This is a genomic window from Frigoribacterium sp. Leaf186, from assembly GCF_001423905.1.
GTDB lineage: Bacteria > Actinomycetota > Actinomycetes > Actinomycetales > Microbacteriaceae > Frigoribacterium.
The window spans coordinates 138608-196278 of sequence record NZ_LMPQ01000011.1 but is presented as its reverse complement, the minus strand read 5'-3'; the positions used below and the strand labels follow the sequence as shown (position 1 = coordinate 196278).

The window sequence follows — 57671 nt, the reverse complement described above, 5'->3', positions numbered from 1 at the left end:
GACACCTCGCCGTAGGGCGAGAGGTGTCGACCCGACGCGTGCGTCAGCCCGCCGCCGGGTCGCGGGGCGAAGCGGACCCGGCGCCAGCCGGGTGCCGAGGGCGCCAGCCCCGCGACGGTGGCGTGCATCCAGTCCGCCACGGCGCCGAGCGCGTAGTGGTTGAAGCTCGTCATCTCGCCCGGGTTGACCGTGCCGTCCGGGAGCATGCTGTCCCAGCGCTCCCAGATGGTCGTCCCGCCCATGTCGACGGTGTACAGCCACGACGGGCACGAACGCTCGAGGACCAGGTCGTACGCCCTCGCGACGTGGCCCGTCCGCGTCAGGGCGGGCGCGACGACCGGGGTGCCGGCGAAGCCCGTCGCGATGCGGTTCCCGGCCTCGCTCACGAGCTCGGCGAGTCGGTCTCCGGCCGCCTGCGCCTCGTGGCCCCGGACGAGCCCGAACTCGAGGGCCAGGCCGTACGCGGTCTGCGCGTCACTCGTCGTCCGGCCGCCGCCGTCGGTGTAGCGACCCGCGAAGGCCTTGCGCACCTCCTCAGCGATCGCGTCGTAACGCGCACCTTCGGCGTCCTTGCCCAGGACGACGGCGGTGTCCGCCAGGTGGCGGGTCGACCAGTACAGGTACGCCGTGGCGACGAGGTACCGGTCGGTGAGTGCGTCGGCCGGGTCGTCCGGCGGGGCGGCCGGGTCGAGCCAGTCGCCGAGCTGGAAGCCCTCGTCCCAGATCCGGTCGTCCCCGGCCCGGGCGAGGATCAGGTCCACCCAGGCCTTGGCCGAGTCCCACTGTCGGGCCAGCACGCCGGCGTCGCCGAACCGCTCCCAGAGCGTCCACGGTGTGAGCACGGCGGCGTCGCCCCAGACCGCGCCCGACTCGATCGGCTCCCACGACGGGCCGCCGGGGATCCGCGGCACGAACCACGGCACGGTGCCGTCGGGCAGTTGGTCGACGGCGAGGTCCTGCAGCCACGAGCCGAGCATGCCCGAGCAGTCGTACAGGTAGGAGGCGGTGGGCGCGAACACCTGGATGTCACCCGTCCAACCCAGGCGCTCGTCGCGCTGGGGGCAGTCGGTCGGGATGTCGACGAAGTTGCCGCGGGTGCTCCACAGCACGTTCTCGTGCAGGCGCTCCAGGCTCGGGTCGGAGCAGGCGAACCACCCCGTGCGCTCCATGTCGGTGTGCAGCACGCGCGCGACGACCGAGGCCGGGTCGAAGTCCCCCGGCCAGCCCTCGACCTCGGCGTAGCGGAAGCCGTGGATCGTGAAGCGGGGCTCCCAGGTGACCGGGCCGCCGCCTCCCAGGGTCACGACGTCCTCCGCCGCGGCCAGGCGGAGCGTGCGCCGGTAGAGCTCGCCCTCCTGCAGCACCTCGGCGTGGCGCAGGGTCACCTGGCGGCCCGCCTCGCCGTCGACCGTGATGCGGAGCCGACCGACGAGGTTCTGGCCGAAGTCGAGCACCACGGAGCCGCGAGACGTCGTCCAGTGCGCGAGCGGGGCGATCTCCTCGGTGCAGCGCACCGGCGGCTGTTCGGGCGCGACCAGCGTGCGCGGATCACGCGCGCGGACGGTCACCGGCGTCCAGCCGTCTCGATCCGACCCCGCCCGCGACCAGCCGTCGTCGTCGAGCCGCAGGTCGTGGCGTTCGCCGTCGTAGAGCCCGCTGAACGAGATGGGGCTGGGGGCCGCCTCCCACGTGTCGTCGGTGGCGACGACGACGCGTGTCCCGTCGGCGAGCTCGACCTCGAGCTGGGCGAGGAACGACAGATCCGTCCCGTAGAGATCGTGGTACCCGCCGTTGAAGCCGAGGCGCCCGCGGTACCAGCCGTCGCCGAGCCAGGCGCCGATCGCGTTCTCACCGGTCTCGACCAGGTCGGTGACGTCGTAGGTCCGGTAGCGCAGCCGGGTGTCGTACGAGGTCCAGCCCGGCGAGAGCTCGTCGTCGCCGACGCGGACCCCGTTCAGCTCGGCCTCGAAGACGCCGTGGGCCGTCGCGTACAGGCGGGCGGAGACGACGTCGCCGTCGAGGCGGAAGGCCCGCCGGACCCGGGAGGGGCGGCGGTCCGTGCCGGCCTCCTCCGCCCACGATGCGCCGACCGGTCGCGCGCGCCAGTCGGACGGCTCCAGGAGGCCCGCCTCGACGGACGTCGCCGGGCTCCAGGGCGACGTCGAGCCGTCGACTCCCGTCACGCGCACGCGGACCCCTGCTCGCTGCCGAGATGCCAGGTCGGCGAAGGGCCAGGGCACGAGCACCTGGTCGCGCGTCCCGACCACGGCCGTCGCGACCTGTCGCCCCCCGGTCTCGAGGGCGATCTCGACGGACTCCTGCTGCCAGCCGGACGGGCCGGCCAGCTGCCAGCTCAGACGGGGACGGGGGGTGCCGAGGCCCAGCGCCGCCCGGCCGTGCTCGACGCGGAGGTCGGTGACTGTCGCGCTCATGGTCAGCCCTTGACCGCACCGGCGGTCAGCCCCTTCTGCACTTGCTTGTTGAGGAACAGGTAGATGACGAGGATCGCCACGACGTTGAGGCAGATCGCCGCGAACAGGGGGCCGTACTGCACCGAGCCGAACTGGCCGGTGAAGTTCAGGAGGCCCACCTGCAGGGTGCGCAGCGACCCGGAGTTCGTGAAGGTCAAGGCGATGAGGAGGTCGTTCCAGAGCATGAAGAACTGGACCAGCCCCACGGTGAAGAGCGCGTTGCGCACCATCGGCAGGCCGACCAGGAAGAACGAGCGGATGAGCCCGGCGCCGTCGAGCATCGCCGCCTCGAAGATCTCGCGCGGGACGGCCCGGAAGAACGTCGCCATCAGGAACACGGCCAGCGGGAGGCTCGTGGCCGTGTACGTGATGAGCAGCGGCCAGAGGGTGCCGGTGAGGCCGAGCCGGAAGTACGCGGCGAACAACGGCAGGAGGATCATCTGCGTCGGCACCATGATGCCGGCGAGGAAGGTGATGAGGATCGCGCCGCGCCCCTTCCAGACGAGCACCTCGAGCGCGAAGCCCGCCATGGAGCCGAACAGGAGCACGAGGAGGAGCGACGGGAAGACGGTCAGGACGGAGTTCGACGCGTACTGCGCGAAGTTGCCCTGGGTCCACGCGAAGACGTAGTTGTCGAAGTTCCACTGCTGCGGAAGCGCCCAGACCGGCTGCTCCAGGAACTCCGTCTGCGTCTTGAAGGAGCCGAGGAGCATCCAGACGAGCGGGCCGACCACGATGACGAGGAGGAGTGCGACGAGCGCGCCGCTCACGATCTGTCCGACGCGGCGTCGGGACGCTCCACGGCGCCTCGAGGTCGGACGGCGGAGGGGCGCGGACGTCGCGGGGCCGGCGGTGTCGACGGAGGTCATCGGTCAGTCCTTCGTGAGGTCGCGACGGTTGGCGCGGAAGATGAAGACGGTCACCAGCAGCGACACGATCGTGAGCAGGAACGCGACGGTGCTTCCGTAGCCGTACTGACCGAAGCGGAACGACGTGTCGAACATGTAGATCGTCAGGGGGCTGGTCGACGTGCCGGGGCCGCCGTTGGTGAGGGCGAGGATGCTGTCGAACACCTTGAGCGTTCCGTTCACGGAGAAGATCAGCGACGAGACCAGCACGGGCAGCGAGAGCGGCAGGACGATGCGACGGACGAGCCCGAAGCCGGAGGCGCCGTCGATGCGGGCAGACTCGAACACCTCCTCGGGGATGTCGAGCAGCCCGGCGTAGAGCAGCACCCCGTAGAAGCCCATGGAGCGCCACACGTCCATCACGATGATGACGAGGAACGCCGTGCCGCCGTCGCCGAACCAGTCGACGGACGACAGGCCCACGGCCTCGAGCGCCGTGTTGACCAGCCCGTTCTGCGGGGCGATCGCGAACATCTGCTGGAACAGCAGTGCGACCGCGACGGTGGGCAGGACCACGGGGAAGAAGACCAGCGTGCGGACGGCACTCGACCACTTCCGCAGCACGAAGACGTAGAGGAGCGACAGGAGGTAGCCGAAGCCGACCTGCAGGATCGTCATCAGAACCGCATAGCGGACCGTGAGCAGCAACGCGTCCCGCACCCGGGTGTCGGTGACGAGGCGCTGGTAGTTCTCGAGTCCCGAGAACGTGAAGCCCGTGATCGCGTTGCCGCTCGTCAGGGTGTACCCGAACGAGACGACGATCGGGACGAGCATCACGACGGAGTAGATGAGCAGGGCGGGCCCGATCAGGATCAGGGTGGCGCGCCGGTCGCCGAGCAGGGGATTCATGGGGGTGCCTTCGGTCCGAGCTGGGGGTCGAGGAGGGGTGGACGGGGGCGGGGAGGCGCACGGGGCGCGCCCCCACCCCCGTCAAGGAGGCGTCAGCCCAGGTCGCCCTGGACCAGCGTCATGAACTCCTCGGCCGTGATGGCGCCGGTGACGAGCTGGGCGGCGTTCTGCTGCGAGGTCGTCGTCGCCTGCGTGCTGAAGTACGCCTCGAACCAGGGGATGGTCGTGTCGGTGTCCGCGATGCGGTCGCGCACCTCCGTCGTCAGCGCGGTGCCGGCGGCGTCGCCCGACACCGTGAAGCCGGAGATGCGGCTGCTGTCCTCGAGGGCCACCTGGCCGTAGTTCTCGGCGATGCACTTGACCCAGGCCTTGCTGTCGTCGTTCAGTACGCTCGGGTTGATCGTGAAGGGCAGGCCGACGTTGGCCACGAGCTGGCTGCTGTCGCCCTCGCCCCCGTCGACGTCGGGGAACGGCAGGTAGCCGATGGCGTCCTCGCCGATCTGGTTCGCCGTGTCGTCGGCGAAATTGCTCAGGACCCAGCTGCCCATGTAGAGCATCGGCGAGCTGCCGTTGAGGAACTGGTTGATCGACGTGTCGTAGTCGATCGAGCCGACTCCCTCGCCGAAGTAGCCCGCCGCACCGAGGTCGGCGACCTGTTGGGCCGCGGCCACGTACTCGGGGTCGGTCAGCTCGGCGTCGCCGTCGGCGACGGCCTGGAGGGCGTCGGGCCCGAGCTCGCGCTCGATGAGGTTCCCGACGAGGCGCGTCAGGGGCCAGCCCTGCTCACCGCTCGCGGCGAAGGGGGTGAGGCCGGCGTCCTGGAACGTGCCGGCCGCAGCGACCACGTCGTCCCAGCTCTCGGGCACGTCGACGCCGTTGTCGGCGAAGAGCGTCTTGTTGTACCAGATGCCCTCGATGTTGTACTCGGTCGGCAGCACGAGGAACTCACCGTCGTAGAGCGACTCGACGGTCGACCGCGCGGCGGGCTCGATCGAGTCGGCCGCGCCGATCTCGTCGAGCAGCTCGTCGAAGTGCGCGACGAAGCCGGCGTCGTCGAGCTGCTGCACGAGCTCGTTGGTGTCGACGGCGTACATGACGGGGAGCCCGCCCTGGCCTGCGAGCAGCTGGACCTGCTGGTTGAGGTTCGTCTGTGGGACGGTCTCGACCTTGAGGGGCATGGCGTCGTTCTCGGTGGAGCAGGCGCCGTCGGCCAGGGTCTGAAGCGTTGCAGGGACGACTTCGTTCTCGACGTTGCCGAGGACGGTGAACTCGGTGGCCGCCTCGCCCGCTCCGCCACCCGAACACGCGGAGAGGCCTGCGATGGTCAGGCCGGCGACGGCAAATGCAGCGACACGACGTGCGGTGCGGGACATCATTCCTCCTTGAATGGTGGGCGCCTCAGAAAACTTGAAGCGCTTCATAATTGACCGGAAACCCCGGGCTTGTCAACACCCCGTCTCGATCGACTGCGGGCTAGGCTCGGCTCCACGATGAGCGTCTCGATCCCCTCCTCCCCGCACCGGCCGCCGGTCATGGCCGACGTCGCCAGGCTCGCCGGGGTCTCGCTGGGCACCGTGTCGAACGTGGTGAACACTCCCGACCGGGTCCGCCCTGCGACGCGGCTCAAGGTCGAGTCGGCCATCGCATCCCTGGGCTTCGTGCCGAACACCTCCGCCCGCACCCTGGCGGCGGGTCGGGGCACCCTGGTCGGGTTCGTGGCCGTCGACCTCGGCAACTCGTACTTCCTCGACATCGCGCGCGGCGTCGAGCGCGAGGCCGACCTGGCCCAGCAGTCGGTGCTGCTCGGCAACTCGGACGTCGACCTCGACAAGCAGACCGGGTACCTGAACCTGTTCGAGCAGGCCCAGGCGGCGGGCATCGTCCTCGCCCCGTTCGACGGCCCGATGGACGAGGCACGTCGACTGCGGCGTCGCGGGCTGCGCGTCGTCTACGTCAACTGGCCGGGCGACGCCGACGAGAGCTGCGGCGTCGTCGTCGACGAGGAACTCGGCGGACGGCTGGCGGCCGAGCACCTCCTCGAGCAGGGCCGGCGGGAGCTCGTCTTCGTCGGCGGCCCCCTCGATCTCACCGCCGTGCGGCACCGGTTCGAGGGCGCTTCGGCCGCGGCACGGGACGCCGGCGTCCCGCTGCGCCTGATGACGACCTCGGCACTGACGGTGCGTGCGGGCCTCACCGTGGGGAGCGAACTGCTCGCCCTGGCGGCGGCGGACAGGCCCGACGGGATCGTCGCCGCCTCGGACGCGCTCGCGTCGGGGATCGTGCAGTCACTGCTGCTCGGCGGGGTGGACATCCCCCGCGATCTGTCGATCACCGGTTACGACGACAACCACTTCGCCCAGGGAACGACACTCCCGCTCACGACCGTGGGGCAGCCCGGCGTCGACATGGGAGGCCAGGCCATGCGCCTCCTGCGGGACGAACTCGACCATCCGTCGACCCACCGTCACGAGACGGTCGTGCTGCCGCCCCGTCTGATCGTGCGCGGCAGCACCCTCAGAGCAGACTGAAGACGGCGGCGAAGACCGCCGCCCCGAGGGCCGTGAGTCCGACGGCGAGCGCGCGCTCGCGCCACCGGTCGAGGCGACGGACCACGACCCAGCCGAGCGCCGCGACGCCCACGGCGATGCTGATCAGCCACCAGGTCGTCCCGGTCGTCTCGGCGACGCGGACGAGGCCCGACACGCCGTCGCCGATCATGACGGCGGCGAGGACCGCGATCCCCGCCGCACGGAGGACGGGGCGCGGCGACCACCACCACAACCCGGCGAGCCCGATGACGGGCCCGGCCAAGGTCGCCGCCGTGAACCAGAAGTCGCCCGGACCGTACGAGTCGGGGAAGCCCCGCAGGGTGGACACGATCACGTAGCCCTGGACCGCGGCGTGGAAGACGACGAGGCCGAGGCCGGCCGCCGTCCACCACCTGCGGGCGCTCGGCCTGCGCGTGACCACGACCACCGTCGCGAAGGTGAGGACCGTCCAGCCGCCGCTCGAGTTGGCGAACGAGCTCAGCCCGCCGGGCAGGTACTGCTGGGCGGGGGAGGTCGCGCCGCCGAGCACGAGGCCCACGGCCGCGCCGAGCAGCCACCACGCGAGGGTCGTCACCAGTGAACGGATCATCCCGCGAGCATCACAGGTCGACGGGCGCGCGCCGACCGCCTGCAGGACCATGCTCCCCCTCCTGGAGGACGACCCTGCTCGCATCGATCCATTGAGACGGGGAGGGGCTCGACGTACGGTGGGGAGGTCGACGACGACGAGGGGACCGTGACGATGGACGACGAGACGAACCGCGACCGGGGCCGGCTGCGCCTGCAGAGGCCGACGTTCCGGGGGTCGTCGGTGGGTTGGGGCATCTCCGCCGTCGTGTGGCTGTCCTGCGTCGTCAGCGTCGTCGTCAGGATGGCGACCGGCGACGGAGGCGCGGCGCCGGTGGACGTGCTGATCCTCGTCGCGCTGCTCGTCGCGACGGCAGTCTGCGTGACGGGCACCGTCTCGACCATCCGGCACCCCCGCCCCGCCCCTCCCGCCGTCGACGAGTGACGAGGCGCTCGCCGAGCCGCCGCCATCTCGGCTTCCGCGGCCCGCGCCGAAGGCGCACGCCGCCGGAGGCGGCCAGACAAGCACCCAAGACGAGAAAAACCCCTGCCGTGTAGGGCAGGGGCTTTCGAGTCGCGTGCGCCTGGAGGGACTCGAACCCCCAACCTTCCGATCCGTGGTCATATGGTTGCTCGACCCGTGTTGAGGCTGAAGTCGCGCCTACAAAGCGGGACGACCCCAGCGCAGTCGGTCGGCTTCTGCCACTGAGAACCATCGAGATGCAACAGAGTGGATCCATTTAAGACGAGCAAAAGGGTGAGCGGGGCGAACTCGCGGCTTTCACAGCCGCTGGCAACGCCAAGCCGAGTGGCTCGGCTATAGACGCGCCGCGTCGTAGAATCCCAGCCATGACCCCGGTGGCGAAGTTGCACCACTTCGTGCCGCAGGCCTACTTGAGGGGCTTCGCGACCGAGAAGGAGCGCATCGTCGCCGTTCCCCTCGACACAACACGTTCGCCCTTCACCACTGTGGTGAAGAATGTCGGCGCGCAAACGCACTTCCACACCATCCCGGGCGTGGAGGAGCCCGACGGTTTCGAGAAATTCCTAAGCTCCGTCGAAGGCGAGGCAAGCGCGATCATCCGCCGCATCGAAGGCGGCGAGTTCCCACTGCCGCAGGAAGACCGGATGACGCTCTCCCACTACCTGGCCCTTCAGGCTGTCCGAGGACCTGACACTCGTAGAACGATTGAACACCTCCAGGCGAAGATGATCCGACTCGAAGTCGGCGCCGGCGGCCGTCAGAACGTCGGGAAGTGGATCCAGGGCTACTTCGGCTTCGACGCAGACGAAGATCAGCAGCAGCGCATCTGGGATGAAGCCACGCAACCTGGAGGTCCGCCGCTGACGATCGCGGTTGGCGATCACATCAGGCACATGGTCGAGACAGCGGAAGAGCTGACCGTCTACCTCGTGACGCGGCCGTGGTCGCTGCACCAGTTCGACAGACGTTCCCTCATCACCTGTGACGCTCCGGTCAGCCTCATTCGAGGCAGGGACGACGCCGAACCCTGGATGGGCGTCGGCTTCGCCAATGCGTCGGCCATCTCGGTACCCCTGACTCGTAAGCTCGGCCTAATCATGAGCGATCCCCTCGTTCTCCTGGAACGTTTCGAGGACGGCGACCCAGGAATCCAGCAGGTCCGTGACCGCGTCGTGGGTGGTCAACTGGATGCGGTCCAGGTAGGGACGACCGCAGTGGAACGGCTAATCAACGAGCACACGGCGCACAACGCCCGGGAGTACATCTACCGTCATCCTGACGACCAGCGGTTCGTCCCAGCGGAACTGCCGGGTCCCAACCTCATCACCATGGACGCCCACGGCCTGCTGGACGCTGATTTCGATGGAGAGCCATGGTTCGGCAGGGACCGGGGGCAGAGCGACCAGGATTAGCGCGGAGCAGCACGTATCACCTCAGGAGGCGACCGACTCTCAACTCGGCGACACCGCGGCCTCCGACGCATGTCGCCTCTCCGACGTCAGACCTATACCTGCGTCTCTCAGCTGGCGAAGCTGCGGCTGAGCTTGTAACCGAACTCGACGACGTCTCGGGCTGCCACCATCTCAGTCGAGCCGATCATCGCCGAGCACGTCCGCTTCCTCACTGGTTCAACCGACGACACCGCCCTCTACGCCGCAGTCGTGTTCTCCATCACCGCGTTCGGCACGATCCTCTCCAGTCCCAACCTCGGCAAACTCGCTGACCGGATGGGCCACATGCAGGTCCTCACCCTGAGCCTGGTCGCCGCGACACTCTTCCTCGCCGCGCAAGCAGTCGTCGACGACCTGATCGCCTTCGCGATCCTGCGATTCCTCACCGGGATCGCCCTCGGCGGCATCACCCCCACAGTCGTCGCGACCATCCGCCGCCTCCTCCCCGACACGAGCGTCGGACTGGTGCTGGGCTACAACGTCTCGGCCCAGTACATCGGTCAAGTCGCCGGCCCCGTCCTCGCCGGATGGCTCGGCGGCATCGCAGGCACCCACTCGGTCTTCATCGCCACCGCGATCATCACAGCCGTCGGACTCATCACTGCCACAGCCATCCGGCGACACTTCAGACATCATCTCGCCGCGTGGGAGGCCTGAACGCGTGAGGTGCTCAGGTCACTGAGGGCGCGAAGCGAGGGTCACGACGTCGAACTCTCCTCTCCTGCGTCACTAAGCTGGAGTTGAGCGATCGGCGTTTTTGCAGCCGCTCAGGGGCCCGGGACTCACATGCCCGTCATCGGGGAGGAGATCGACGTGGTGACCGGTCGGCCAGGCCTCAAACAAGTCGCCGCGGTGGCAGGCGTCTCGCACATGACCGTCTCGCGCGTCCTGAGCGGCCATCCCAACATCAGGGACTCCACTCGCGAGAAAGTGCTCAAGGCAGTCGACGAGCTGAACTACCGACCCAACGTCGCGGCTCGATCGCTCGTCACGCAGCGCACGGAGCGCATCGGCGTACTGGTCGAGAGCGGAACCGCGTTCGGTCCTTCGAGCACCCTGCGGGCCATCGAGCGGGCCGCGCGGTCGAGGGGCTATTCGGTGACGTCCGTCGCACTGCGAGACGAACAGGACATGACTCCGGTCGACGCCATCGAGCACTTGACGGGGCTGGGCATCGACGCCCTGTGCATCATCGCGCCGCGCTCCTCGTCCGTGGCGACCCTCCGCACCATCGAGATCGGGGTCCCGACACTGGTAGTGAAGTCCGAGGATGACCCGACCTTCCTCACGGTCTCGGTCGATCAACAAGCGGGCACGGCGGAGGCGGTCGACCACCTCGCTTCGCTGGGGCATCGTGACGTCCTGCACCTCTCAGGCCCTCTGGACTGGCTCGACGCTCGATCTCGTGAACGTGCTTTCCACGTGCGCGCCAAGTCCTGGGGGATGCGAGAACGCCCCATCGTGGTCGGTGACTGGACGCCTGACTCCGGCTACGAGTTCGCCGCGAGCCTGACCTCGGTCCCGGAGTTCACCGCGATGGTCGTCGCCAACGACGACATGGCCCTCGGCGTGATCCACGGTCTCGCCGAACGGGGGATCCGTGTTCCGCGAGACGTCAGCGTCATCGGCTTCGACGATCTGCCGAGCGCTCGCCACATGCTGCCTCCGCTGACGACGGTGCGGCAGGATTTCGACAAGCTGGGGACGACGGTCGCAGACGTGATCCACGCCCACATGCACGGCCAGGAGATCCCCCGGCGCACACGCATCGCGACCGAGCTGGTGGTTCGCGAGTCCACTGCACCGCCCCGCGCCTGATCGCCGTTAGGTGATCCGTAGTCAGCTGTCGCGTATCATCGGCGACACCTCGGCACGGCGGCCCCGATGCCGTGCCGCACACGATCCGAGGACGGCACGTGGATCTGCAGTCGATGGCGACTCCTGGTTCTCCCCACCGGACGGTGGAGATGGTCGGGATCGACGTCGTCTTCACCTCGGGCCCGGCTCTCACCGGCGCACGTCTGTGCCTGGCCCCGGGAGAGATCCACGGGCTGATGGGGCAGAACGGCGCTGGCAAGTCGACGCTGATCAAGACCCTCACGGGCATTCATCGTCCCGACGCCGGAATGGTCAAGGTGGACGGCGTCGAGCGCCGCTTCTCGGGGCCGGCGGACGCACGATCGGCCGGCATCTCGGCAGTGTTCCAGGATGAGTGGCTCACGGACAACCTGAGCATCGGCGAGAACATGATGCTCGGGCACGAGGTCCGTGGCCGCTTCGGCATCTCCTGGTCGCGTACCCACCAGCGAGCAGCCGAGATGCTGAGAGAGCTCGGACTGGGAGACCTCGATCCGCGAGCATCCGTGCGCTCGCTGTCGCCGGCTCTCCGCCAGCTCGTCGCCATCGGTCGGGCGATGATCGACCGCCCTCGCGTCCTCGTGCTCGACGAACCGACCTCGAGTCTCGACCTCGACGACGTCGTCCGGCTCTTCGCAGTCCTGAAACGCCTGCGCGACAGCGGTGTGGCGATACTGTTCGTCTCGCACTTCCTGGAACAGGTCTTGGCCCTGAGCGACCGGATCACCGTGCTGCGCGACGGCAGCACGGTCGGCGAATACCCGGCGCACTCCATGGACCGGGCCGAGCTGATCGCCTCGATGCTCGGCGAAGACATCGAGGCGCTACGGCGGATCGGCGCGGACCGCCGCCAGCATCGCCGGCAGCCCGTCGGCCCGCCGATGTACCAGGCTCTCGGCCTCGGCCGTCGAGGAGCGGTCGCACCGACCGACTTGGAGCTGCATCGTGGCGAGATCGTCGGCTTCGCCGGGCTGCGAGGCTCCGGTCGCACCGAGATGGCCTCCCTGCTCAGCGGCGCTGATCGCTTCGATCGCGGACGCGTCCTGATCGACGGTGAGCCCACGCATGTTCCCGATCCCCGCTCGGGCATGCGGAATCGGATAGCGCACGCGAGCGAGAACCGCCACGAGGACGGAATCATCAGCGAGCTGTCGGTCCGCGAGAACATCGTGCTCGGCATCCAGGCGCTTCGTGGTTGGTCTCGACCCCTCTCGACCGCCGAGACCGACAGCCTCGTCCGTGCCTACGTCGACTCGCTCGACATCTCGCCGGCGGATCCCGGCCTCCTGGCCAAGTACCTCTCCGGCGGCAACCAGCAGAAGGTCGTGCTGGCACGGTGCCTGGCGACCAAGCCTCGACTCCTCGTGCTCGACGAGCCGACCAAGGGGATCGACCTGGCCTCGAAGGTCGACATCCAGGCCCACGTCGTGCGGCTCGCGAAGGACGGCGTCGCCATCGTCTACATCTCGTCCGACCTCGACGAAGTCGTACGCCTCAGCGATCGCATCGTCGTGTTCAAGGACCGCGAGAAGATCGGCGAGGTCAGCAACGGCCCGTGGCTGACGGTCGACACGATCGTCGAGATGATCGCCGCCGACTCCTGAGGGGGAAGCGACGGGCAGACCGAGAGGGCCAGTTCGCTCGCGCTGACCCCCGTTTGGGTGTTACCGTGAACATCACTGACAGCCTCAGCCCTCCTCAGCAATGACGCCGAACTAGGAGCACGTGTGATGAAGCCTTTCCTGCGACCGCTCGTCCTCGCGACGACCGTGGCCATCATGGCTCCCTTGTTGGCGACGTCGTCAGCATCCGTCGCTGCAGCCCAGGGTGACGCCCCGGCAGATGCCGGCGGTGCACCGGGTGAGATCCTTCGATATGCCTTCGACACCGATGCCGGCACGACTGTCCTCGACAGCTCTGGACATGGTCGGAACGGGGAGCTCGTCGCCGGCGGTACGTGGAACGACGGTGCTCTGCAGCTCGACGGCGACGACGACTTCGTCAGGCTCCCGGACGACCTGCTCGCCGATGTCACCGACATCACCGTCGAGGCCGACGTCTGGATCGATCCCGCCCAGGCTTCCCCCTACTTCCTCTACGGGCTGGGCAACACGACGGCCGGAGCAGGCGACGGCTACCTCTTCACCTCCGGAGACAACTACCGCACCAGCCTGACCACCGGCAACTGGACCACAGAGCAGACGGTGTCGCAGAGTGCAGCAGTGCCGCGCGGCACCTGGGCGCACCTGGCGTACACGCTCGCCGGAACGACCGCCACCCTCTACCTCGACGGGGTGAAGGTCGGCAGCTCGACCGTGACCATCGATCCGAAGGACATCGGAGCCGGCAGGACGACGGCCAACTACATCGGCCGTTCGAACTACGACGCCGACAATCGCTTCCGAGGCCAGATCCGGGAATTCGCGATCTACGACCGAGCTCTGAGCCCGGCCGAGGTGCTCTCCGCCTCCGGGAACACGACGACCCTGTCCGACGTGACGATCGGCGGAGACGTCCTCAAGACCGCGCCGATCATCGACTCGGTCGATCGGGTCGTCACCTTCCCGGTGAAGCCGGGTGTTGCGCTGACCTCCCTCGCTCCCACCTACACGACTGCAGCCGGCGTCGTCGCCAGCCCCGCCTCCGGGACCGTGCGCGATCTGTCCTCGCCTCAGCGGGTGGTGCTGACGCCGCTCGACGGCGGCTCGCCGACCACCTGGACGCTGAAGGCGATCTCGATGGGGAGCCCCGCCATCCCCGGCCTCTACGCCGACCCCAACATCGCAGTCTTCGGAGACACTTACTACGTCTACGCCACGACCGACGGCGTCCCCGGCTGGGGCGGCAACCAGTTCTGGGTCTGGTCGTCGAAGGACCTCGTGGACTGGACCCGCTCGGACCAACCGATCCTGACCCTCGACGGTGCGAACGGGAACGTCCCCTGGGCGGTCGGCAACGCCTGGGCACCGACGATCTCGGAGAAGGACGGCAAGTACTACTTCTACTTCTCCGGCCACAACGCCGCGCTGGACCGCAAGACGATCGGAGTCGCCGTCGCCGACAGCCCGACAGGCCCCTTCGCCGCACAGCCGACGGCCATGATCACGAACGGCGAGGCCGTCAACTCCGGGCAGGCCATCGATCCAGCCGCGTTCACCGACCCGGCGACGGGCAAGAGCTACCTCTTCTGGGGCAACGGAGTTCCCGTCTACGCCGAGCTCGCCGACGACATGATCTCGGTCAAGGCAGACACCATCAAGCGGATCGACGGCCTGACCGACTTCCGTGAGGGCGCCTTCGTCAACGTGCGCAACGGGCTCTACCACCTGACGTATTCGATAGACGACACGGGGTCCGAGAACTACAAGGTCGGGTACGCCACCGCGACGAGCATCGACGGACCCTGGACCTACCGCGGTGTGGTCCTCGAGAAGGACCCTGCCCTGGGCATCCTCGCCACGGGCCACAACTCGATCATCAACGTGCCGGGCACCGACGACTGGTACATCGCCTACCATCGCTTCGCCTTCTCTGGCGGCGACGGCACTCACCGTGAGACGACCATCGACCGGGTCACGTTCTCTCCGACGACCGGCCTCATGGAGAAGGTGCGACCGACGCTCGAGGGCGCCAGCGCTCAGGAGGTCGTCGACGTGGCCGTGCCCGCGGTCACCGTCACCGCCTCGAGCAGGACTCGCTGCGTGCAGGGCAAGGTCGTCCTCTCGGTGGCCGTCACCAACCCGAACGCCTTCGCGATCAAGGTCGTCATCACCTCGGCCTACGGCGTCAAGACCATCGACGAGATCGGCGCCGGGAAGAGCGCCACACACGCGTTCACCACCCGCGACGCGAGCGTCGCCAGCGGACAGGTGAGCGTGTCCGCCACGGCATTCGTCGCCGGCAAGCCCGCAACGACGAGCGCTGTCGCCCCCAATCCCGCTGCTAGCTGCCGCTGACCCCCGTCCCACCCTCACCACCCCACCGCGTCGGCGATGCTGCCCACGCAGAACGGAGACACCCGAGATGAACACCCGCTCCCTCCTCGCCCGCGGAGCCGCAGGCCTGACCGGAGGCCTGCTCCTCCTCGGCGTCGCCAGCACGGCGGCCGCCGCAGAACCTGAGATCGGCACCGACGACGTCGACGTCACCGTCGACATCGCACCCCTCAGCGGAGGAGGCGCTCTCGCCATGTCCGTGGCCGGCACCTCGTCCGCACTGGCCGAGAACGGCTCGACCGGCGTGATCCGCCAGTTCACCGGGACCCTGCCCACCGTCACCGTGACCGACACCCGCGATCCCGCCGACATCCCCGCGGACGCCGGCTGGTACGTCCTGGGGACCGCGACCGACTTCGTCTCCTCGGACGGCCTGAGCACAATCGGCGCGGAGAACCTCGGCTGGGCTCCGAACCTCATCGACGGAGGCGACAGCGGCCTCGTCGCTGAGGGCGACGTCGTCGACACCGCGATCGATGGTGGTCCCGACGGCGTGGGCCTCGTCGACCAGGAGCTCCTGGCGATCACGGACAACTCCGCCGGCATCGCGGGCGAGGGGTCGTGGACCGCGGACGCGGCGCTGACCCTGAAGACACCGACCACCGTCGACGCCGGCGACTACAGCTCCACGATCACGCTCTCCCTGTTCGAGTAACTTCCGCGAGGCACACCCCTCATCCCTCGACAGCCGTGAGCGGCCGGGCACCTCGTGCCCGGCCGCTCCGTGCGTCCTGCTCAAGATCCAGAGGTTTCCATGACCGGTCCACGCCCATCCTCTTCCGGCGGGCGCCTTCCGGCGACGCGCCTCCCCACGCTCTCCGGGTTCGTTCTCGTCGGGCTCATCACCGGGGGGTTCGTCGCGGCGGCCGTTCCGGCCGCGCCAGCAGCGTCAGCCGCGTCAGCCCCCCAGGGCGTGACGTGGGCCGTGAGCCCCGCGACCGACGGCGATCCGGACGAGCGATCCTGGGTCGAACTCGACCTCGGCCCCGGTGCCACCGCCTCCGACGAAGCTGCCGTGCGCAATCTCAGCGACGAGACCGTGACGTTCCGCATCGACGCGGCGGACGGCTACTTCACGGACGAGGGCCACTTCTCCATGCTCCCCTCGGACAGGCCGTCGACGGACGCCGGCACGTGGATCTCCGCTCCCGAGACGGTCACCGTCGAGCCCGGAGCAACGGGCATCGTCCCGTTCACGGTCTCGGTGCCCTCGAATGCCGAGCCCGGAGACCACGCGGCCGGCATAGCAGCGTCCCTGGTGTCGGTCGGCTCCGGCGCCGGTGGCGCGTCCGTCGGGGTCGAGAGCCGCATCGGCTTCCGCGTGATGACCAGGGTGACCGGCGACGTCGTCCCGGGTGTCGCCGTCGACGGCATGCGGGTCGACTACCAGATGTCGTGGAACCCCTTCGCCGCCGGGTCGCTGACCGTCGAGGCCGACATCGTCAACACCGGCAACGTCCGCCTCGTCCTCGACGGGACAGTCCGCGCACAGGGATCGTCCGCGCCGATCGTTGCCGAGGACGCCGCACGACAGGAACTGCTGCCGGGCGACCGCAGAGCGGTGTCGATCCCGCTCAGGGGCGTCTGGCCCCTCGTCGTCGCGAGCGCCGAGCTGGAGGTCGCCCCCACGGTCGTCGCACCGGACGGAGGGGCGGCCGTCGATCTGGAGCCGGTCACCGCCACGGCGACGGCCGCCGCAGTTCCGTGGTCGCAACTGCTCGTGGTGCTCGGAACGGCACTCGTTCTCTCGGCGCTCCTCGCGGGCCGGTCACGCTCGCGCAGCCGTGTCGCCGCGCTCGTGCGGCAGGCCAAGGAGGAAGGCCTTCGGGAGGGTGCCGCCGGCGGGGGCACGGATGGCGGGAGCGCGAACGCGAACGATCGCTGAGCAGCTCGCCGAGTGCATGAGCGCGAACGACGAGAGCCGCCCCTTCGGGGCGGCTCTCGCGTATCTCGTGGAGCTCAGTGTCCTGGGGCTCAGGGAACGAGCCGGAAGGTGGCGTCTCCGTACTCGGCACTGGACACCGGGTCGATCCTCAAGGAGAAGTCCCTGTGTCGCAGGTACCTGGTGGGGTAGTTGTAGCTCTGGAACGAGGACCAAGACGAGTCCGAGAGGCCGGCGACCTTCCTGAACGTCGCGTCAGCGGCGAAGCCGGCGCTGCCGTCGTTGGCGTTCAGGACGACAGAGAAGTTCGAGTGCCTGAGGTACTGGCCGGGGAAGTTGACCGACTCGAAGGAGACGGCGTTCGCGTCGGCCAGACCGGGGACGATCTTCCACTGCGAGTCCTGCTGGAGGTCGAAGGGGAAGGCATCGATGCGTGCTGCCCCGCCTTGGTGGCGTACGTAACGGTCAGGGAAGTTCGACGACTTGAGTCGCGTCGAGCTGCTCAGGCCGTACTTGCCGGTCAATCCGGTGTACTCGGAGGACGTGATGGGCTGGATGCTGTTGTGCTTGGACCCGATCGGGGCCGTGAAGTTCCGCTGGCTGAGCGGCGTCCACGATCCAGTCGTGACGCTTCCCTGCCAAACGTTGAACTTGTTGTTCGGGCAGTAGTTGTCGCCCCAGAGCCACCACGAGTTGGGGTCTGACAGAGATCGCACGACGGTGGGTGCCTCGACGCAGCCACCCTGGTACAGGCCGGTCGTGTAAGGGGTGAACGAGCCCGGCGTGAGGGACGACGAGCGGGCGCCCATGAGGCCCGTCTGGTTCGGGGCAGGGGAACGGTAGTAGAGGTAGTTCACCCCGTTGATGTCGGTCTGCACGTCGGAGTCGATGACACCGCCCTGGCCGTTGTTGTCGAAGAACGTCACGGGTGCCGTGGTCGTCACGAAATCAGACGTGTAGACGACGAGGATCGTGCCGAACGGGCCACCCGTAGGACTCGCGCTGAAGGTGATGCCGTACTTGGCACGCGTCGGGTCCCAGAAGATCGCGGGTGCCCAGGTGAACGAGTTGGGGTTCGCGCTGTTGATGTTGAGCAGCCGGTCGCTCGACCAGTTGACCAGGTCAGGCGAGGTCCAGATGTGGATGGAGGGGTTGGCTGCCCCGAAGTTCTCGTTCTTGAGGTCCGTCGCCGTCATCACCCAGCTGCCGTCCTGCAGCCGGAAGAGGAACGGGTCGCGGATGCCCTTCGTCCCGAGCGTCGGGACGAGGATCGGGGCGTTGTCGTTGAGGGCCGTCCACTCCAGCGCGTCCTTGCTCACGGCGAGGTGGACGTTGTTGGAGTTGCCGGACCCGTTGGGGCTCTCCTTGAAGTACGCCATGACGTAGGCGCTGTTGGCCGTCGCTGCTTCTGCGGGGGCTGACGGTGGCAACGCCACGACGAAGGCACCGATCATGGCGACCGTCGCGGCGATGGTCGCCAGACGGCGCCGCCACGAGCTGCGGCCGGGGCCGGTGAGGGAGTTCGATCTTGTTGACATGGTTCGCTTTCTAGGGTGGGTCAGTGGGGTCGATCGGGGGTGAGGACGTCTGACGTCGCCGTGTGGGAATGTGCGGAGAGTGCCTCCTGAGACGTGAGCGGGTGTGTCACGGCGGCGGCGTGTGCTGTGCCGAGGCCGACTTCTAGGTGATCGTGAAGGCGTTGCCGTTGATGATCAGGACGTCGTCGTCGGACCCGGAGCTCCCGTCGACGAGATCCCTGTCGAGTTCTCCGCTCAGACGCGACAGACGACCGCCGATCGGCCCGCCTGCTCCCTCCCCGCTCATCCGCAGCTGCGCGACGCGTACGCCACGCTCTCCTGCGAGGTGCCCGTGGCGGACGTCGCGGTGATGGCGACCGATCCCGACGTGACGGACGCTGCCCGCGTCGTCGTGGCAGTCGTGCCCGACGCTCCCGGAGCGACTCCCTTCACGGTCTTCGACCCGAAGGAAGTCGCGGTGGTGACGTCGATGGCCGAGGGGCCCGAGTTCTTGACCACGGTGGTGAGGACGACCTTGCCGCTGATGCACCGTGTCGTCGCGACGGCGCTCACGACGGGTCGCGACAGGACGGTCACCGTGGTCGTCACCGCACGGTTGGCGGGCGCCACCTCCTCGTCGCGCGTCACGTCGAGCACAGGGCGGCCGTCGGCGGCGTAGTGGATGCGGACGAGCCGGGTGTCCCTGCCGTCTCCCCCGACCCCGTTGCCCCACGTGTGGTAGACGAACACGTCGTTGCCGTCCTCGTCGCGTGTGACGGCCCCGTGGCCGGGTCCTTGCTCGTACGTGCGGTAGTCGACGACTCCGTCCGGCATGGGGACGCTCGCCAACAGCGGAGCGTCGTACTTGGTCCAGCTGGCGATGTCGGTCAGGTCGCTGCCCTCCTTCGCCCAGGCACCGCCGACGATGTACTTCGGGCTGACGCCGCTGCTGGAGTAGACGAGCGTGATTTTCCCGTCGCGCTGGATCGCGAACGCCCCCTCTGACAGGTGGTCCTCGAACGAGAGCGACGGGACGATGATCGGTGTCGGCTCACCGATGACCCGAGTCGGATCGCCCGGATCGACCTTCGCGATCCAGGTCGCCGGGTCGCTGGCGCCTCCGTCGACGTAGCGCTGGGACCACGCGTAGTAGGCGGTTCCGCCGGACTCGAAGTAGGTCATGTCCAGGCTGATGTTGCGCCCCGTGCCGGTGCGTCCGAGGGCGCTCGAGTCGCCCTTCAGGACTGCGCGGGGCGCCGACCAGTCAGCCGGCTCAGCAGGGTCTCCCCCGTCGCGCAGCTGCATGATGTGGGCCTGCACCGTGTACCACGCGGCGTCCTGGTTCGACTGGTCGTTCCCCGGGTTGAAGCACGGGGCGAACAGGATGGACAGCTTGCCGCCGATCTCGTGGATCTCGGGGGCCCAGTAGCAGCCCGCGATCACCTTCCCCTCGGCAGTGCGGTCCATCCGCGTCGTGCGGTTGAGCAGGTCGACCTCCCTGGCACGCCCGCCGTCGTCGTCGCTGAGCTGGTCGATGCTGTCGGCCACCCGGATGGGGAGGTGCTCGGAGGCGATGTTGTCGTTGCCCGTGTCGTCGGTGGCCGTGAAGAGGTACTGCGTCTTCCCGCCGCGCTCGTACCGGTAGATGGTCGGGTCGGCGCGGTTGTAGGCGAACGGCTCGTCGTACTGCCGCTGGCGGACGGTGCCCGAGAGGTCGTACGTCCCCGGGCCCTTCGTGCCGATGTCCGCGAGCTGCTGAGGGTCCCAGTCGACGCCGAGGCTGCCGGTGGAGCCGTCGGCGTAGGACAGGCTGGCCTTCGCCTCCGTGAGGGCGGTCACGTCCCCTTGCTCGATCGTCTGCGGCGCGACGGACGATCCGGTGTTGACCGTGCGGCCGAGGGCTTTCGTCAGCGCGTCGGCGGTCGAGGCGGAGACAGCCAGCGCACCGCCAGGGACCGCGTCGGCGACACGGCCGGCGAATGCGGACAGGTCGGCGGTCGCCACCGTCGCGGGGCTCCCGCCGAGGACCGGTCCGCGGTTCCCGTCGGTCACGACGACGCTCCGGCGGCCGCCGTCCTTCGGCGAGAAGGCCTCCGTCCGGAGCTCGGTGCGGGCGAGATCCGTGACGGTCGCGTACTTGGCGGCCCCCGCCGCATCCGTCCACGAGACCAGGTACTGCTCCTGGTCGCTGTCGTAGACGGCGCGGGGCGAGACGACGCCTCCTGTGGTCCCGAGGTCGACGAAGCCGAGCTCGGTGAAGTCGGTCGCGGTGCCGTCGGTGGCCTTGAAGACCAGAGCGCTGGAGGTCTCGGTGCCGTCAGGTCCGCCTCCTTCACGGACGCGGGTGGCGAGCACCCCCACGGTCCCGTCGGCGAAGGTGAACAGCGACGGAGCCGCGACGGCCCGGTGATCGACCTTGTCGGTCCCCACGAAGACGCCCTCGGCGAAGAGGACACCGCCGTTGCCGGCGAGGGGTGCCGCTGTGTCGACGGACGAACCGAGGGCCAGGTGCATGCTGCGGGCGACCGTGTCCTGGTTGGCCTTCAGCTCGCCGGTGGGGGTCCGAGTGTAGGCGACGACGGTCTTCCCGGTGGTGGCGCTGAGGACGGTGGTGCGGAAGGTCTTCGTCAGCGTGGTGCCGCCGACCGCCACGGAGGCGGTGAGCCGGATCGCCTGGTCGGATGCCGTGTCGTTGACGAGGCGTCCCCCTGACAGGCCGGTGCCGTCGGCGCTCCACGACACGGCGTACCCGGCGATCGTGGGCAACGTGGTGCCGGACGCGACGGTGGGGGGAACGACCAGGGCGGTGCGCAGGCGTCCTATCGCGTCGGCCTCGGTGTCGGCCGCGACGGTCACGGAGCGCGCGGCGCCGGTCGCGGCGGAGCCCGCGAAGCTCGCGCTCGGCGTGAGGGTGACCGCGGCGTTCGCCGTTCCGGGTGCTGGTCGCCGCACGGTCCCGTCGGCGCCGATCACCGAAGGGTCGCTGCTCGACCAGGTCAGGAGGGAGCCTCCCGCGCCGCGGGTCGGGAGGGCGATGTCGCCGGTGACGGGCTGCGTGGCCGAGAACGTCGCCGCAGCGGCGTCCGAGCCCGCGATGACGGAGGCGGCGGGAGCTGCGTCCTCACGCACCTGCTCCTGCGACAGGGCCGTGGAGTACACGTGCACGTCGTCCATCGCACCCGCGAAGAGGGGGTCGGGACCGTAGAGCGACTTGCCCAGCAGTCCGGACGCGGTCGAGGTGCCGATCGTCGTCGCGCCGGTCGCGGAGGTCGGGGTCGTCTGCGCGAGCCGACCGTCGACGTAGGTCGACACGCTGACTCCGCTGCGGAGCACGACGGCGACGTGGGTCCAGCGGCCGGACGCCGCGGGGCCGGTGTCCGCCGCGCGCTGCTCAGAGCCGTTCTTCACCGCGCCGATGAGGTTCCCGCCGCACTGCGGGGTGGCGAAGAGATACCGCTCGGTCGACTGCCCGAGGGCGTACGCCCAGCTGCAGCTCTGGCTGCCGTCCCATCGCAGCCAGGCTGACATGGTGAGGTCGGCTGTCGACGTCGAGGTCAGTCCAGGCGCGATCTCGGCGAATGCAGCAGAGCTCCCGGCGACGCCTCCGGGGAGACGGAGGGCGCGATCGTTCCCGCCTCGCGGACCCACGACCGTCGTGGCGCCGGTCCCGCGCACCGTGGCGGATCGGTTCCCCACCGAGTCGGCGAAGGCCGTCCCCGCGGTGACGGGGGCGCCCGCGGCGCTCGTCGAGGCGAAGTCGTAGGAGAGGATCGGGCCGGGTGCAGCGGCCTGCGCGGGTGCGCCGCTGAGCGCAGCGCTCCCCGCCGTCAAGGTCGCGGCCACCATCAGTGCCGTAGTGCGTCGGAACTGCATCGTTCGTCAACTTCCGTGAGAGGTGCATCCGGGGAGCGCGGGCCGTTCGGTCCGCGCTCCCCGCTGGGCGGGAAACTCAGGCTCCCGGGTGCAGGAGGTCCGGGAGGGGAGAGCGGCTGCCTCCCTGGACCCGTGCTAGCGGCAGACGATCGCCGCGTAGGGCGCCGTCACCGTCCGGGAACCGGACGCAGCCTTGGACGTGACGCTGAGCTCACCTGCCGCGATGGAGGCAGAGCGGGTGCTGAACGCCGCGGAGACGGTCTTCCCGGGGGCGACGCCCGTGAACGTCCTGCTCCCCCACGGCGAGGACATCGTCAGCTCGACGGTCGAGTCGCTGGCGTTGCTGCCGGTCCCCGTCACCGTGGCCTTGCCGGCGACGCAGCGGCTGGAGGCCGAAGCCTGGACGGCCGGTCCAGGAGGCGCCGTCGCCGTGATCGTCGCGACCGCGGTGGTCGCTGCCGAGTTGGCGAGCTGTCCGCGCACCTGGACGGTGTCGCCGGCTTTCTTCAGCGAGCTGAGGTCCGCGGTCTCCCAGGTCACGGCCACGGTCTCCCGGTGGCCGTCCTTGAAGGACGCCGCCACCGTCGCGGGGAGCGACACTGCGCTCGATCCGGCCTGCACCGTCCGTGCCACCGGGTCCACGGAGGTGACCAGGAGCGACGGGTTCCACTTGGCGGCGAGCGCGTCGCGCTCCTTGGCGGTGATCGAGACGACGGACCCGTGACGGGGCGAGGCCGGCAGCGAGAAGCTGCTGGGGATCGTCCACCGGATGTCGCCCTCGAGCGAGTTGGTGCCCAGCGGGATGTAGCCGCGTCCGCCGTAGTTGTCGGTCCAGAGGAAGTACTTGAACCCCGCCCGGTCGCCCTCGTTGGTCTTGAAGATCTCCGGACCCTCGACCTCGGGCGTTCCGGCGTCGCGGCCGATGCAGGTGTCGATCAAGCTCCACGCCCCGGAGGCCGTGGTGGCACGCAGGTCGGTGGACTTCTGTCCGATGATGTCGGGCGAGGGGCAGCCGGTGGTCTGGGTCGCCTTCGTGAAGCGGTAGTAGGTGTCGCCGTCCTTGAGCATCGTGGCGTCGATCAGCCCGTTGCTCTTGTTGAGCGAGGGGACGTCGGCGGCCTTGAACCACACCTCCGGAGTCGTGAAGTCACGGAAGTCGCGGGTGGTGGAGGTGAGGATCTGCGGCCCGTTGCCGTCCTCCACGTTTCTTGTGCTGTCGGTGAAGAGAGCCGAGGTCCAGTAGACGACGTAGGCGTCGATGGTGGGGTCGTAGGTGGCTTCCGGTGCCCAGGTCATTCCCGCGTTGGGCAGGTTGACCTCGATGTGGCGCTGCTGGCCCCAGTTGACGAGGTCGGTGGACTCCCAGATCTCGAGGTGGCGGCTGCCGCGGTTGGTCGATCCGCCGAAGCCGGTGGTGCCGACGGAGAGGTCGGTGGCCATCAGGAAGAACCTGTCGCCCTCCTTCGAGCGGAAGATGAACGGATCGCGCAGGCCCTTCGTGCCCAGGGTCGAGGTGAGGATCGGCTGCGCGTCGTTCAGGTTCTTCCACTGCAGCGAGTCGTTGCCGTCCGAGGTGGCGAAGCGGATCTTCTCGCCCTCGACGCTGTCGCCGGTGAAGTAGGCGAACAAGTAGGCGTCGAGGTCGCTCGCGGCGACGGGGGCCGCAGCCGGCACGGTGCGCGTGAGCGTCCGCACGACGGGCGAGGCTCCCGGCACGGTCACCGTGGCGGTGAGGGTGACGGTCGTGTCGGCGGAGGGACGCGTGAGCGATCCCCCGGCGACCACGTCGGGCGCGGTTCCCTTGTCGCCGGAGGTGATGACCGCCTCGTTCGACGAGGTCCAGCTGACGGCCGCGCCCGAGCTGCCGGGCCGCGAGGCCGTGGCTGCGACGTCGGCTCCGGTCAAGGGCAGGTCCAGGCTGCCACGCACGGGTCCGGCGAGTGCGGGATCTGCGCTGATGGCGTCGGCCACGGCCCGAGAGAGCTCGGACTCGGCGGTCTCGCCCGCGGCGTAGGCGGGAACGGTCACGGTGATCGGACGGCCGACGGCGGAGATGCCGCCGTGGACGGCGGTGGGGGTCAACGTCACGGTCGCGTCCGGGTTGCCCGAGGCAGGTCGGGTCACTACGCCGGCAGGGCTGACCGTGCCCGGGGCACTCGACGCCCAGGTGACCACGGAGCCGGCGGAGCCGGACGTGGGGAGGGTGAGGTCGGAGGTGACGGCGGAGGTGTCGCCGAGCGAGACGGTGGCGTCCTGGTTCGCGAGCACGGCGTGCACGCTGGCAGCACTCTGCTGCACCTGGCCTGCGGTCAGCGCGGAGGTCCAGACCTGCATGTCGTCGATGGCACCGGCCCAGTAGGCGTCCGCGCCGTAGAACGACTTGCCGAGGTAGCCCGAGAACGTGGAGGTGCCGATCGCGGAGGCGGCGGTGGAGGAGGTGCCGCCCTGGCCGACGAGCGCGCCGTCGAAGTAGGTCGAGACGGACTGGCCGCCCTTGACCACGACCGCCATGTGCACCCAGCGGTTCGCGGTGACGGCAGTGTTACCTGCTCCCCGTACCTCGGCGCCGTTCTTGACCGCGCCGAAGCCGGCCGGACCGCACTTGGTGGTCGCGAGGACGTGGGAGTCGACGCTGGAGCCGAGAGTGAAGGGCCAGGTGCAGTCCGGAGCGCCGCTCCAGCGCAGCCAGGCGGACATGGTGACGTCCTGGGTGCCGGCCGGGATGAGGCCGGGCGCGATCCGGACGTGCGGGGCAGCGGACGTGCTCGACCCGCCCGGGAGCGAGAGCGCGCGGTCGCCGGAGGCGCCGGAGGCACCGGCGACGCTCGTCGCGCCGGAGTTGACCAGCGTCCCGGGGTGGCCGCCCGCCGCTGCGTCCGCGATGACGGCACCGTTGCCGAGGGTCGAGCCGATGGCGTCGAAGGAGTACTGCAGGACGGGCACGGGGACGCTCTCGGCCGCTCCGGCGACTCCGATCGGCGACAGTGCACCGCCCAGCGACACGGCGGCGACCGTCAGCGCGAGGCCCGCGCGGGGAAGGCGCGAGCGTCGGGTGCGCTCTTGCGGGAGAGATCGTGACATGAGGAGTCCTTCGCATGGTGGGGAGGGCGGGGAGTGAGGGCCAGCTGGCCGTCTGCTTCTGGCGGAGGGCGAGCAGGAGCGGGTCGTCGGTGGGGAGGGCACGGCGAACAGCGACGCATGACAGCAAGGGCGCACGTTGTTCGCCCAGCTCGGGCCGAGCGCTGAGCGCTCGCCCGTGGGGGCGGTGAGCGCGAAGGGTCAGCCCGTGGACTCGTCAGCGGAGCGCGGGCCGCACGATGTCGGCCGGCAGGACCGGTGACCGGGGGACCAGGCCTGGCGGCCTCGTCTGGAAGGGGGTGGCGACGTCGTCATCGACGTTCCTCTCAGGCTCTTCTTCGAGCCGATAGATCGGGGCGAGTCGGCTGGATCGTGTCCTGCGCGGCCTCTGATCGTCCACTGTATCCATTTTTGTTACCGTGAACAATGCCTGTTCCCGGCTGTGCGCGATGTGGCCACGCCTGGCAGCCAGGATGCGGCGCCCGAGATGCGCCGCAGCGCTTCTCAGCCCGTCCGGAGGTCTCAGAACGGGGCCGACCATCAAGCCGACCCCGCACTCTCGAGGCCCGTCAGCAGCGAGCTGCGGGGTAGGCCACGGTGACCGGTGTGCTCACGCCGCCGGTGACCGCCGTCCCGACGAGGGTCCCCGCGGTGATCGCGACCGCCCGCGTCGTGATCGCGAGTGAGGCTGTCTTCTGCGCACCGACGCTCTGCGTCCGCTCGCCCCAGGGGGTCGCCCAGGTGACGACCGCGGCCGCTCCGGAGTTCTTGGTCACGATCGTGACGACGGCCTTCCCCGCGATGCACCTCGTCGTGGCCGCGGAGGTCACGGCCGAGGCCGTGGCGCGGACGACCACCGTGGCCGTGACGGTCCGATTGCTCGGAGCCACCTCCTGGTCCTTCGTCAACGACAGGTCGAGGGTGCCGTTGGCGCGGACGTTGACGCCCTTGAACCAGGTGTTCCGGTCGGAGTCGAAGAGGCCGCCGACGTTCTGCGGATCCGTCCCCAGGTGAGGATCTTCGTACGGACGGGCATGGTAGGCGAGGACGAGATTGCCCGATTCGTCCTTCGCGAACGAGTTGTGCCCCGTACCGGCCTGCTGCCTCGTGTAGTAGCGGGTCTCGTCCGCCCCGAGACGGCCCGTCGAGGTGTCGTTGGTGTCCAGCACGGGGAAGCTGGTCTGCCTCCAGCTCGCCGGATCTTGGAGGTCAGCGTCGGCAGTCGTCGTCAGGAGGCCCAAGCTGTAGTACTTGTCGACCGTGCCGCCGGAGTAGGTGATCGAGATGGCATTTCCCTGCTGCACCATGAACGGGGCCTCGACGACCCCTTGGTCGCTTCCCTCGGACGTGTCACTGGGCGTCGGAGACCGCTTGCCGATCTCCCACGGCTGGGACTCGCCGTAGACGCGCCGGAGTTCGCCGTCGACGAGCGGGACGGTGCCCTTCGGCCCCGCCACGGCCTTCCCCACGAGGATCTGGCCGCCGGAGGGCATGATCCAGTAGCCCTGCTGCTTGCCTGCCTCCGTGCGCTCGAAGTAGCTGACGTCGAATGCGGCGCCGTCGAGGACGACGGGCTCGCCCCACTTCGTCTGGTCCAGGAATCCGCCCGCCGCGATGGAGGCGTCCGTGCCCGTGTACGGGATCAGGACGGTGTTGTCGCACCACCCGCCGACCGGCGCGTAGCCCTTGTTCATGCCTGCGACGATCCACCACGTGCCGTTGATCTTGTGGAACTCCTGCGCCCAGATGTAGCCGCCCCAGCCGTAGAAGGTGTTCGGGTACTGCGCTTCCTTGCCGGGCGTGCCCTCGTCGGGGTCGATGACGATCTGCTCCGGGGCGTCCTGGAGCCCCGCGAGCGTCGTCGCTCGCTTGAGGCCGATCTTGCGGTAGCTCGAGCTCTCCTCGATCGGCCCCAGGGAGGGCTGTCCGTAGTGCGACCCGGTGAGGTAGTAGTAGCCGTCGTCAGGATTGTGGAACACGTACGGATCGGCGCGTGCGTCGCTGACCATCTCCTCGGGGTCCTGCTGGAGCATCCCCGACACCTGGTAGCTGCCCGGCTTGGTGGTGTCCACGCCGGTGAGGTCGTCCTGCCAGTCGACGTTGAGGCTCTTCGTCGACCCGTCGTTGTAGGTCAGGGCAGCCTGCTTGGGCAGAGCGGCGGCGACCCCATCGGCGCCGGCACCCTGGGCGACGGCGGCGTCGATCTTCTCGACGCCCGTGTTCTGGAGGTCGACGTAGTTCTCGTAGAAGGTGTCGAACTCCGCGGTGGACATCACGTCGTCGCTCGCTTGGCTCTGGGCGACCCATGACGGCAACCCCGCACCCTGAACGCCGAGGACGCGGACGTCTGCGGCGGACGTGACACCGAGAGGCGTGGTCGTGGTGAGGTCCGCGACGACCGTCACCCGCCCCTCCCCGGTGAGAAGGTCCGTCCAGAACACCTTGTACTTCTGAGCGGCGGAGTCGAACACGATGCGGGGGTCGGTGACGACCGCGCCGGTGGCGATCCTCACGGCCCGCTGCTGGGCGAAGGTCCGCCCGTCGGGCGAGGTCCACACGTAGATGGAGTCCGTGGCGTTGTTCTGCGACGACACGGCCCCGAGTGCACCGTCCGCGAAACGGAAGAGACCGGGTGAACCCACCTGGGCGTTCGGCTTCGATGCCTGGTCGCCATCGTTGCCGACGTACAGGATCGCCTGTGAGCGGTTCAGCGGCTCCCAGCTGGTGCTGCCGGTCGGCAAGGCCGCGGCGTACAACGCGTCGGCACGGCGGTCGTCGTCGTAGGCCAGCGGGTCGTCCTTCCTCCCGTCGGTGGTCGTCACGGTCTTGACGTAGGTCGCGACGCGCCCTCCAGGGGCCGCGATGCGACTGTCCCAGCGGAAGGTCTGGGGGGCGCCTTCGACGGTGGCGGTGAGCGTCACCGCGACCGATCCGGACCCGAGGCCGCTGGTGTCGATCGTCCCGTCCGATCGCACACGGCTCGCACCGGCTCCGGTGGCGGTCCAGGTGACCTGATCGCCGAGGACTCGACCCGGAAGATCGCCGAGCACGATGGCGGGGACCGCCAAGGCGGCGCCCACGTCGGACGGCAGCGCGGAGACCTCGGCGCCGAGTTCCGTACCGGACAGGGCTCGGTCGTAGATGCGCAGGTTGTCGACGAGGCCGGAGAAGTACTCGCCACCGCCCCAGTTCGCCTTGCCCACCTGGAGCACTCCTCCGGATGATCCGAGGATCTGGGTCAGCGGGACCCCGGAGCCGTTGACGGCCACCGGCTTCTGGTCGACGAACAGCCGCGTCGTCGTCCCGGCGACCACGAGATCGACGTGCTTCCACTCGGCGTTCGACGAAGAAGCCGCCAGGTTTCCCCCGGTGTTCCGGGCGGTGCTGTTGTCGTACCGCTCGACCGTCAGCCCCGACGTCCGATCCAGGACGCCGACGTAGTGCTCCTGGGCGTACTCCTGGCGGGTGGCAGACCGGGCGGCGAAGACCGTCCAGCCGTCGTTCCCGGACGAGTCCGGCTTGCTGTCGTACGAGATCGTCACGCTCTGCCGGCCCGCGAGCAGCGCCGTTCCGTCCGCGGCGGTCACGTCGAGCCACGAGTCGGCGGACAGCCGCGCGGCCGTCCCCTGCCCGGACCTTCCGGGAACCAGGTCGGCGGCACCTCGGACGCCGGCACGAGCCGCCCGATCGGCGAACGTACCGTCGACGGGGGCCGCGTCGAAGGTGAAGTCGGAGAGCAGGCTCTGCTCCGGGGACGCGACCGTGTCCGCGGCCGAGGCAGCCGCCCCCGGAACGGCGGCACACGAGAAGAGGAGCGTCATGGTCACGATCGTGGCGGCGAGGGGCGCACGCGGTGGCCTCGGTGCGGAGCGGTACGGGCTGCGGGACGTCGACATTGACGGTTCCTCTCAGGATTCGCCTCTGAATCCGATGTGGATGGTGCGGGAGCGGAAGCGCGAGTGCGCGACACGAGTCGACCTGCGGGATCTGGATCGGTGCCGACCAGCCGAACCTATTGCAAGATGTTCACGCTAACAAGATGTTCGGTCGGAACGAGCCAGGGCGCTCGACCGCGGCGCGGCCACTCGTCGGGACACCGAGCACGAACGGCCGCGCCGCACCCGGACTCGGGGGTGGCACAGCCGTTCGTGGGGAGGGAGACTGCGCTGCACCCCGGTCCTGATCCTTTGTGCAGCGCAGCCGTTCGTGGAGAGGACGCGCATCCGATGCGCGCCTCGAGGGGCGACTAGGTCTGCCGCCGCCGCGCCATCACCGCGCGCTGGAGCAGCACGAAGACCAGGAGTATCCCGCCGGTGATGATGGTCGTCGCCTCGGGCGGGATGCCTCCGTCTCGCGTGATGAGCACGTTCATGAGGCCGAGCACGAGCGCTCCCACGACGGACCCGAGCACGAAGCCGACGCCGCCGGTGAGGAGGGTGCCACCGATCACCGTGGCGGCGATCGAATCGAGCTCCCACCCGATGCCGGTGATGTTCTGCGCGCTCCCGAGCCGGGCCGTGTAGATGACCGAGGCGAGCCCCGCCAGCGATCCGCTGATCACGTAGACGGCGAGCTTCGTGCGGCGCACCGGGAGGCCCATGAGGGCGGCCGACTGCTCCGACCCTCCGATCGCGTACACGGTGCGACCCAGACGCGTGCGGTGCAGCACGAAGAACGCGACGGCGACCACCACGAGCGCGATGAGCACGCCAGGAGTCGTCACGACGTCGTTCACCTTCGGACCGTCGACGACCTTCATGTTCGTCGCGAGCGAGCGGATGGGCGACTCGTCGGCGAGTCGCTCGGGCACCGTGCTGAGGATGGAGGCGAGGCCCCGTCCGAGGAACATCATCGCGAGCGTCGCGATGAACGGCTGCACGTCGAAGAACTGGATCAGCACGCCCGAGACGACGCCGGATGCCGTGCCGATGAGGATCATCAGCACCATCACGACCCAGGGGTTCCAGCCGGCGTTCGCGAGCAGCACGCCCGCGACGCTGCTGACCGCGACGATCGCACCGACGGAGAGGTCGATGCCCCCCGTGAGTATCACGAACGTGAGCCCCACGGCCAGGACGATCACATGGGCGTTGTTGATGAGCAGGTTCGACAGGGTCGCGGCCTGCACGATGCGGCCGTAGGCGATCTCTCCGTAGGCCAGCATCGCGATCAGGATCACCAGGGCGGCGACCGTCGGCAGGGAATCGAGTCGGAGCCGCATGCGGCGACGCGGTTCGAGGGGCCCGTTGCCGGGGCCCGGGCCGGGGGTCGGCGTGGGGGTGAGGGGCGGGCGGATCGTCGTGGCGCTCATGCGGACACGGCCTCCTTCTCGGTCGGCACGGAGGTCGGCGCCGGGCGGCGGCGCCTCGTGAACAGGGCGCGGACGCGCCGGGACTGCAGCAGCACGATCGCCACGATCACGATCGCCTTGAAGGCGGGCGTCGCCGAGGAGGAGACGCCGAGGAACACGACGGTCTTGTCGAGCGTCGCGATGAGGAGCGCCCCGACCGCGGCTCCGAGCAGGTGGAACTTGCCGCCGGCCAGCGACGTCCCGCCGATGACGACCGCGAGGATGGCGTCGAGCTCGAGTTGGTAACCGGTGCGCGAGACGTCGACCGTCATGACGCTGGACGTGGCGAAGATCCCGGCCACGCCGGCGAGCAGGCCGCTCCCGATGTAGGCGGTGAACAGAAGGGCTCGGCGGTCCAGCCCCGCGAGGCGCGCGGCCTTCGGGTCCATTCCGATCGCTTCGATCATGAGCCCCAGGGCGCTGCGCCGCACGAGGGCGGCGACGCCGAGCGTGATCAGCACGGCCAGCAGGAACACGACGGGTAGTCCGACGAGGTAACCGTTGGCGACCCAGCGGAAGGGCTCGTTGGCCGCGGCCGTGTTCTGCCCTCCCGTGATGACCTTGGCCAGGCCACGGCCGGCGAGCATGATCACGAGTGTGCTGATGAACGGCTGCAGCCCGACGACCGACACGAGCATGCCGTTGACCGCGCCGAGGACCCCGGCGATGAGGAGCGCCAGGCCCATCGCGGCGAGCGCGACGCCGAGGGAGTCGGAGCCGGCCGCCTTCAGGAACTCCATCGAGACGGCACCGGCGACGACCATGATCGAGCCGACGCTCAGGTCGATGCCGCCGGTGGCGACCACGAGGCACATGCCCACCGCGATCATGAGCACGGGGGCAGCGGCCCGGAGGATGTCGACGAGGTTGCCCACGAGGTTGCCCGTGTCCGGGTTGACGGACAGTGCGAGGTAACCGGGGTCCTTCGCCACGTTGATCGCCAGCAGCAGCACGATCGCGACCGTGCCCCAGACCCAGGGCCGGTGCAACAGGTCACCGAGCCCGTGGGCGCCCAGGCGCCTGGTCATGGTGGTTGTCGGGTCACTCATCGGGTTGCCTCCTCGGGCGTGGTGCGGGGGATGGTCTCGAGGGGGATCTCGGAGACGCCCTCCTCGGCGATGGCGGCGACGATGGACTCGGCGGTGACGTCCGGTCCCGCCGCGAGCTCGGCGATCTTGCGGTGGTCCTTCAGCACGACGATCCGATCGCTGAGCCGGACGACCTCCTCGAGCTCCGAGGAGATGAACACGACGGCGACTCCCGTGTCGGCGAGGGCGGCGACCTGTTCCTGGATCTCGGCCTTGGCACCGACGTCGATGCCGCGTGTGGGCTCGTCGAGGATCAGCAGCTCCGGCTCGGTCGCCAGCCACCGGCCGAGCAGGACCTTCTGCTGGTTGCCGCCGGAGAGGTTACGGATGGGTCGATCGGGATCTGCGGGTCGCACGTTGAGCTCGGTGAGATATTTCGTCACCATGCGGTCCTTCTCCTTGGCCGAGAGCGGGCGGGCCCAGCCCCGTTTCGCCTGCACGGCGAGTACGAGGTTCTCGCGGACGCTCAGGTCGCGGATGATCCCCTCGTCTCGACGGTTCTCGCTCGAGAACGCGATGCGGTGCTTCAGGGCCTTCGCAGGGGACGAGATCGCCACGGGGACGCCGTCCATGGTCACGGATCCCGAGTCGGGGCGATCGACTCCGTAGAGGAGACGGGCGAGTTCCGTGCGGCCGGAGCCGAGGAGGCCGGCGAGGCCCACGACCTCGCCGCGACGCAGGTCGACGTCCGTCGCGTCGAGCGAGCCCTTGCGGCCGATCCCGGTGGCCCGGTAGACGGGCTCGCCCTCGGCGACCTGTCGGCTCGCCCGGTCCCGGTCGAGGGAGCGGAGGCTCTGCAGGTCCTTGCCGATCATCTCCGAGATGAGGCCGGCACGATCGATGTCTCGTGTGAGGTGCTCAGCCACGAACTTGCCGTTGCGCAGCACGGTGAGTCGGTCGCTGATCGCGAAGACCTGGTCGAGGAAGTGAGAGACGAAGAGGATGGCGACGCCTTCGTCACGAAGGCGTCGCATGACCCGGAAGAGACCTTCGACCTCGTCCGCGTCGAGGCTCGAGGTCGGCTCGTCGAGGATCAGCACCTTCGCCTCGACGACCGTGGCGCGGCTGATCGCGACGAGCTGCTGGAGGGCGAGGCTGAGCGACGAGAGGGGGGTGCGCGCGTCCAGGTGACCGAGTCCCACCCGCGCCAGGACCTCGGAGGCGGCGGCGTGCGTCCCCTTCCAGTCGATGCCGAACCGGCCGCGCTTCTCGTGGCCGAGCATGACATTCTCACCGATGGTGAGGTTGCTGCACAGGTTGACCTCTTGGTAGACCGTCGAGATCCCCGCAGCCTGCGCGTCCGCGGTGCCCGAGAGGCGACGTTCGACGCCGTCGACGACGACACGTCCGGAGTCGATGCCGTAGACGCCCGTGAGCGCCTTGATGAGCGTCGATTTACCGGCGCCGTTCTCGCCCATCAGCGTGTGGACCTCGCCGGGGTAGAGACGGAGGTCGACCCCGTCGAGGGCTTTGACCCCGGGAAAAGCGATGGTGATGGCTTGCATCTCGACGATGGGGCCGGGTGCCTGCATGCGTTTAACTCCTTGTCTGCCGATGCTCACCCGCCCGCTGCCGTGGCAGCGGGCGGGTGGCGGGGGCGGCGAGGCGGACTCGTCCGCCTCGCCGCCGGGTGTGGCCGTGCGAACGGATCAGAACTTGCGGTCGGGAAGTGCCGCGGTGGCCGCCTCGGGCGAGTCGAACGTGGCCGACTGGACGACGATCGACGAGTCGACGGTCTCTCCGTCGAGCAGCTTCTGCACGGCGTCGAGCGCGGTCTCGCCGAAGAGGGGGTTGTACTCGGCGACGAAGCTGAGCTTCGACTCGGACAACGCCTCGAGGGCGCTCTTCGTGCCGTCGATGGTGGCGATCTTCACGTCCTTGCCGGGCGTGAGACCCGCCTCCTCGACCGCCTGCACGGCGCCGAGTCCCATCTCGTCGTTCTGGGCGAAGACCATCTGGACGTCGTTGCCGTTCGACTTCAGCACCGTCTCGAAGACGCTCTTGGCCTCTTCGGTCGACCAGTTGGCGGTCTGTGCGCCGATCTTCGTGAACGCGCTGTCGGCGCCGATCACCTCGTCCCAACCTTCGTTGCGCTCGTTCACGACCGAGACGCCCGCCGGGCCCTCGAGGGTGAAGTACTTGCCACCCTCGGGAAGAGCGGACTTGGCCCACTCGGCGACGGACTCGCTGACGGCGATGTTGTCGGGCGCGATCCGGGTCGCGTAGAGCGAGGTGTCGTCCGGCTCGATGCCACGGTCGATGAGGACGACGGGGATCTCGGCTTCCTTCGCCCGCTCGAGCGAGTCCTCCCAGCCGGAGCCCTCGGTGGCCGAGAGCAGGATCACGTCGACACCCTCGTCCACGAACGACGTGAACGCGTCGATCTGCGATTTCTGGTCGTTGTTGGTCGCCGGGGCGTACTTGAGATCGAACCCGGCTTCCTTCGTGAAGGTGTCCTGGATGTTCGTCTCGTTGGCCTGACGCCAGGCGCCCTCGGGGCCGACCGCGACGAAGCCGACCGTTGCCAGGTCGTCACCGCCGCCCGTCGAACCAGTGCCGGAACTGCAGGCCGCGAGACCGAGGGCAATGGCCCCTGCGGCGGCGATGGTGGCGATGCGCCTCTTCGTGGACATGGATCTCCTCCTTGAGATGTCGGGACGTCTGCGTCTCGACTTGGCCTGGGGCCGGTCGTGCTGCGTGGGCTCGGGTGCTTCCGCGTGCTGGGAATGTTACCGGTAACAGTTACGAGAACACAAGAGTGATCGAGAACATCCGCTCGTCGGGAAGGGATCGACTGCGAGCCTCAGCGGCGTGACGGCGCCGCAGGCGGCGAGAGGGGCCCGTCATGCCACACCGGCGGGAAGTCGTCGCCCTCGTCGCTCTCGTCGTCCGGCGCGGCGATGAGCTCGACGAGCGTGTCGACCGTGACGCCCGGCCCGTTGCTGAGCTCGCCGATCTTCTCGCGGTCCTTGAGCACCACGATCCGGTCGCTCACCCGCACGAGTTCGTCGAACGCGCTGGAGATGAACACGACGGCCACGCCCTCGAGGGCGAGTTGGGCGATGTGCGCCTGGATGTCAACCTTGGCCCCGATGTCGACGCCGCGGGTCGGCTCGTCGAGGATCAGCACGCGGGGCCGGATCGCCAGCCAGCGCGCGAGCAACACCTTCTGTTGGTTGCCGCCGGAGAGTTCGCCCGCGAGCGTCCCCGGGTCGACCGGTGTGATGTCGAAGTGCTCGATGTGCCGCTCGACGAGGTCCTCGCGCTCGGCCCTGGAGAGCGGGTGCGACCAGCCACGCAGAGCCTGCAGTGCAAGGACGATGTTCTCGCGGACGCTCAACTCGTTGATCAGCCCCTCGGCCCCACGGTCCTCCGCCGAGAGCGCCACTCGGTTCCGTAATGCGTCCGCCGGCCGGTCGATGACGACCGCACGTCCGCCGAGCGTCACGACTCCGCCGTCCGCTCGATCGGCACCCGCGAGCAGGCGCGCGAGCTCGGTTCGGCCGGAGCCGCGAAGCCCCGCGATGCCCACGACCTCGCCCGCATGCAGCTCGAAGTCGACCGGCCTCAGCATCCCGCGGCGTCCCACCCCGGCGGCGCGGTACAGCGGCGGGCCGACCGGGTCCACACGATGCGCCCGACGCTCGGAACCGATGCGCTGAAGCTGGGCGATGTCCTTGCCGATCATCCGTGCGACCACATCGGCCCGGCCGATCTGGTGCGACAGGTAGTCGCCCTCCTTCACGCCCCCGCGGAGGATGGTCATGCGGTCGCTCAGCGCCAGCACCTGTTCGAGGAAGTGCGAGACGAAGAGGATCGCGACGCCCTGGTCGCGGAGGCGACGGATCACGTCGAAGAGCCGTGCCACGTCGACCGCATCGAGGCTCGACGTGGGCTCGTCGAGCACCAACACCCGGGGCCGGTCCACCATGGCGCGGGCGATGGAGACGAGCTGACGACTGGCGGGGGTGAGATCGGCGAGGATGCCGCGGGGGTCCAGTTCGGCCAGCCCGAGCTCGGCGAGCATCGCTGCGGCACGTGCGTGGGTGGCCGGCCACGAGATGCCGAAGCGACCACGCACCTCGTGGCCGAGCATCACGTTCTCGCCGACGCTCAAGCTCTCGACCAGGTGTGACTCCTGGAACGCGGCCTGGATGCCGAGGGCCCGTGCGTCGGCCGGTCCGCCGAGCCGGACGGACTCCCCATCGACGAGGACCTCTCCCGCCTCGATCGGATGGACGCCGAGCAGCGCCTTGATGAGCGTGGATTTCCCCGCACCGTTCTCGCCGAGGAGAGCGTGCACCTCGCCCGAGTGCAGGTCGAGGTCCACTCCGTCGAGAGCGACGCCGTTCGGGAACGCGACGGTGATGCCCCTCATGCGCACGGTCGGCTGCAGTGATCCGCCCTCTCGCCCGGCGCGCCCGGACGAGGTCGGGGCAGCGGCCTGGGGGCCGGCCGGGTGCATCGTCATCGATGCCCGTACGTGACGCACCTGGTGCTCCTCGGGTCGGTGGCCGGGGTGGCCTCACGTCGGACAGCGTCCGACGTGCACGACTGTAGCTGCCTGCGTGCGCGTGGGCGAACGACGACGACCAGGATTACGTCAGATGGCCATCTCGGTCGACCTGGCGGGCAGCCGCGGTGGAGTCACGCACCACGAGCTCGGCCGGGATGCGGCTGTTCTGTGGGATCTCGCGGCCCTCGATCGCGGCGATCAGGACGTCCACCACGAGAGATCCCAGCGCGGGGAAGTCCTGCCGCACCGTCGTGAGCGGCGGGAGGAAGTGGCGCGAGACGGGCAGGTCGTCGAAACCGACGACGCTGAGGTCCTCCGGGACGCGGATGCCGCGGTCGTGCAGTCCGTGGATCACGCCCAGCGCCATCTCGTCGTTCGCGACGAAGATGGCGGTGTACTCGGGTACGCCGGCGAAACCGCGCGTGAAGTCGTAGCCGAAATCGCTCGACCAGTCGCCGATCACGATCGGCCGCTCGCGCATGCCCCAGGCTCGGGTGCGCGTGTGGAAGGCCCGCTCGCGGGCGCGGGCGTCGAACCAGTCGAGGGGCCCCGAGAGGTGGAGGACGTCGCGGTGACCGAGCGACGCGAGGTGATCGACGGCCAGCTTCGTGCCTGCGGCCTGGTCGACCGAGACCGTGAGGAACGCCGGGTCCTTCTCGGCCTTCACGACCAGGGTCGGCAGCCCGGTCGTGATGGTCCGAAGCACGGCCACGGACGACGAGCGCGGGGCGACCACGCAGAGCGCGTCGATGCCCTGGCCGGTGAGGTGGCGCACGGCTTCCTCGGGTGTCGCCGAGTCGTCGCGGAGCGCGAACGACGCCACGGAGTACCCGCCGTCACGCGCCGATCGCTCGATGGCCCGAAGGATGCTCGAGGGGCCGAACTCGACGGCGCTCTCGATCAGCACGCCGATCCGGAGAGCCCGCTGCGTGACGAGCTCGCGCGCAGCGCTGTTGGGCCGGAAGTCCAGCTCGGCGACGACCTCGAGCACGCGTTGGCGCGTGGACTCCTTGACCTGCGGGTGACCGTTCAGCACGCGGGACACGGTCATGTGTGACACACCCGCACGCTCGGCCACCTCGCGAAGACCGAGACGCTCACCGCCGCCTCTGACGCTCACCCAGACTCCATCCTGCACGCTCTGCAACGCAGCTTGGCGTCATCTGCGCCGGCGTGGACGTCATTCAATGGCGCTGGCCCAGTGTACTGGGGGCCTCGCTGACTCCGCCGAACGTCGTGCTTCGATGCCTCGCTGCCTCGCCAGTTCGATCTGCTGGCTGTCCGTGGCCAGCAGATCGGCGGACGTGCCGCGAGGGGCACCGCCGTCACGGGGCGTAGCGAAGAGACTTGATCGGACACACGACAGCGGCCACGGGGCGGACGGTGCCAAGGTCGCCGCATGGCGCTCATCTGTCTGGTCCTCTCCGGGGCCGCCCTCCTGGTCAACGGCCTCACCCTGCTCGGGCGCGTCCCCGGCAGGGACAGCGGCGTGTTCAACGTCCTGATCGGTGGCCTGCAGCTCGTCCTCTGCGTGGCCCTGGCCGTGTCGGCCGACGGCTCCCTGCCTGCGCTCTTCGCGATCTCGGGCACCTTCTTGTTCGGCGTCACCTACCTCTACGTCGGCGCGGACTCCCTCCTCGGACTCGGCGCCGTGGGCCTGGGCTGGTTCTGCGGCCTGGTCGCCGCTCTCGCCGTCGCCTTCGCGGTCGTCCACGTCGCGGACGACCCGTTCCTCGCCGTGCTCTGGGCGGGGTGGGCGGCGCTCTGGGCGCTGTTCTTCGTCCTGCTGGCCCTCGGCCGATCAGCGATCGGCACCTACACCGGGTGGGCCCTCGTCCTCGCGAGCCAGGTGACCACCACGGTCCCCGCGCTCCTCGGCCTCACCGGGCACTGGCCGGCCGGTTCGATCGCCACGACGACCGCGCTCCTGTCGCTCGTCGGGGTGTTCGGCGGCGCCGCCCTGCTCACCCGCCGAGCCGCCACACGTCCCCAGCCGGAACGCACGCAAGCCCCCGCCGCTGCCTGACCCACCAGAACGGAACCGAGACCCATGACCACGACGACCACCACGTCCGTCACCACCGCGGCACCCACGGACGAGACGCTGTCCGCGCGTTTCCGCCCGCTCTTCGACCGCATCGCCGCTGGCGCCGCGGAACGCGACCGTGAGCACCGCCTCCCCGTGGCCGAGATCCGCGAGCTCGCCGACGCGGGCTTCGGAGCCGTCCGTGTCCCCGTCGAGTTCGGGGGCTCCGGCGCCACCCTCCCCCAGCTGTTCCAGCTGCTCACCGAGCTCGCGGCGGCGGACAGCAACATCCCCCAGGCCCTGCGCGGCCACTTCGCCCTCGTCGAGGACCGCCTCGTGGCCCGGTCCGGGCAGCGCGAGGTCTGGCTCGAACGGTTCGGCCGCGGCGAGATCGCCGGGAACTCCTGGACCGAGGTGGGCACGGTGCAGGTCGGCGACGTCACGACGAAGGTCAGCCCCGACCCGGACGGCGGATTCCGCATCACCGGGCAGAAGTACTACTCCACCGGCAGCATCTTCGCCGACTGGATCGACACGTACGCTGAACGCACCGACACCGGCGACCGGGTCATCGCGATCGTCGACGCCCACCAGGACGGCGTCGCCCACACCGACGACTGGGACGGGTTCGGACAGCGGACGACGGGCTCGGGCACGAGCACCTTCCGTGACGCCCGTGTCGGCGCCGACGACGTCGTGCTGTTCGACGAGCGCTTCAAGTACCAGACGGCCTTCTACCAAGCCGTCCTGCTGAGCGTCCTCGCCGGCTCCGTCGTAGCTGCCGAGAGGGAGATCGCGGTCGAGGTCAGGAACCGCACCCGCGTGTTCTCGCACGGCAACGCCGACACGTTCGCTGCTGACCCGCAGATCCTGCAGGTCGTCGGCGAGGTCTCAGCCGCCGGCTTCGCCGCACAGGCGATCGTCGACCGCGCCGCGCAGGCCCTCCAAGGTGCCTACGAGGGCGCCTTCCTGGACGAGTCCGAGGACGAGCGGAGGAACGACCGCGCCGAGCTCGCTACCGCGCAGGCGCAGGTCGCACTGACGTCGCTCGCGACACAGGCGACCTCGCACCTGTTCGACGCGCTGGCGGCGTCCGGCGTGAGCACCACGAAGAACCTGGACCGGCACTGGCGCAACGCCCGCACCGCCGGCAGCCACAACCCGTGGGTGTTCAAGGCACGCATCGTCGGCGACCACGCCGTCAACGACGCCCAGCCGCCGCGGGTCTGGGCCATCGGCGCGACCCGCCGCTGACTCCCCGCGACCTCTAAAGCGGTCGCCCTCACGCCCGCCGAAGGTTCTCGTGCCCTCCGAGGGTGGGACAAATGTCTGCTCTCGACCGCTCCCGGCCCGATCTTTCGATCTCGACGAAGTTACCGAGGGGAACCAACTCGAGATGCCCCTCAATACGTTGCGTCGAACCCAGAACAAGGTCGAGATCAACTTGCCGCGGATGGGTCTCATAAGCACCCGTCGGTATGAGCGCTCGCGTGAACTGTTGAAGCGAGGTGGACTCGGACGAATTGCTGGATAGGCCGCCCGGCAGCGCGAGCTACCAACCGAGGCGTGGACCCTCGCGCGCGACTGGCTGCCCAGGGGACGAGGCTTCAGAGGGAGATGGCGCCCACTCGGAGGTAGCCGCTTCGGGCGAGGCTCGACAACAAAGCGGAAGCCGTCTGATGCTCGAGCGTCATGACGTTGCCCTGGGGAGGCTGCCAACCGTCCGTACCCGGGTGGACGAGAACAAGAGTGACGTCGCGGCGAAGCCAGGGGGTCGGGTCGCGGTCGGTGATGGTCCGGTCCCTGGTGAGCCGGTCGATCTCCGCCATTGTGCAGCCGTCGAACGAGAACGTGCCGGCGGCTGAAGCCCGCTGCATCGACTGCGCCTGGAACTCTGTGGCTGCTGCGACCGCTAGCGCTCGCATCGCTGTCGGTCGGTCGACGCCTTCATCGAAGTTCAGGTCGATGAGTGCCTCGACGATCTGGTTGGACGTCCCGGTGAGGACATCACCGCGGGAGCCAGGGCCACTGGCATGAAGGAATGACTTCTGCATGCCTGCGCCATGCGCGGCGAGCTGCCTGGCGCCCCGGAAAGCCGTAGCAACGCTGCTGGACCACGAGATGCGACCTGCCGCGCATGGTGCTGGCGAGCCGGCACCTGCCGGCAGAACTCGACCAGGAACGAAGCCATGCCCGCCATCCTCGAAGCCCCCCCAGCCAACGACTCTCCTCACCGCAGCCGACCTCGCCCGTGAATTCCACGTCACCCTCTCGACGGTCCGGTCTTGGCGCCTCAAGGGACTCGAGGGCAAGCCTGGCTACGGTCCCGTCGGCTTCACAGTAGGGCGCCGCGTCCTTTACCGGCGCTCCGATGTTGACGCCTGCATCGCCACCAACTCGGGAACGCGCTGATGGGCAGGAAGGCTCTCGGAGTCGGCCATTACGGTCACATCCGAACGGAGGAGCTGGCCAAGAACAAGTGGTCAGCGACCGCGACGATACGAGACTCCCTGACCGTGACGACACGCGTCTCCGCACAAGGCACCTCGCCCTCCGACGCCAAGAGGGCGCTGAAGGACAAGTTCGAGGAACGCAAAGCGGCCAACGAAGCGCGTGCGAAGCAGTCCATCGAACAGGCTGAGGAAGAGAGTCGTGCGGCCGAGGACGCCAAGCGCGCACGTGACCGCCGCTCCTTCTCGTATGTGGCCCACCGCTGGCTGAAGGCGTCGCAGGGTGAGGGCTTGGCCGTCTCGAGCCGGGTCCGCTACGGAGACCTTCTGCGCCTTCACCTGGAGCCAGCTTTCGGTGACGACGACATCCGGGACATCGGTATCGTGCAGCTCGACGACTTCCTGCAGGAGTTCGTCGAGCGTGGGCAGATTTCACAAGCCCGCTCTCTCCGCAGCCTGCTCATGAACGTCTTCGGCTACGCGCACAAGAAGCAGTTCGTTCCTTTCAACCCGGCCCGCGCCACAGACTCCATCAAGCCCAAGACGAGTACCCCGACTGCTCTTCGTGCCGCTGAGCTTGAGAGCATTCGAGATGCAGTTGCTCGATACATGCGACCCGAACCCGGCCGCGGAGGCCCGACCCCCAGCGTGCCTGTCGACCTCATCATCGACACCATGTTGGGCGGCGGAGGACTGCGCATCGGCGAGGCCCTCGCTCTGCGCTGGACCGACCTGGACCTTGAGGGCGAAGAGCCGACCCTGCGGGTGCTCGGAACGACCGTCGAGGTGAGGAACGACCAGAACAACGGAACGGGCCTGCACCGACAGCCACGGACGAAGACTAAGTCGAGCATGCGCGCCGTCCGCATGCCGGAGTGGCTGCGTACCCGCCTCGCAGAAGCGCCTCGGAATCCGCACAGTGACCTCGTCTTCTGCACCAAGTCGGGCAAGCCTCTTTCTCGCAGCAACGTCTATCGAGCGCTGAAGAAAGCTCTGGACGATGCCGGCATCGAGCAGTTCGTCCTCCACGACCTGCGCAAGACCGTCGCAACGGCTGTGTACAAGTACGAGGGTCTCGCCGCCGCCAGCAGCGTCCTGGGTCACTCCAACACGGTCATCACGCAGGCCTCATATGTCGAGCGAGCCGAGCTCAAGGCCGACGTCCGAGCCACCCTCGACGCCTTTGCTCCCCGCCAGTAGTCATCAACGCCCTTTCGAGAAAGAGCTGGGCCACCGGTCCGGGTTGTCTCTACTCGACCACTGGATGACACCCTAGACTCGGCAAAACCGAGTGAATCTCGCAAGTTTGCGCGCTAGTCGAGCCCTTTGGGAGTCAGAAGAATGAGCCTCCTCTACCGAGCAGTGTGGTCCGACAGCTCAACACCGGACTCCGCAGCAACAGTCGACCGACTCAAAGGTCTCGTGACTGAGTGGGCGACGGAGGAAACAGAGTCGGGTCCCCTAACGGAGGGGACGAGCACGTTCGACGTTTCACAAGGCAGGCAAAGGACCGTAGCGCTCAGAACGCTTGGTCCCACGGCCTTCGAAGTCACGGCCACGGATTCCATCGCCGGAGATCCCACAGAGTGGGTGACCACAGTTCGGGTCATCGCCGAGGATGACACAGCGCATCTCCTCGTTGACCTCAGCATGTCGTCGGACGACCTTGCCCGTCGAGTAGCCGTCGGCAGGCCCAAGGTTGTGCATGAGCTGCTGGGGGCCACCGCGAAACCACGCCTAGGCGGAAGCCGCGTGCTTCAGGGACCCCTCGCGCTTCCAGCTCCGGGGGTGGCGGTTCTGACAGAGCTCCTCGAGAATCCAAACCGTAGCCTTCCCATCATTGTCTGCACTGAGCCACTCGCCACCGGCGACGATGAGTGGCTGCGAGATGCAGCCTCCATCGCTGCCCGCGCGGAGGGAGTAGCCATCGTTGTCACGCTGGATGCTCCTGCCGCCACGTCCCTGCGAAATGCTCTCGGCATGCTCGCGATCTGGGACGGGGGCATTCGTGTGTACGCACCCGGCGTCGTAGTCCGAGAATCCGAGGGCTGGAAGCATCGCTACTACACGCGAGCCCGCCTGGAGGCATTCAGACAGTCGACGGTCAACCGCATCGTCTACGCCGTTGCTCAACTGTCTACCCGGCGTCGCACCCCAGAAGCGTTCGGCGTCTTTAGCGGCCAAGAACAACGCCCCGCGGATGAACTGATCCCGCGGCAGGAACTCATGGTCGTGCGCGAAGGTTTGGAAACAGACCTGCAATTGGCCAGGGACGAGCAGAGCTCTCTTGAGCGGGAACTATCGAGTACCACCGGCCATCTAGCCCGCCTCAAGAAGGCCTTGATCGATCACGGACAAACGGCGCTTCTGTGGGGGACGGAGCACGAGGAGGCGGCAGCCGTGCCTGATGCTGTCCAGTACACGTCCGAGGCCGCCATGGCGGCGCAGGCCTACCTCACCCAATGGATCTCGCTCCCAGACTCGGCCATTCGTGATCTCGACGACATCGACACAGCTCCCGAGGCCTACAACTGGGGCAACAAGACATGGCGTGGCCTACGCGCCCTCGCTGCCTACGCCGAAGACCGCGCGGGCGGATGGAGCAATGGTGGATTCTGGGAGTGGTGCGCCTCCGGGCCTCTCCTCGGTTGGCCCGCTACGCCGAAGAAGCTGTCCATGACCGAAGGCGAGACAGTTCAGAACAGCGTCAAGCTCAGTCGCACTCGCATCTTCGAAGTCTCTGACGAAGTCGAACCCTCCGGCCGCATCACGATGCTGGCCCATCTCAAGATCTCCGAAGGCGGCGGCCCCCTGGCACCACGCGTGTATTTCCACGACGACACTGGTGGAACGACCCGGAAGATTCACGTCGGCCTGATCGGACCGCATTACCTTGTGCCCAACAAGTCGACGAATTGAGACGAAGCCCCTGTTGTAAAGGAGCAGGCGCCCGTTTAGAGCCGTGGGTGAGCTGCCAGGTCACGCGTCGCACAGCGCGTCGCCACCTGCAAAAGGCGAGGATCGCTAGCCTCTCACCGTGGCAGGCGATAGACGCAACTCACCATCGTTCATCTCGACGAGCCTCGTAGCCAGGATCTTCGGGGTCAAGCAGGATGAGCTGCGCGCCATGATCGACCGTGGGACGCTCCCCGAACCCAACTGGATGCAGGTGGGCAGTCGGGTTGAGCGCATCTACAGCTTGGAGTGGCTCGCCCTTGCCAGCGAGAGCGTCAATCTCAGACGGCTGCCGGGTTTTGATGACAACTTCATCGTTCCTCCCGACGGCGTTCAGGTCTCGATCCGTTTCGACCGCACCTCGTGGGACGCCGCAGAGATTGTTCGGATTCTCAGTGGACTCGACGCCCTTTGGGTCGCTTGCATCCGTGCATGGGAGCCGGACATTCATCCTGAGGCAGTGCCGAGCCTCGTCATCAGACGCATGTCTGCAGGCTCACAGTTCGATGTCCTGGCTTGGGCCAAAGACCTTGGACCCGTTGTGCTCGGTGTTGGCGGAGCCGCATCGCTCCTGCGATACGTCATGAAGCACCCTGAGTCCATTGCCGATGCGCTACCCCGGGTGCTTGCGGCTTGGCACGCAGGCTGGGGCCGAGTCGATGAGGCCAAGATGAGCAGAATCCAGAGTCGCGCCAATCTCGAGCGTTTCGTCGCGGAAGTCGAGGCAGCCACGCGCGACATCGGTCAGCTGCCCGCAGACCTCAATGTGTCAGGCCCGGGCATGGCCAACCTGGAGTCCATAGCTCCCGCGAGCGAAGTCGGGGCGTCCGGTATCCCCGACGAGCTCGCTCCGGGACGAAGCGATCCGCCCGCCAACCGCGACGGGAGGACGCCTGAGGACCCGACTCCAGACCGGTCCTGATGCGACCATCTGCGCCAGTGGCGATTAAGTCGAGTAAAGGACGAGCAACCCCAGAAAACGAAGAAAGCCCGGCTCATGGCCAGGCTTTCCCGTGTGTTCTGTGCGCCTGGAGGGACTCGAACCCCCAACCTTCTGATCCGTAGTCAGATGCTCTATCCGTTGAGCTACAGGCGCATTTCTTCGGCCGATTGGCCAGAGGAAACACTACACGAGGGAGGCGCGGGGCGCGAATCGAGGCCGACCCGCGCCTCCTCGGGTCACGTCAGTAGGCGTGCTTGCCTTCGCCGTCGCCCTTGTAGTCGCCGATCAGCTCGTCGACCTCGCTGGCGTCGGCCTGCCCGGGCTGGCGGGTGGGGACGGCGTCCTCGGCCGGACCGTCGTCGAGGGTGCGCGAGCCGGTGCCGCCGTCGGGGTGGTTCTCGCTGGTGATCTCGACGGGGCGGTCGTCCCGCTCGCCGACGGTGTGGTCGCCGTGGCCCTCGCCACTGCTGTTGCCGCTGCGTTCGAGTTCGGTCTCGTCGGGGCCGTGCGGGTCGTCCGGGGTCTTCGTCATCGGGTTCCTCCTGCGAGCCGGGCTGTCCGGCCGTCGTCCTCCGAGCATGCGCCGCCGGTCCCACCCCCGCCCGCCACACCCATCACACTCACGGCTCGGTGGGCTCACCACCCCACAAGAACCGTTGCGCAACGCCTCTTGCGCACCTAAGGTCGGGGCATGACCGCGCGTGACACCTCCCGCAGCACCCTCACCGACGCCGCCTCGATGCGCGTGCTCGCCCACCCGACGCGGTTGCGCCTCCTCGGGCTGTTGCGAGAACGCGGCCCGCAGACCGCCGCCCAGCTCGGCGACGTCGTCGACGAGGCGCCGGGCACGATCAGCTACCACCTGTCGAAGCTCGCCTCCATCGACCTGATCGGCCCGGCGGAGCGACCGACCGCCGACCGCCGCGAGCGCTGGTGGCAGGCCACCACGCAGCTCACGACGTGGGAGCCGGCCGACCTGCTCGACGACCCCGACCGCCTCGTCGCGTCGTCCACCCTGCAGAAGGCGATCGCGCAGGCGTACGCGGCCCGCTTCGTCGAGTACATCGACGCCACGCCGGCCCTGCCCCGCGAGTGGGTCGCGGCCGGGGCCAGCGGCGACCGCAGCCTGCGGTTGACCGTCGACGAGCTCGCCCGGCTGCGCGGCGAGCTCGAGTCCGTCGTCGACCGTTGGCTCGACGCCAGCGCAGCGCACGACCCGTCGGTCGACGACGGCGCCGAACCGGTCGTCCTCGTCTACCAGGCCTACCGCCGCCCCTGAGGCCCGTCGTGACCGAGAACCCACGAGCCGAGGAGGCGCGGGTCACCGACAGCGCCCCTCGCGACGGCCGTGCCGACGAACCCCGCGGTCGGCACGGCGCCCGCGCGGCCCGGGTCGCCCTGTCGTCCCTGGTCGCCGCCCACGCGATCTCGCAGACCGGCAACGTCGTGACCGCCTTCGCGGTCCCCTTCTACGTCCTGGGCCTCGGCGGGTCGGGGGCCGAGGTCGGCCTGGCGGCGGCGTTCGCGACGGCGCCGGTGATCATCGGCGGTCCGCTCGGCGGCGTGGTCGTCGACCGGGTGGGGCAGCGCCGGGCCGCGATCGTCGCCGACCTGGTGAGCGGCGCCTCCGTCCTCTCGATGCCCGTGCTCGCCCTGACCGTCGGGCTGCCGTTCTGGGCGCTGCTGACGCTCGTCTTCGTCGGCGGACTGCTCGACACCCCGGGTCAGACCGCCCGCCGGGTCATGCTGCCCGGGCTCACCGAGCGGGCCGGGGTGCGGATCGAACGGAGCGTCGGGCTGCTCGACGGGTCGGAGCGCTTCGCCAAGTTGATCGGAGCCTCGATCGCGGGCCTGCTCGTCGCCGCCGTCGGTCCGATCGCGTCCCTGTTCGTCAACGCGGCGACCTTCGCGATCTCGGCCGTGCTGACCTGGGCGCTCGTCCCCGCGCCCGATCCGGTCCGTACCGGATCACGGGACTCCGTCGCCGCCGTTCCCCCGGCAGACGATCCGGTACTTACCGGATCACCGGATTCGAGACACGACCACCCGGCCACCACCGTGGCGCCGACCGCCGCCCCCGCCGACCGCACCACCAACGCGACCACTTCGGCCGGCGTGACCGGCGCGTCCGAGCCGGCCCGCGCCTCCTACCGGGCCGACCTGGCCGAGGGCGCCCGGTTCGTCGTGCGCGACCCGCTGATGCGGCTGCTCGTCGCGCTCGTGCTGGTGACGAACCTGCTCGACGCGGGCCGCGGTTCCACCCTGCTGCCGCTCTACGCGAACGACCGACTGGGAGGCGCGGCCGCGCTGGGACTGCTCGTCGCCACCCTGGGCGGTTGCGCCCTCGCCGGCAACGTCGCCTTCGGCTTCGTCGCCCACCGAGTGCCGCGGCGCCTCACCTTCGTCGTCTGCTTCGCCCTGGCCGGAGGCCCCTCGAGCCTGGCGTTCGCCCTCGCGGCGCCGCTGCCGGTGCTGGTCGCCGCGACGGCCCTCTCGGGGCTGGCCGCCGGGGCGCTCAACCCCATCCTCGGGGCGGTCGAGCTCGAGCGCGTGCCCGAGCACCTCCGGGGGCGGGTCTTCGGCCTGCTCAACGCGGGTGCCTGGGCCGGCATCCCGGCCGGCGCCCTGCTCGGTGGCGTCGCGGCCGACACGATCGGCCTGACGGTCGCGTTCGGCATCGTCGCCGCCGTCTACACCGTGGTGACGCTGACCCCGCTGACCGGTGGCGCATGGCGACAGATGGAGCGCCGCCCGACCGCCGACGGCCCGCCACCTGCGCCGACGCTGTGAGTCGTGGCGGCCCAGGCGCTTCGCCAGGTCGGACCGAGCCGGTTTCCAGGCGGCGTGTAGTTAGCTCGTCCGGTGACCGCTCACCCCACCCTCTCGACGACCCCGGCCGTCCGCCGACGGGTCACGGGCCGTTGGGTGGTGGCCTCGTCGGCGTCGCTCGTCGTGCTGGCGGGTGTCTACACGATCGCGGTCCTGACCGAGGCCGGGCAGTCGATCGAAGACAGCATCCTGCGATCGGTCGACGGCACCACGCTCCTGCAGTCCGGTGCCGCCCTCGACGCGATCTCTCCCCCGGCCGTGCTGCTGGTCGTCGGCGTCACGATGGTCGTGGCGTTCCTCCGGCGTCGTCCCGGCTCGGCCGTGCAGGCCGGCGTCCTGATCATCGGTGCGACCCTCACCACCCAGGTGCTCAAGCAGCTCGCCCCGCGCCCCGAGCTGACCGGCGAGCTCTACGGCAACAGCTTCCCCAGCGGCCACGTCACCGTGGCAGTCGCCGCCGTGCTGGCCATCATGACCACGTTCGGCCGGCACGTGCGACCCCTGTTCTTCATGATCGGCGCGGCGTTCGCGGCCGTCGTCGCCGAGCAGACCGTGGCCTTCGGCTGGCACCGCTGCAGCGACGTCGTCGGGGCCTGCGCGGTCGCCCTGCTCTGGCTCGGCGTCGTCCGCATCGCCGCCGCCCGCCTCTCACGCGACCCCCGCGGCCGCGACGACGTCGGCCCCCGGTCGCACGGAGCCACCTCGGTCGTCCTCGGCCTCGCCCTGGTCGTCTGCCTCACGCTCTCGGGCGCCATCTGGAGCATCGGCATAGGCGCCGACATGAGCCTCACGACCTCGACCGGGCAGGGCGTCCTGATGGGCGCACGCCTGGCCGCCGCCGGCGTCGTGCTCGTCACCTGCTGGATCGCCTGGAAGCTCGACCGCAAGGCCTGACGGCTCAGCTCGTCACGCCTGGCGGCCCGGCGCCTCGAGGCCCGGGGCTCGGCGCCTCCTGTTCGGCGGCTCAGCGCCTCGGGCCGTGCGGCTCAACCGGCGGCGCCCGTGCCGAACAGCAACCCCAGCAGGTACGTCACCGCCGCGGCGCCGAACCCGATGCCGAGCTGACGCAGGGCCCGCTTGAGCGGACTCGCACCCGACAGCAGCCCCACCACGGCGCCCGTGCCGAGCAGCGCGACGCCGACCAGGCCGGCGGCCACGACCACGGCGACGAGCCCCGACAGCCCGAACAGGTAGGGCAGCACCGCGATCACGGCCCCGGACGCGAAGAAGCAGAAGCTCGAGGCGGCAGCCCCGAACGCCGTGCCGAGGGTCTCGTGGGTGGCGGGTTCGTCGGCCGCGCGCGCCTCCTGGTCGGGGGCGTCGGCCCAGCCGGCCGTGGCGGCGCCCGGCGCGGCACCCGCAGGAGGCGCGCTCGGCGACGACGCCCCTCGCCCTGCACCGGCCAGCACCTGCCGCGCGTGGGCCTCGGCCTCGTCCGGCGACATGCCCCGTGCCCGGTACACGAGGGCCAGCTCGTTGGCGTCGACGTCGAGGTCGGGCAGCACCTGACGGGCCGTCGGGTCGGGCGTGGACGCGTCGAGCAGTTCGCGCTGCGACCGCACCGAGACGTACTCGCCGGCCCCCATCGACAACGCGCCGGCGAGCAGCCCCGAGAGCCCGGTCAACAGCACGACGTGGTTCGCGACGCCCGACGCACTGATGCCCAGCACGAGCGCGAGGTTGCTGACGAGACCGTCGTTCGCCCCGAACACCGCCGCGCGGAACGACCCCGACAGCCGGTTGCGTCCCCGTTCGGCGAGCCCGCGGACGACCTCGCCGTGGATGCGCTCGTCGGCGGCCATCGCGTCGGTGGCGTCGGCGTCGGTCGCGTAAGGAGAGCGTGCCTCGGCACTCTGCACGAGGGCGAGCACGAAGATCGAGCCGAACCGCCGGGCGAGCAGGCCGAGCACGCGGGTGCGGAGGTCGGTGCGGGCCGGACGCCCGACGTCGTCGCCCAGCAGGTCGACCCAGTGCTGGGCGTGGCGCCCCTCGGCGTCGGCCAGGGCGAGCAGGATCGCCCGTTCGTCGCCGTCGCGGCGACGGGCGAGGTCACGGTAGGTGGACTCCTCGGCCCGCTCGTCGGCGAGGTAACGGCGCCAGCGGCGGAGGTCGGCCGGGCTGCGGGTGGTGGTGCTGGTGGTGCTGGTGGGCATGGGCTCAGTATCGCCGTCACCCCACCCCCGCGACCGGCGCTCGAACCCCGCCTAGGCAAATCGCCGAGCGCCGGAACCGGGGGTCGGGCGCGACCACCCCCGGAGCCACCCCCGCGACCGGCGCTCGAACCCTGCCTAGGCAAATCGCCGAGCGCCGGAACGTGGGGTGGGGCCAGCGCGGGGTCGGGCCGGCGCAGGGGGCGGCCGGTTCCGCGGGTACGGTCGACCGGTGACCCCGACCCCGACCCCGCCCACGGCTGCCGCACCTCCGCCGCGCTACCTCGGCGTGGACCTCGCCTGGCGCGACTCGACGCCCGAGCGCCCGGCGAACGAGACCGGCCTGGCCGTGATCGACGCCGACGGCACGGTGCTCGACGCCGGCTGGGCGCGGGGGGTCGACGAGGTCGAGGCCTGGGTGCTGCGCTGGTCGACCCCCGGGTCCGTCGTCGCCGTCGACGCCCCCGTGCTCGTGCCGAACGCGACGGGCATGCGGGCGAGCGAGCGGCTCGTGGCGCGCGCCTACGGTCGGTGGCACGTCTCGGCCAACGCGAGCAGCGCCTCCTTGCCCTGGCTCGGCGGACGCACCCTCGGCGAGCGCCTCGAGCGTGCCGGAGGCGCCTACGACGACGGCGTCGTGCCGCTGCCGCTCGACGCCGTCGGGCACTTCGAGTGCTACCCCTACACGACGCTCGTCGGCATGGCCGAGCTCGGCTACGACGACAAGCGTCCGCGGTACAAGCGTCCCGACCTGTCGCTGCCGAAGGAGGCGCGGCGCGAGGCGCGAGCGGCGGCCTGCGACGAGCTGCTGCGTCGGCTGGGCGGGTTGGCCGGGGCCGAGGTGCCGCTGCGGCTCGGCTCGCACCCCGTGTCGGCCGCGCTGCTCGACGAGCCGTCGCCGCTCGTCGACCGGGCCTACAAGCACCGCGAGGACCTCCTCGACGCCCTGGTCTGCGCCTGGACGGCGGCGCTGCGCGCCCGCACGCCCGAACGCCTGCAGGTGCTCGGCGTCGACACCGAGCCGGACGACCGCGGGAGGCGCGCGACCCTCATCTCGCCGGCCCGCCCCGAGCAGCGACTCGGCCCCGCTCCCGTGGCGCGGCTCGGTCCAGACGACGACCCGCGCCTCCTCGGGTGACGCCCTCGGGGCGCGACCCGGTTGCGGGGGCCGAGCCGCGCCTCCTCTGGTGACGCCGTCGGGGCGCGAGCCGGCGGCGGGGGCCGAGCCGCGCCTCCTGCCCCCGGCCCGTGCTCTCGGCTCGTGGCGACCGTGTGGCAGGCTGACCGCATGCCCGCACGACCCGTGACCGTCCGCCGCACGACCGCCGACGACTGGCAGCGCGTCCGCGACCTGCGCCTCGCGATGCTGGCCGACACCCCGATCGCGTACGGCGAGACGCTCGCCGTCGCGCGGCGCCACGGCGAGGCCGAGTGGCGCATGCGCGGTGCCCGGGGCGAGGCCGAGCACGGCACCTCGCTCGTCGCGGTCGACGACGAGACCGGCGACTGGGTCGGTGCCATGGGCGGGTTCCTCCAGGCGGCCGGGCAACCCCTGCTGGTCGGCGTGTACGTCGCCCCGTCGCACCGCGGTCGTGCAGCCGGGGTGACCGACCTGCTGCTCGACGGCGTCGAGGCATGGGCCGCGACCGAGGGCGACGCCCTGCGCCTGCACGTCCACGAGCAGAACGAACGGGCGATCGGCTTCTACCGACGCCGCGGCTACGAGCCGACCGGTCACACGAACGCCTACGCCCTCGACCCGACGGCGCGAGAGCTCGAGATGCTCGCGCCGCTGCGCTGACGGCGTCGACCGACCCGTGGCGAGCTCGTACGACGTCTTCTTCGAGGGTCCGCACGACGAGTCGCGGCAGCTCGTCGAACGGACGCTGACCGATCACGGCTTCACCCTGTCGCTCGCGCCCGACGGCAGCACCAGGGCCGTCCGCGGCACGCTGGTCTCGACGCTGGCGCTGAGGGCCTTCGCCGGGCGGACGCAGTTGCTCACGCTCGACGTGCAGTGGTTCGTCGACGACCACGCATGCCTCGTCGCCCGGATCGTTCACGCGTCGAGCACGGCGGTGCTCGGCGGACCGGTCGGGGTGGTGCGGGCGCAGCGGGCCGTCGGCGGACTGGTCCGGTCACTCGAGGAGCTCGCCGCGGCACGGCGGGCCGCAGTGCTCGGGGCCGCGGCACCCTCGGCCACGGCACCCGGGGCCACGGCACCCGGGGCTGCGGCACCCGAGGCCGAGGCACCCGGGCCTGCGACGCCGCGTGAGAGCTGACGGTGCCACCCCACGCGTGCGGACGCCACCGGCCCTGTCCCCCGAAACGCACCGGAGCACGGCCGTGCCTGTGAGGCGCGTCCACGTCTGAACCGCACCAGGCCGTGCGGCCTATCGTTCGTCGAGATGAAGGGCGTGAGTCTTGCATCGGTGTCGTCCGGACCGTGGGTCCCTGCCCGTGAAGCTCTCCCTGCGGCCCGGCGGCGTCACGGAGAGGGCGCCGGGCCCCGACGGACCCGACGTCCTCTTCGTGACGCCCGACGCCCCGGCCTCGCCAGGCGTCAGCCCGCGGTGCCGTCGAGGTAGAGCCACCGCCGGTCGACCCGGACGAACCGGCTGACCTCGTGCTGCACCCCGACCCCGTCGGCGTCGCGGAGATGCGCCTCGAACTCGACCGTCCCCTCGTCGTCGAACGGCCCGCCCGCACGCGTCCGCACGATCTCGAGCCGGAACCAGCGTGTCTCCGGGTCGACCTCGAGCGTCGCCGGCCTCGTCGCCGGGTGCCAGGTCTCGAGCAGGTACGAGGCCCGCGCGAGCACGAAGGCCGAGTACCGCGAGCGCATCAGCCGCTCCGCCGTCGGGGCAGGCGCCGTGCCGTGGTGGGCCGGTCCGCAGCACGACCCGTAGGCCTCGCCGCTGAGGCAGGGGCAGCGGGCCGAGTCGTCGAGGTCGCGGCCGTCGGCCGGAGCAGCAGGGGTCATCGCGCCATTCTCCGGCACGTCCCGCCCCCGCCCCGATCCGCCCCGGGCACGGCCCGGGCCCGCCCCGATCCGCCCCGCCGCCGCCCCGCCCCGCCCCGAGCCGATCCCCGCCGGCAATTCCTTCTCCCTGCCGCGGCCGCGCCCCTCCCACGCCGATCCCGGCACCCGGACGCAGCACCAGCCAGGAATTGCCCGCACCGACGGCGAGACCGACAGCGGCTTCGGCACGCCGCTCCTGCAGAGCACATCCTGTGCCGCCGCGAACCTCACGCGCTCCCCCCTGACGGCAATTCCTTCTCCCTGCCGCGGCCGCGCCCCTCCCACGCCGATCCCGGCACCCGGCCGCAGCACCAGCCCGGAATTGCCCGCACCGACCGTCGCACGGACACCGGCACCGGCACCGGCACCCACGTCGCCATCGGCCGCTCACCGGCACCCCCGGCGACGACGGGCCGACACGGTCGAGGGTCTCGGCCGGGGCTGCGCCGCGCGCCGACCGTGCGAGCTACACCGCGGGCGGGCCCGTGGCGCACCGACCCGGCTCCCCAGTCCGGGTCGCACCCCAACAGGCCGCCCCCGCACTGGGAGTCGCCTGGATGTCACCGACCTGGCACGGTGAGGGGGTGACGAACTCTCCGACCAACGCCTCGCACCCCGTCCACGAGCAAGAGCTCGTGTTCGCGCACGTGCGAGCCGTGCTGGACCCGGGGAAGACCGGCCGCGTGCTGCCCCGGCTGTCGCGCCGCAAGACCGCTCGCGCCCTCGCGTCGGCCGGGTTCTGCAACCTCACCGGCGAACCCGTCCGTGCCGCGGCCCTGAAGCACGACGGGACGCAGTTCTTCGATCGCTCCGAGACCGTGCTCGTCGAGACCCTCAACACGGGCCGCCGGTTCTACGGCCTGTTCGTCGAGCCGACCTCACCCAGCCACGAGGACTGGGCGACCGTCACCGACATGTTCACCGAGCTCGGCCGTCGCGTGCACGGCCGGTTGGCCCCCGCCGACCAGTTCCGCGGCTGAGCCCGCCCCTTCCCGCCGACGGCACGACGAAGGCACACGAGGTCGCACCACCTCCGCGTCGTCGAACCACCCCGGAGCGTGGTTCGACGACACGACGGTGGTGCGACTTGCCCAGCCCAGCCCAGCCCGGCCCCAGCCCGGCCCCGGCCCGGCCCCGGTCCGGCCCGCACCAGTCCGCACCGGCCAGGCCCGCCCCGGCCCGGCACCCGGTAGCGTCGCGGCATGCACGCCCTGCCCCCCGGAGCCCTCCGCATCGTCCACCTCAGCGACGCGCACCTGCTCGCGGACGGGGCCCTGCACCAGGGCGTCGTCGACACGACCGAAGCCCTCGACCTCGTCCTGGCCGAGGCCGCGCGGGTCGAGGGGGTGCGCCTGCTGGTGGGCTCGGGTGACCTGTCGGACGACGGCAGCCGCGCCTCCTACCGGCACCTGCGCGAGCGCACGGACGCCTGGGCCCGTGCGGCGGGCGCCGAGGTCGTGCTCGTGCCCGGCAACCACGACGTGCGCGCGGGCTTCGCCGAGGTGCTCGGCGGCGACCCGGCCGGGCCGCTCGACCTCGTCCGCGAGGTGGACGGCTGGCGGGTGATCGGGCTCGACACCTCGGTCTCCGGTGCCGGCTACGGCCTGTTGCGGCCCGAGCAGCTCGCCCGGCTGCGCGACGAGCTCGCCACGCCGGCCGCACGCGGCACCGTGCTCGTGCTGCACCACCCGCCGATCGTCGCGCCCACGACCCTGCACGAGTCGCTCGCCCTGCAGGACCCGGAGGCGCTGGCCGCGGTCGTCGAGGCGTCGGACGTCCGCGTCGTCCTCGCCGGGCACTACCACCACCACATCGTGGGCCACCTGGCGGGCGTGCCCGTGGTGGTCGCCCCCGGGGTGGCGAACGACACGGACGTGCTGGCCGCGGTCGGCACCGAGCGAGCCGTGCGCGGCTCGGGCTTCGTGGTGGTCGAGCTGTCGGCCGGAGGGGCGGTGCGCTCGACCGTCGTCCGCGCGCACGACCCACGCGACGGCGACGAGGTCTTCGTGCTCGACGAGACCGCCGTCACCCGCATCGCCGCCGAGGCCGGCCCGCCCCCGGCGACCTGACGAGCGCCAACACGCACCGACACGCGCCGACGCGCGCCGGCCCGCACCGACCGGCCCGCACCGACCGGCCCGGGCCGAGCGGCCCCGTCCCCAGGGGCCTCGCGTAGGCTCGCCGCAGGTCTGCCGCCCACCCGGGGTCGGCGCGAGACCGTCGAGTCGTGAAAGTGGGACCCCATGCGCGTGGTCGTCGTCGGAGCCACGGGCAACCTGGGCACCGCCCTGCTCACCCGTCTGCAGGCCGAGCCCGAGGTGACCTCCCTCGTGGGCGTCGCCCGTCGGGGCCCCCGCATGGCGACGCCGCCCTACGGCGACGTCACCTGGTTCTCGATCGACGTCGGGGCCGACGACTCCCCCCTCGCCCTCGAGCGTGCCTTCGCCGGGGCCGACGCCGTCGTGCACCTCGGCTGGGCCCTGCAGCCGAGCCACCGCAAGGCCGTCATGTACCGCACCAACGTGCTCGGCACCTCGCACGTGCTCGACGCCGCGGCCCGGGCCGGCGTGCCCCACGTGCTCGTCGCCTCGTCGGTCGGCGCGTACTCGCGCGGCCCCAAGGGGCGTCGGGTCGACGAGAGCTACAAGACCAAGGGCGTCCGCCGGTCGAGCTACTCGAAGCACAAGGCGATCAACGAGCGCGTCATGGACGCTTTCGCCGAGCAGCACCCCGAGGTCACCCTGACGCGGATGCGTCCGGGGCTGGTGTTCCAGGCCGCCGCCGCGAGCGAGATCGTCGGGCTGTTCGTCGGCCGCTGGGTGCCGACCCGCTGGATGCAGCGCGTTCGCCCTCCGTTCGTCCCGCTCGCCCCGCGCTTCGTGTCGCAGGTCGTGCACGCGAGCGACGTCGCCGACGCGTTCTGGCGGGCGATCGACCGTCGCGCGGGTGGCGCCTTCAACCTCGCGGCCGAGCCCGTCGTCGACCCCGACCTCGTCGCGAGGGCCTTCGGCTCACGGCTGTTGCCCGTCCCCTACCGCCTGCTGCGCGCCGTCGTCCAGCTGACCTGGCTGGCCCGGCTGCAGCCCACCGAGCCCGGCTGGCTCGACATCGCGGCGAAGATCCCGGTCATGTCGACCGAGAAGGCCCGCACGGTGCTCGGCTGGACGCCCCGCCACACCTCGGACGAGACCCTGCGCGAGTTCGCCCACGCCCTGGCGCAGCGCACCAACCACGAGGGCTCGCACCCGCTGCACGGCTGAGGCCACCCAGTCCCGCCGGCCCGAACGGACCCGGCAAGGCCTGACCAGACCCACGCCGGCCCCGCCCCGTGCCCCCGTCGCGGCCCGATCCGCTACGGCAGGGTCAACTCGAGCGCCCCGTCGTCGAGCACTCGCACGGTGACGCCGTCGTACCCCGTGACGCGGGGCAGTCCGTCGGCCGCCGGGCCGTCGTGGTCGCCCACGACGACGACCGAGGCCCCGGAGGCGCGGGCGGCCTCGAGTCCCGCCGCGGCGTCCTCGAAGACGACGACCTCGCCGGGGTCGACGCCCAGCAGCTCGGCAGCCAGCAGGTAGCCGTCCGGTGCCGGCTTGCCGACCGCGACGTGCTCGGACGCCAGGACGACCGTCGGCCACGGCACGCCGGCCTCGGCCATGCGCGACCGTGCCAGGTCGAGGTTCGCGCTCGTGACGAGGGCCACGCGGTCGGTCGGCAGGCTCGCGACGAAGGCGCCCGCACCCGGGATCTCGACGGTGCCTTCGCGACCACCGGCCTCGACGGCCTGCAGCCCGTCGGTCAGGGCGCGAGCCTCGCCCTCGGGCAGCCGGGGCAGGAACCGTCGCACGGTGTCGTGGGTCTGCCGCCCGTGTGCGAACGCGAGCAGCTCGACGACGTCGAGGTCGTGCTCGGCCGCGAAGTCGCTCCAGATGCGCTCGACCACGGCGGTCGAGTCGACCAGCGTGCCGTCCATGTCGAACACGATCGCGCGGCAGGTCAGTGTCGTCATGCCGCCAGTCTGCCCCGGCGCACATGCGGCACGCACCCCGGCGGCGTACCGTGCGCGCATGCACGATGACGAGCACGACACCACGACCGGTTCCACCCCGAGCGACGCGTCCGCGACCACGGACGGAGTCGGCTACGCCGGCACCGCCGAGACCGCCCCCGACCGTCGCGACGCCGACGACCCGACGGCGGACTTCCCCCGCAGCGAGCAGACCACCGCCGAGATGCAGCGGTCGGCCACCGAGGACTCCCCCGCCGTCGACGAGGACACCGACCTCGACGCCGTCCAGACCCTGCCCGGTGAGGGTGGTCCCGACGACGGCGGCGACATCGAGGTCGACCCCGACGACCTGAACCTCTCGGGCGACTCGATCCCCGGCCACCCCAAGCCGGGCGAGCCCGACCCGGCCGACCCGGCGTCGGGCGAGGCCACGCCGTCGAACCCGAAGCCCGGACCGCCCAAGCCCCGAGGCTGAGGCTCCGCACGCACCGACCACGAAGGGCCGCACCGTCTCGACGGTGCGGCCCTTCCGCGCGTGTGGTGTGGTGCCGGGCGGGCCGCCCCGTGAAGAAGCTCCCAGCCCACCGGGCACCACGCGCCCACCATGGGCGGGCTCGCTCACGGTACCTCCGTCGTCTGAGTGCACAAGGGGCGTGGGCGACGAGAAATCCCTGATCACGGACCCGATTCCGCTAGACCGCCTAGCGACTGGAGCGCGACGTCGCGTCACCGCGCGACACCCGGGGTCCTGGCCGACCACGCAGTCGCGTGAGCGTCTAACCTCTCGCCCTCGAGCGACTTTCCACAGCCTGTCCACAAAGCGAAACCCTGACCCGAGGTACGGTCGAGGACGTG

46 protein-coding genes and 1 tRNA gene (2 of these 47 running past the window's edge) are annotated in these 57671 nt (G+C 70.1%); 25 read left to right on the top strand and 22 right to left on the bottom strand.

The window, feature by feature from the left end:
- The 4 genes from ASG05_RS12480 to ASG05_RS12465 all read right to left on the bottom strand — a co-directional run.
- Positions 1-2432: the 5' portion of a glycoside hydrolase family 78 protein gene (locus ASG05_RS12480; protein WP_056261287.1), read on the bottom strand. It extends 166 nt beyond the left edge of the window; 2432 of the gene's 2598 nt are visible here — the first part of the coding sequence; it begins with the start codon at positions 2430-2432; the stop codon falls past the left edge of the window.
- Between the two features lie 2 nt (positions 2433-2434).
- Positions 2435-3340, bottom strand: coding sequence for a carbohydrate ABC transporter permease (locus ASG05_RS12475; RefSeq protein ID WP_056261285.1), 906 nt, complete (start codon positions 3338-3340; stop codon positions 2435-2437).
- A gap of 3 nt (positions 3341-3343) precedes the next feature.
- The gene (locus tag ASG05_RS12470) at positions 3344-4228 is read right to left on the bottom strand and encodes a carbohydrate ABC transporter permease (protein ID WP_056261282.1); all 885 of its coding nucleotides are present in this window, start codon (positions 4226-4228) and stop codon (positions 3344-3346) included.
- Between the two features lie 92 nt (positions 4229-4320).
- Entirely contained in the window at positions 4321-5601 is a 1281-nt protein-coding gene (locus tag ASG05_RS12465) for an ABC transporter substrate-binding protein (RefSeq protein WP_056261678.1), read from the bottom strand.
- A 117-nt stretch (positions 5602-5718) separates the two neighbouring features.
- Here ASG05_RS12465 and ASG05_RS12460 point away from each other — a divergent pair, with 117 nt between their 5' ends.
- Positions 5719-6756, top strand: coding sequence for a LacI family DNA-binding transcriptional regulator (locus ASG05_RS12460; RefSeq protein ID WP_056261280.1), 1038 nt, complete (start codon positions 5719-5721; stop codon positions 6754-6756).
- Here the strand turns inward: ASG05_RS12460 and ASG05_RS12455 are convergent.
- Positions 6743-7366, bottom strand: coding sequence for a DUF6518 family protein (locus ASG05_RS12455; protein ID WP_056261277.1), 624 nt, complete (start codon positions 7364-7366; stop codon positions 6743-6745). The genes ASG05_RS12460 and ASG05_RS12455 overlap by 14 nt on opposite strands.
- Positions 7367-7513: 147 nt before the next feature.
- Here ASG05_RS12455 and ASG05_RS12450 point away from each other — a divergent pair, with 147 nt between their 5' ends.
- The 8 genes from ASG05_RS12450 to ASG05_RS12415 all read left to right on the top strand — a co-directional run bounded on the left by ASG05_RS12450 (position 7514) and on the right by ASG05_RS12415 (position 17016).
- Positions 7514-7789 (top strand): hypothetical protein, encoded by a 276-nt coding sequence (locus ASG05_RS12450; protein WP_157490226.1) that lies wholly within the window; start codon positions 7514-7516, stop codon positions 7787-7789.
- A 404-nt stretch (positions 7790-8193) separates the two neighbouring features.
- Complete coding sequence (locus tag ASG05_RS12445; protein WP_056261273.1) at positions 8194-9240, top strand: DUF4238 domain-containing protein; 1047 nt, start codon at positions 8194-8196, stop codon at positions 9238-9240.
- Positions 9241-9408: 168 nt separating this feature from the next.
- Positions 9409-9936: an MFS transporter gene (locus ASG05_RS12440; RefSeq protein WP_082486759.1), complete on the top strand. Its 528-nt coding sequence runs from the start codon at positions 9409-9411 to the stop codon at positions 9934-9936.
- A gap of 129 nt (positions 9937-10065) precedes the next feature.
- The gene (locus tag ASG05_RS12435) at positions 10066-11097 is read left to right on the top strand and encodes a LacI family DNA-binding transcriptional regulator (RefSeq protein WP_056261267.1); all 1032 of its coding nucleotides are present in this window, start codon (positions 10066-10068) and stop codon (positions 11095-11097) included.
- Between the two features lie 98 nt (positions 11098-11195).
- A complete protein-coding gene (locus ASG05_RS12430; protein WP_235491507.1) occupies positions 11196-12740 on the top strand; it encodes a sugar ABC transporter ATP-binding protein in 1545 nt (514 codons plus the stop codon).
- A gap of 126 nt (positions 12741-12866) precedes the next feature.
- Positions 12867-15092: a family 43 glycosylhydrolase gene (locus tag ASG05_RS12425; RefSeq protein WP_056261265.1), complete on the top strand. Its 2226-nt coding sequence runs from the start codon at positions 12867-12869 to the stop codon at positions 15090-15092.
- 67 nt (positions 15093-15159) lie between these two features.
- On the top strand, positions 15160-15786 hold the full coding sequence (locus ASG05_RS12420; protein WP_056227481.1) for a hypothetical protein: 627 nt from the start codon (positions 15160-15162) through the stop codon (positions 15784-15786).
- A 270-nt stretch (positions 15787-16056) separates the two neighbouring features.
- Positions 16057-17016, top strand: a complete 960-nt coding sequence (locus tag ASG05_RS12415) for a WxL protein peptidoglycan domain-containing protein (RefSeq protein WP_162240659.1) — start codon at positions 16057-16059, stop codon at positions 17014-17016.
- A gap of 89 nt (positions 17017-17105) precedes the next feature.
- On the opposite strand, the gene ASG05_RS12410 is transcribed toward ASG05_RS12415, so the two are convergent.
- From ASG05_RS12410 to ASG05_RS12365, 11 genes are all read right to left on the bottom strand, one after another.
- Positions 17106-18551, bottom strand: coding sequence for a glycoside hydrolase family 43 protein (locus ASG05_RS12410; RefSeq protein WP_056261259.1), 1446 nt, complete (start codon positions 18549-18551; stop codon positions 17106-17108).
- A gap of 142 nt (positions 18552-18693) precedes the next feature.
- Positions 18694-18837: a hypothetical protein gene (locus tag ASG05_RS16925; RefSeq protein ID WP_157489747.1), complete on the bottom strand. Its 144-nt coding sequence runs from the start codon at positions 18835-18837 to the stop codon at positions 18694-18696.
- On the bottom strand, positions 18834-22376 hold the full coding sequence (locus ASG05_RS12405; protein ID WP_056261255.1) for a LamG-like jellyroll fold domain-containing protein: 3543 nt from the start codon (positions 22374-22376) through the stop codon (positions 18834-18836). Before ASG05_RS12405 ends, ASG05_RS16925 begins: the two co-directional genes overlap by 4 nt.
- Before the next feature lie 162 nt (positions 22377-22538).
- Positions 22539-25484 (bottom strand): immunoglobulin-like domain-containing protein, encoded by a 2946-nt coding sequence (locus ASG05_RS12400; protein WP_056261253.1) that lies wholly within the window; start codon positions 25482-25484, stop codon positions 22539-22541.
- A gap of 566 nt (positions 25485-26050) precedes the next feature.
- Positions 26051-29302 (bottom strand): family 43 glycosylhydrolase, encoded by a 3252-nt coding sequence (locus ASG05_RS12395; RefSeq protein ID WP_056261250.1) that lies wholly within the window; start codon positions 29300-29302, stop codon positions 26051-26053.
- A gap of 425 nt (positions 29303-29727) precedes the next feature.
- Positions 29728-30792 (bottom strand): ABC transporter permease, encoded by a 1065-nt coding sequence (locus tag ASG05_RS12390; RefSeq protein WP_082452489.1) that lies wholly within the window; start codon positions 30790-30792, stop codon positions 29728-29730.
- Positions 30789-31880 carry an ABC transporter permease gene (locus ASG05_RS12385; RefSeq protein WP_200922590.1) on the bottom strand — a complete coding sequence of 364 codons (1092 nt, stop codon included), beginning with the start codon at positions 31878-31880 and terminating at the stop codon, positions 30789-30791. Before ASG05_RS12385 ends, ASG05_RS12390 begins: the two co-directional genes overlap by 4 nt.
- Positions 31877-33451: a sugar ABC transporter ATP-binding protein gene (locus tag ASG05_RS12380; protein WP_056261247.1), complete on the bottom strand. Its 1575-nt coding sequence runs from the start codon at positions 33449-33451 to the stop codon at positions 31877-31879. The genes ASG05_RS12385 and ASG05_RS12380 overlap by 4 nt, the downstream gene beginning before the upstream one ends.
- A gap of 117 nt (positions 33452-33568) precedes the next feature.
- Positions 33569-34552, bottom strand: a complete 984-nt coding sequence (locus ASG05_RS12375) for an ABC transporter substrate-binding protein (RefSeq protein WP_056227458.1) — start codon at positions 34550-34552, stop codon at positions 33569-33571.
- A gap of 170 nt (positions 34553-34722) precedes the next feature.
- Positions 34723-36297: a sugar ABC transporter ATP-binding protein gene (locus ASG05_RS12370; RefSeq protein ID WP_056261674.1), complete on the bottom strand. Its 1575-nt coding sequence runs from the start codon at positions 36295-36297 to the stop codon at positions 34723-34725.
- Positions 36298-36517: 220 nt separating this feature from the next.
- Entirely contained in the window at positions 36518-37513 is a 996-nt protein-coding gene (locus tag ASG05_RS12365; RefSeq protein ID WP_369814000.1) for a LacI family DNA-binding transcriptional regulator, read from the bottom strand.
- 321 nt (positions 37514-37834) lie between these two features.
- Here ASG05_RS12365 and ASG05_RS12360 point away from each other — a divergent pair, with 321 nt between their 5' ends.
- Entirely contained in the window at positions 37835-38461 is a 627-nt protein-coding gene (locus ASG05_RS12360) for an AmiS/UreI family transporter (RefSeq protein ID WP_056261244.1), read from the top strand.
- Between the two features lie 24 nt (positions 38462-38485).
- Positions 38486-39715, top strand: coding sequence for an acyl-CoA dehydrogenase family protein (locus ASG05_RS12355; protein ID WP_056261241.1), 1230 nt, complete (start codon positions 38486-38488; stop codon positions 39713-39715).
- A gap of 353 nt (positions 39716-40068) precedes the next feature.
- Here ASG05_RS12355 and ASG05_RS12350 read toward each other — a convergent pair whose 3' ends face one another.
- Positions 40069-40515, bottom strand: a complete 447-nt coding sequence (locus tag ASG05_RS12350) for a hypothetical protein (protein ID WP_157490225.1) — start codon at positions 40513-40515, stop codon at positions 40069-40071.
- A 462-nt stretch (positions 40516-40977) separates the two neighbouring features.
- Here ASG05_RS12350 and ASG05_RS12345 point away from each other — a divergent pair, with 462 nt between their 5' ends.
- From ASG05_RS12345 to ASG05_RS12335, 3 genes are all read left to right on the top strand, one after another.
- The gene (locus ASG05_RS12345) at positions 40978-42111 is read left to right on the top strand and encodes a site-specific integrase (RefSeq protein ID WP_162240658.1); all 1134 of its coding nucleotides are present in this window, start codon (positions 40978-40980) and stop codon (positions 42109-42111) included.
- A gap of 780 nt (positions 42112-42891) precedes the next feature.
- Complete coding sequence (locus ASG05_RS16920; RefSeq protein WP_235491505.1) at positions 42892-43830, top strand: hypothetical protein; 939 nt, start codon at positions 42892-42894, stop codon at positions 43828-43830.
- A gap of 118 nt (positions 43831-43948) precedes the next feature.
- On the top strand, positions 43949-44788 hold the full coding sequence (locus tag ASG05_RS12335; protein WP_157490224.1) for a hypothetical protein: 840 nt from the start codon (positions 43949-43951) through the stop codon (positions 44786-44788).
- Between the two features lie 101 nt (positions 44789-44889).
- Here the strand turns inward: ASG05_RS12335 and ASG05_RS12330 are convergent.
- Both ASG05_RS12330 and ASG05_RS12325 read right to left on the bottom strand, forming a co-directional pair.
- A tRNA-Arg gene (locus ASG05_RS12330) sits at positions 44890-44962 on the bottom strand.
- Positions 44963-45050: 88 nt separating this feature from the next.
- A complete protein-coding gene (locus tag ASG05_RS12325; protein WP_056261226.1) occupies positions 45051-45341 on the bottom strand; it encodes a hypothetical protein in 291 nt (96 codons plus the stop codon).
- Positions 45342-45500: 159 nt separating this feature from the next.
- On the opposite strand from ASG05_RS12325, the gene ASG05_RS12320 reads away from it, so the two are divergent.
- The 3 genes from ASG05_RS12320 (at position 45501) to ASG05_RS12310 (ending at position 48532) form a co-directional block, all read left to right on the top strand.
- Positions 45501-46088 carry a helix-turn-helix domain-containing protein gene (locus tag ASG05_RS12320; RefSeq protein ID WP_056261223.1) on the top strand — a complete coding sequence of 196 codons (588 nt, stop codon included), beginning with the start codon at positions 45501-45503 and terminating at the stop codon, positions 46086-46088.
- 8 nt (positions 46089-46096) lie between these two features.
- A complete protein-coding gene (locus tag ASG05_RS12315) occupies positions 46097-47599 on the top strand; it encodes an MFS transporter (RefSeq protein WP_082486753.1) in 1503 nt (500 codons plus the stop codon).
- Positions 47600-47671: 72 nt separating this feature from the next.
- Positions 47672-48532 carry a phosphatase PAP2 family protein gene (locus ASG05_RS12310; RefSeq protein WP_056261220.1) on the top strand — a complete coding sequence of 287 codons (861 nt, stop codon included), beginning with the start codon at positions 47672-47674 and terminating at the stop codon, positions 48530-48532.
- Between the two features lie 92 nt (positions 48533-48624).
- Here ASG05_RS12310 and ASG05_RS12305 read toward each other — a convergent pair whose 3' ends face one another.
- Positions 48625-49791 (bottom strand): VIT1/CCC1 family protein, encoded by a 1167-nt coding sequence (locus ASG05_RS12305; RefSeq protein WP_056261216.1) that lies wholly within the window; start codon positions 49789-49791, stop codon positions 48625-48627.
- A gap of 229 nt (positions 49792-50020) precedes the next feature.
- Here ASG05_RS12305 and ASG05_RS12300 point away from each other — a divergent pair, with 229 nt between their 5' ends.
- From ASG05_RS12300 to ASG05_RS16745, 3 genes are all read left to right on the top strand, one after another.
- Entirely contained in the window at positions 50021-50926 is a 906-nt protein-coding gene (locus ASG05_RS12300) for a DUF429 domain-containing protein (protein WP_056261213.1), read from the top strand.
- 150 nt (positions 50927-51076) lie between these two features.
- Entirely contained in the window at positions 51077-51589 is a 513-nt protein-coding gene (locus tag ASG05_RS12295) for a GNAT family N-acetyltransferase (protein WP_056261667.1), read from the top strand.
- A 16-nt stretch (positions 51590-51605) separates the two neighbouring features.
- Positions 51606-52070, top strand: coding sequence for a hypothetical protein (locus ASG05_RS16745; RefSeq protein WP_056261210.1), 465 nt, complete (start codon positions 51606-51608; stop codon positions 52068-52070).
- Between the two features lie 281 nt (positions 52071-52351).
- Here the strand turns inward: ASG05_RS16745 and ASG05_RS12285 are convergent, their stop codons facing one another.
- The gene (locus ASG05_RS12285; protein ID WP_056261207.1) at positions 52352-52771 is read right to left on the bottom strand and encodes a YchJ family protein; all 420 of its coding nucleotides are present in this window, start codon (positions 52769-52771) and stop codon (positions 52352-52354) included.
- Positions 52772-53394: 623 nt separating this feature from the next.
- Between ASG05_RS12285 and ASG05_RS12280 the strand changes: the two genes are divergently transcribed.
- From ASG05_RS12280 to ASG05_RS12270, 3 genes are all read left to right on the top strand, one after another.
- Positions 53395-53790: a hypothetical protein gene (locus ASG05_RS12280; RefSeq protein ID WP_056261203.1), complete on the top strand. Its 396-nt coding sequence runs from the start codon at positions 53395-53397 to the stop codon at positions 53788-53790.
- A gap of 222 nt (positions 53791-54012) precedes the next feature.
- A complete protein-coding gene (locus tag ASG05_RS12275; RefSeq protein ID WP_056261198.1) occupies positions 54013-54879 on the top strand; it encodes a metallophosphoesterase in 867 nt (288 codons plus the stop codon).
- Positions 54880-55053: 174 nt separating this feature from the next.
- Positions 55054-56070, top strand: coding sequence for an NAD-dependent epimerase/dehydratase family protein (locus ASG05_RS12270; protein ID WP_056261196.1), 1017 nt, complete (start codon positions 55054-55056; stop codon positions 56068-56070).
- Positions 56071-56162: 92 nt separating this feature from the next.
- On the opposite strand, the gene ASG05_RS12265 is transcribed toward ASG05_RS12270, so the two are convergent.
- Positions 56163-56816: an HAD-IA family hydrolase gene (locus tag ASG05_RS12265; protein WP_056261191.1), complete on the bottom strand. Its 654-nt coding sequence runs from the start codon at positions 56814-56816 to the stop codon at positions 56163-56165.
- A 58-nt stretch (positions 56817-56874) separates the two neighbouring features.
- Between ASG05_RS12265 and ASG05_RS12260 the strand changes: the two genes are divergently transcribed.
- Positions 56875-57291, top strand: a complete 417-nt coding sequence (locus ASG05_RS12260; RefSeq protein ID WP_056261187.1) for a hypothetical protein — start codon at positions 56875-56877, stop codon at positions 57289-57291.
- A 377-nt stretch (positions 57292-57668) separates the two neighbouring features.
- On the top strand, positions 57669-57671 hold the 5' end (the start) of the coding sequence (locus ASG05_RS12255) for an aminodeoxychorismate lyase (protein WP_235491504.1). It continues 930 nt past the right edge of the window; only the first 3 of its 933 coding nucleotides appear in the window; its start codon is at positions 57669-57671; its stop codon lies off the right edge, out of view.

Excerpts from the sequence above, each read along its gene's own strand:
- ASG05_RS12475 (WP_056261285.1), bottom strand. The coding sequence starts at position 3,340 with ATGACCTCCGTCGACACCGCCGGCCCCGCGACGTCCGCGCCCCTCCGC.
- ASG05_RS12470 (WP_056261282.1), bottom strand. The coding sequence starts at position 4,228 with ATGAATCCCCTGCTCGGCGACCGGCGCGCCACCCTGATCCTGATCGGG.
- ASG05_RS12465 (WP_056261678.1), bottom strand. The coding sequence starts at position 5,601 with ATGTCCCGCACCGCACGTCGTGTCGCTGCATTTGCCGTCGCCGGCCTG.
- ASG05_RS12460 (WP_056261280.1), top strand. The coding sequence starts at position 5,719 with ATGAGCGTCTCGATCCCCTCCTCCCCGCACCGGCCGCCGGTCATGGCC.
- ASG05_RS12455 (WP_056261277.1), bottom strand. The coding sequence starts at position 7,366 with ATGATCCGTTCACTGGTGACGACCCTCGCGTGGTGGCTGCTCGGCGCG.
- ASG05_RS12445 (WP_056261273.1), top strand. The coding sequence starts at position 8,194 with ATGACCCCGGTGGCGAAGTTGCACCACTTCGTGCCGCAGGCCTACTTG.
- ASG05_RS12435 (WP_056261267.1), top strand. The coding sequence starts at position 10,066 with ATGCCCGTCATCGGGGAGGAGATCGACGTGGTGACCGGTCGGCCAGGC.
- ASG05_RS12425 (WP_056261265.1), top strand. The coding sequence starts at position 12,867 with ATGAAGCCTTTCCTGCGACCGCTCGTCCTCGCGACGACCGTGGCCATC.
- ASG05_RS12420 (WP_056227481.1), top strand. The coding sequence starts at position 15,160 with ATGAACACCCGCTCCCTCCTCGCCCGCGGAGCCGCAGGCCTGACCGGA.
- ASG05_RS12410 (WP_056261259.1), bottom strand. The coding sequence starts at position 18,551 with ATGTCAACAAGATCGAACTCCCTCACCGGCCCCGGCCGCAGCTCGTGG.
- ASG05_RS16925 (WP_157489747.1), bottom strand. The coding sequence starts at position 18,837 with ATGAGCGGGGAGGGAGCAGGCGGGCCGATCGGCGGTCGTCTGTCGCGT.
- ASG05_RS12405 (WP_056261255.1), bottom strand. The coding sequence starts at position 22,376 with ATGGTGGCCGCGACCTTGACGGCGGGGAGCGCTGCGCTCAGCGGCGCA.
- ASG05_RS12400 (WP_056261253.1), bottom strand. The coding sequence starts at position 25,484 with ATGTCACGATCTCTCCCGCAAGAGCGCACCCGACGCTCGCGCCTTCCC.
- ASG05_RS12395 (WP_056261250.1), bottom strand. The coding sequence starts at position 29,302 with ATGACGCTCCTCTTCTCGTGTGCCGCCGTTCCGGGGGCGGCTGCCTCG.
- ASG05_RS12390 (WP_082452489.1), bottom strand. The coding sequence starts at position 30,792 with ATGAGCGCCACGACGATCCGCCCGCCCCTCACCCCCACGCCGACCCCC.
- ASG05_RS12385 (WP_200922590.1), bottom strand. The coding sequence starts at position 31,880 with ATGAGTGACCCGACAACCACCATGACCAGGCGCCTGGGCGCCCACGGG.
- ASG05_RS12380 (WP_056261247.1), bottom strand. The coding sequence starts at position 33,451 with ATGCAGGCACCCGGCCCCATCGTCGAGATGCAAGCCATCACCATCGCT.
- ASG05_RS12375 (WP_056227458.1), bottom strand. The coding sequence starts at position 34,552 with ATGTCCACGAAGAGGCGCATCGCCACCATCGCCGCCGCAGGGGCCATT.
- ASG05_RS12370 (WP_056261674.1), bottom strand. The coding sequence starts at position 36,297 with ATGAGGGGCATCACCGTCGCGTTCCCGAACGGCGTCGCTCTCGACGGA.
- ASG05_RS12360 (WP_056261244.1), top strand. The coding sequence starts at position 37,835 with ATGGCGCTCATCTGTCTGGTCCTCTCCGGGGCCGCCCTCCTGGTCAAC.
- ASG05_RS12355 (WP_056261241.1), top strand. The coding sequence starts at position 38,486 with ATGACCACGACGACCACCACGTCCGTCACCACCGCGGCACCCACGGAC.
- ASG05_RS12350 (WP_157490225.1), bottom strand. The coding sequence starts at position 40,515 with ATGCAGAAGTCATTCCTTCATGCCAGTGGCCCTGGCTCCCGCGGTGAT.
- ASG05_RS16920 (WP_235491505.1), top strand. The coding sequence starts at position 42,892 with ATGCTCGCGATCTGGGACGGGGGCATTCGTGTGTACGCACCCGGCGTC.
- ASG05_RS12325 (WP_056261226.1), bottom strand. The coding sequence starts at position 45,341 with ATGACGAAGACCCCGGACGACCCGCACGGCCCCGACGAGACCGAACTC.
- ASG05_RS12320 (WP_056261223.1), top strand. The coding sequence starts at position 45,501 with ATGACCGCGCGTGACACCTCCCGCAGCACCCTCACCGACGCCGCCTCG.
- ASG05_RS12305 (WP_056261216.1), bottom strand. The coding sequence starts at position 49,791 with ATGCCCACCAGCACCACCAGCACCACCACCCGCAGCCCGGCCGACCTC.
- ASG05_RS12295 (WP_056261667.1), top strand. The coding sequence starts at position 51,077 with ATGCCCGCACGACCCGTGACCGTCCGCCGCACGACCGCCGACGACTGG.
- ASG05_RS12285 (WP_056261207.1), bottom strand. The coding sequence starts at position 52,771 with ATGACCCCTGCTGCTCCGGCCGACGGCCGCGACCTCGACGACTCGGCC.
- ASG05_RS12275 (WP_056261198.1), top strand. The coding sequence starts at position 54,013 with ATGCACGCCCTGCCCCCCGGAGCCCTCCGCATCGTCCACCTCAGCGAC.
- ASG05_RS12270 (WP_056261196.1), top strand. The coding sequence starts at position 55,054 with ATGCGCGTGGTCGTCGTCGGAGCCACGGGCAACCTGGGCACCGCCCTG.
- ASG05_RS12265 (WP_056261191.1), bottom strand. The coding sequence starts at position 56,816 with ATGACGACACTGACCTGCCGCGCGATCGTGTTCGACATGGACGGCACG.
- ASG05_RS12260 (WP_056261187.1), top strand. The coding sequence starts at position 56,875 with ATGCACGATGACGAGCACGACACCACGACCGGTTCCACCCCGAGCGAC.